General features: G+C 64.4%; 52 protein-coding genes (1 of these 52 running past the window's edge). 16 read left to right on the forward strand and 36 right to left on the reverse strand.

Going from position 1 to position 56,873, the window contains the following annotated elements:
* Positions 1–170 precede the first annotated feature (170 nt).
* The 4 genes from QY049_RS33405 to QY049_RS33420 all read right to left on the reverse strand — a co-directional run bounded on the left by QY049_RS33405 (position 171) and on the right by QY049_RS33420 (position 4,603).
* Positions 171–554 carry a RidA family protein gene (locus QY049_RS33405; protein ID WP_258762887.1) on the reverse strand — a complete coding sequence of 128 codons (384 nt, stop codon included), beginning with the start codon at positions 552–554 and terminating at the stop codon, positions 171–173.
* Between the two features lie 41 nt (positions 555–595).
* On the reverse strand, positions 596–2,212 hold the full coding sequence (locus QY049_RS33410; protein WP_258762888.1) for an amidohydrolase family protein: 1,617 nt from the start codon (positions 2,210–2,212) through the stop codon (positions 596–598).
* Positions 2,213–2,222: 10 nt separating this feature from the next.
* Complete coding sequence (locus tag QY049_RS33415; RefSeq protein WP_258762889.1) at positions 2,223–3,542, reverse strand: MFS transporter; 1,320 nt, start codon at positions 3,540–3,542, stop codon at positions 2,223–2,225.
* A 290-nt stretch (positions 3,543–3,832) separates the two neighbouring features.
* Positions 3,833–4,603, reverse strand: coding sequence for an IclR family transcriptional regulator (locus tag QY049_RS33420; protein ID WP_194477376.1), 771 nt, complete (start codon positions 4,601–4,603; stop codon positions 3,833–3,835).
* A gap of 446 nt (positions 4,604–5,049) precedes the next feature.
* Between QY049_RS33420 and QY049_RS33425 the strand changes: the two genes are divergently transcribed.
* Positions 5,050–8,229, forward strand: coding sequence for a hypothetical protein (locus QY049_RS33425; RefSeq protein WP_258762890.1), 3,180 nt, complete (start codon positions 5,050–5,052; stop codon positions 8,227–8,229).
* A gap of 117 nt (positions 8,230–8,346) precedes the next feature.
* Here the strand turns inward: QY049_RS33425 and QY049_RS33430 are convergent, their stop codons facing one another.
* The 5 genes from QY049_RS33430 to QY049_RS33450 all read right to left on the reverse strand — a co-directional run bounded on the left by QY049_RS33430 (position 8,347) and on the right by QY049_RS33450 (position 12,094).
* Entirely contained in the window at positions 8,347–8,814 is a 468-nt protein-coding gene (locus QY049_RS33430; RefSeq protein ID WP_301270411.1) for a hypothetical protein, read from the reverse strand.
* 26 nt (positions 8,815–8,840) lie between these two features.
* On the reverse strand, positions 8,841–9,356 hold the full coding sequence (locus QY049_RS33435) for a GNAT family N-acetyltransferase (RefSeq protein ID WP_194477379.1): 516 nt from the start codon (positions 9,354–9,356) through the stop codon (positions 8,841–8,843).
* A gap of 114 nt (positions 9,357–9,470) precedes the next feature.
* A complete protein-coding gene (locus QY049_RS33440; RefSeq protein WP_258762892.1) occupies positions 9,471–10,406 on the reverse strand; it encodes a glycosyltransferase family 2 protein in 936 nt (311 codons plus the stop codon).
* On the reverse strand, positions 10,403–11,554 hold the full coding sequence (locus tag QY049_RS33445) for a hypothetical protein (protein ID WP_258762893.1): 1,152 nt from the start codon (positions 11,552–11,554) through the stop codon (positions 10,403–10,405). Before QY049_RS33445 ends, QY049_RS33440 begins: the two co-directional genes overlap by 4 nt.
* A gap of 48 nt (positions 11,555–11,602) precedes the next feature.
* Entirely contained in the window at positions 11,603–12,094 is a 492-nt protein-coding gene (locus QY049_RS33450) for an NUDIX domain-containing protein (RefSeq protein ID WP_194477382.1), read from the reverse strand.
* Positions 12,095–12,198: 104 nt separating this feature from the next.
* Between QY049_RS33450 and QY049_RS33455 the strand changes: the two genes are divergently transcribed.
* The gene (locus QY049_RS33455; protein WP_258767027.1) at positions 12,199–13,080 is read left to right on the forward strand and encodes a metallophosphoesterase; all 882 of its coding nucleotides are present in this window, start codon (positions 12,199–12,201) and stop codon (positions 13,078–13,080) included.
* Positions 13,081–13,118: 38 nt separating this feature from the next.
* On the opposite strand, the gene QY049_RS33460 is transcribed toward QY049_RS33455, so the two are convergent.
* The 3 genes from QY049_RS33460 to QY049_RS33470 form a co-directional block, all read right to left on the reverse strand.
* The gene (locus tag QY049_RS33460; RefSeq protein ID WP_194477383.1) at positions 13,119–13,673 is read right to left on the reverse strand and encodes a hypothetical protein; all 555 of its coding nucleotides are present in this window, start codon (positions 13,671–13,673) and stop codon (positions 13,119–13,121) included.
* Positions 13,674–13,863: 190 nt separating this feature from the next.
* Positions 13,864–14,073: a hypothetical protein gene (locus tag QY049_RS33465; protein ID WP_008137787.1), complete on the reverse strand. Its 210-nt coding sequence runs from the start codon at positions 14,071–14,073 to the stop codon at positions 13,864–13,866.
* 23 nt (positions 14,074–14,096) lie between these two features.
* Positions 14,097–15,731, reverse strand: coding sequence for an isocitrate lyase (locus QY049_RS33470; protein ID WP_194477384.1), 1,635 nt, complete (start codon positions 15,729–15,731; stop codon positions 14,097–14,099).
* Between the two features lie 234 nt (positions 15,732–15,965).
* Between QY049_RS33470 and QY049_RS33475 the strand changes: the two genes are divergently transcribed.
* Positions 15,966–17,411 carry a short-chain fatty acyl-CoA regulator family protein gene (locus QY049_RS33475; RefSeq protein WP_258762894.1) on the forward strand — a complete coding sequence of 482 codons (1,446 nt, stop codon included), beginning with the start codon at positions 15,966–15,968 and terminating at the stop codon, positions 17,409–17,411.
* A 43-nt stretch (positions 17,412–17,454) separates the two neighbouring features.
* On the opposite strand, the gene QY049_RS33480 is transcribed toward QY049_RS33475, so the two are convergent.
* Positions 17,455–17,748 (reverse strand): antibiotic biosynthesis monooxygenase, encoded by a 294-nt coding sequence (locus QY049_RS33480; protein WP_014497428.1) that lies wholly within the window; start codon positions 17,746–17,748, stop codon positions 17,455–17,457.
* A gap of 229 nt (positions 17,749–17,977) precedes the next feature.
* Between QY049_RS33480 and QY049_RS33485 the strand changes: the two genes are divergently transcribed.
* Positions 17,978–18,790 (forward strand): hypothetical protein, encoded by an 813-nt coding sequence (locus QY049_RS33485; RefSeq protein ID WP_258762895.1) that lies wholly within the window; start codon positions 17,978–17,980, stop codon positions 18,788–18,790.
* A gap of 160 nt (positions 18,791–18,950) precedes the next feature.
* A complete protein-coding gene (locus QY049_RS33490) occupies positions 18,951–19,298 on the forward strand; it encodes a hypothetical protein (protein ID WP_258762896.1) in 348 nt (115 codons plus the stop codon).
* Between the two features lie 31 nt (positions 19,299–19,329).
* Here QY049_RS33490 and QY049_RS33495 read toward each other — a convergent pair whose 3' ends face one another.
* Positions 19,330–19,971, reverse strand: coding sequence for a tetratricopeptide repeat protein (locus QY049_RS33495; protein WP_194477388.1), 642 nt, complete (start codon positions 19,969–19,971; stop codon positions 19,330–19,332).
* A gap of 135 nt (positions 19,972–20,106) precedes the next feature.
* The gene (gene htpX / locus QY049_RS33500; RefSeq protein WP_258762897.1) at positions 20,107–21,066 is read right to left on the reverse strand and encodes a zinc metalloprotease HtpX; all 960 of its coding nucleotides are present in this window, start codon (positions 21,064–21,066) and stop codon (positions 20,107–20,109) included.
* 364 nt (positions 21,067–21,430) lie between these two features.
* Between htpX and QY049_RS33505 the strand changes: the two genes are divergently transcribed.
* From QY049_RS33505 to QY049_RS33535, 7 genes are all read left to right on the forward strand, one after another.
* Positions 21,431–22,696 carry an HlyD family secretion protein gene (locus QY049_RS33505; protein WP_258762898.1) on the forward strand — a complete coding sequence of 422 codons (1,266 nt, stop codon included), beginning with the start codon at positions 21,431–21,433 and terminating at the stop codon, positions 22,694–22,696.
* Positions 22,693–24,636 carry a glycosyltransferase gene (locus QY049_RS33510; RefSeq protein WP_301270412.1) on the forward strand — a complete coding sequence of 648 codons (1,944 nt, stop codon included), beginning with the start codon at positions 22,693–22,695 and terminating at the stop codon, positions 24,634–24,636. Before QY049_RS33505 ends, QY049_RS33510 begins: the two co-directional genes overlap by 4 nt.
* A gap of 104 nt (positions 24,637–24,740) precedes the next feature.
* A complete protein-coding gene (locus QY049_RS33515; RefSeq protein WP_258762901.1) occupies positions 24,741–25,529 on the forward strand; it encodes a L,D-transpeptidase in 789 nt (262 codons plus the stop codon).
* 120 nt (positions 25,530–25,649) lie between these two features.
* Positions 25,650–26,960: a lytic murein transglycosylase gene (locus tag QY049_RS33520; protein ID WP_258762902.1), complete on the forward strand. Its 1,311-nt coding sequence runs from the start codon at positions 25,650–25,652 to the stop codon at positions 26,958–26,960.
* A 108-nt stretch (positions 26,961–27,068) separates the two neighbouring features.
* Positions 27,069–27,572, forward strand: a complete 504-nt coding sequence (locus QY049_RS33525; protein ID WP_194477394.1) for a DUF1993 family protein — start codon at positions 27,069–27,071, stop codon at positions 27,570–27,572.
* 179 nt (positions 27,573–27,751) lie between these two features.
* Positions 27,752–28,852 carry an alkene reductase gene (locus QY049_RS33530; protein ID WP_258762903.1) on the forward strand — a complete coding sequence of 367 codons (1,101 nt, stop codon included), beginning with the start codon at positions 27,752–27,754 and terminating at the stop codon, positions 28,850–28,852.
* Between the two features lie 123 nt (positions 28,853–28,975).
* Positions 28,976–29,782 carry a tetratricopeptide repeat protein gene (locus QY049_RS33535; RefSeq protein ID WP_301270413.1) on the forward strand — a complete coding sequence of 269 codons (807 nt, stop codon included), beginning with the start codon at positions 28,976–28,978 and terminating at the stop codon, positions 29,780–29,782.
* On the opposite strand, the gene QY049_RS33540 is transcribed toward QY049_RS33535, so the two are convergent.
* The 8 genes from QY049_RS33540 to glpD all read right to left on the reverse strand — a co-directional run bounded on the left by QY049_RS33540 (position 29,771) and on the right by glpD (position 38,291).
* A complete protein-coding gene (locus tag QY049_RS33540; protein ID WP_194477397.1) occupies positions 29,771–30,481 on the reverse strand; it encodes a hypothetical protein in 711 nt (236 codons plus the stop codon). The genes QY049_RS33535 and QY049_RS33540 overlap by 12 nt on opposite strands.
* Before the next feature lie 183 nt (positions 30,482–30,664).
* Entirely contained in the window at positions 30,665–32,446 is a 1,782-nt protein-coding gene (locus tag QY049_RS33545) for an ABC transporter substrate-binding protein (protein ID WP_194477398.1), read from the reverse strand.
* A 76-nt stretch (positions 32,447–32,522) separates the two neighbouring features.
* A complete protein-coding gene (locus tag QY049_RS33550) occupies positions 32,523–32,852 on the reverse strand; it encodes a DUF2160 domain-containing protein (protein WP_194477399.1) in 330 nt (109 codons plus the stop codon).
* 9 nt (positions 32,853–32,861) lie between these two features.
* Positions 32,862–33,668: a carbohydrate ABC transporter permease gene (locus tag QY049_RS33555; protein ID WP_194477400.1), complete on the reverse strand. Its 807-nt coding sequence runs from the start codon at positions 33,666–33,668 to the stop codon at positions 32,862–32,864.
* Entirely contained in the window at positions 33,668–34,570 is a 903-nt protein-coding gene (locus QY049_RS33560; RefSeq protein WP_194477401.1) for a carbohydrate ABC transporter permease, read from the reverse strand. The genes QY049_RS33555 and QY049_RS33560 overlap by 1 nt, the downstream gene beginning before the upstream one ends.
* Complete coding sequence (locus QY049_RS33565; RefSeq protein ID WP_194477402.1) at positions 34,570–35,655, reverse strand: ABC transporter ATP-binding protein; 1,086 nt, start codon at positions 35,653–35,655, stop codon at positions 34,570–34,572. The genes QY049_RS33560 and QY049_RS33565 overlap by 1 nt, the downstream gene beginning before the upstream one ends.
* 12 nt (positions 35,656–35,667) lie before the next feature.
* Positions 35,668–36,744: an ABC transporter ATP-binding protein gene (locus QY049_RS33570; protein WP_194477403.1), complete on the reverse strand. Its 1,077-nt coding sequence runs from the start codon at positions 36,742–36,744 to the stop codon at positions 35,668–35,670.
* Positions 36,741–38,291 carry a glycerol-3-phosphate dehydrogenase gene (gene glpD, locus QY049_RS33575; RefSeq protein WP_258762905.1) on the reverse strand — a complete coding sequence of 517 codons (1,551 nt, stop codon included), beginning with the start codon at positions 38,289–38,291 and terminating at the stop codon, positions 36,741–36,743. Before glpD ends, QY049_RS33570 begins: the two co-directional genes overlap by 4 nt.
* A gap of 282 nt (positions 38,292–38,573) precedes the next feature.
* Between glpD and QY049_RS33580 the strand changes: the two genes are divergently transcribed.
* The gene (locus tag QY049_RS33580) at positions 38,574–38,825 is read left to right on the forward strand and encodes a type II toxin-antitoxin system prevent-host-death family antitoxin (protein WP_194477405.1); all 252 of its coding nucleotides are present in this window, start codon (positions 38,574–38,576) and stop codon (positions 38,823–38,825) included.
* Complete coding sequence (locus QY049_RS33585; RefSeq protein ID WP_258762906.1) at positions 38,825–39,241, forward strand: type II toxin-antitoxin system VapC family toxin; 417 nt, start codon at positions 38,825–38,827, stop codon at positions 39,239–39,241. The genes QY049_RS33580 and QY049_RS33585 overlap by 1 nt, the downstream gene beginning before the upstream one ends.
* On the opposite strand, the gene QY049_RS33590 is transcribed toward QY049_RS33585, so the two are convergent.
* Together QY049_RS33590 and QY049_RS33595 are read right to left on the reverse strand one after the other, a co-directional pair.
* Positions 39,238–40,083 (reverse strand): DeoR/GlpR family DNA-binding transcription regulator, encoded by an 846-nt coding sequence (locus QY049_RS33590; RefSeq protein ID WP_194477407.1) that lies wholly within the window; start codon positions 40,081–40,083, stop codon positions 39,238–39,240. The two genes, QY049_RS33585 and QY049_RS33590, sit on opposite strands and share 4 nt — an antisense overlap.
* A 90-nt stretch (positions 40,084–40,173) precedes the next feature.
* Entirely contained in the window at positions 40,174–40,848 is a 675-nt protein-coding gene (locus tag QY049_RS33595) for an HAD family phosphatase (protein WP_258762907.1), read from the reverse strand.
* A 153-nt stretch (positions 40,849–41,001) separates the two neighbouring features.
* Here QY049_RS33595 and QY049_RS33600 point away from each other — a divergent pair, with 153 nt between their 5' ends.
* The gene (locus QY049_RS33600) at positions 41,002–41,394 is read left to right on the forward strand and encodes a nuclear transport factor 2 family protein (RefSeq protein ID WP_194477408.1); all 393 of its coding nucleotides are present in this window, start codon (positions 41,002–41,004) and stop codon (positions 41,392–41,394) included.
* A gap of 122 nt (positions 41,395–41,516) precedes the next feature.
* Here the strand turns inward: QY049_RS33600 and QY049_RS33605 are convergent, their stop codons facing one another.
* The 10 genes from QY049_RS33605 to QY049_RS33650 form a co-directional block, all read right to left on the reverse strand.
* Entirely contained in the window at positions 41,517–41,708 is a 192-nt protein-coding gene (locus tag QY049_RS33605) for a hypothetical protein (protein WP_194477409.1), read from the reverse strand.
* A 222-nt stretch (positions 41,709–41,930) separates the two neighbouring features.
* Positions 41,931–42,341 carry an acyl-CoA thioesterase gene (locus QY049_RS33610; RefSeq protein ID WP_194477410.1) on the reverse strand — a complete coding sequence of 137 codons (411 nt, stop codon included), beginning with the start codon at positions 42,339–42,341 and terminating at the stop codon, positions 41,931–41,933.
* Between the two features lie 7 nt (positions 42,342–42,348).
* Positions 42,349–44,445: a 3-hydroxyacyl-CoA dehydrogenase NAD-binding domain-containing protein gene (locus QY049_RS33615; RefSeq protein ID WP_258762908.1), complete on the reverse strand. Its 2,097-nt coding sequence runs from the start codon at positions 44,443–44,445 to the stop codon at positions 42,349–42,351.
* A 2-nt stretch (positions 44,446–44,447) separates the two neighbouring features.
* On the reverse strand, positions 44,448–45,731 hold the full coding sequence (locus tag QY049_RS33620; RefSeq protein WP_194477412.1) for an acetyl-CoA C-acetyltransferase: 1,284 nt from the start codon (positions 45,729–45,731) through the stop codon (positions 44,448–44,450).
* Positions 45,731–47,998: an acyl-CoA dehydrogenase gene (locus QY049_RS33625; RefSeq protein ID WP_301270414.1), complete on the reverse strand. Its 2,268-nt coding sequence runs from the start codon at positions 47,996–47,998 to the stop codon at positions 45,731–45,733. The genes QY049_RS33620 and QY049_RS33625 overlap by 1 nt, the downstream gene beginning before the upstream one ends.
* Before the next feature lie 298 nt (positions 47,999–48,296).
* Positions 48,297–48,920, reverse strand: coding sequence for a flavin reductase family protein (locus QY049_RS33630; RefSeq protein ID WP_194477414.1), 624 nt, complete (start codon positions 48,918–48,920; stop codon positions 48,297–48,299).
* A gap of 70 nt (positions 48,921–48,990) precedes the next feature.
* Positions 48,991–49,590: a TetR/AcrR family transcriptional regulator gene (locus tag QY049_RS33635; RefSeq protein ID WP_258762910.1), complete on the reverse strand. Its 600-nt coding sequence runs from the start codon at positions 49,588–49,590 to the stop codon at positions 48,991–48,993.
* 33 nt (positions 49,591–49,623) lie between these two features.
* Positions 49,624–52,761: an efflux RND transporter permease subunit gene (locus QY049_RS33640; protein WP_258762911.1), complete on the reverse strand. Its 3,138-nt coding sequence runs from the start codon at positions 52,759–52,761 to the stop codon at positions 49,624–49,626.
* Between the two features lie 185 nt (positions 52,762–52,946).
* Entirely contained in the window at positions 52,947–54,053 is a 1,107-nt protein-coding gene (locus QY049_RS33645; protein WP_194477417.1) for an efflux RND transporter periplasmic adaptor subunit, read from the reverse strand.
* Positions 54,054–54,305: 252 nt separating this feature from the next.
* Positions 54,306–55,634 carry an MFS transporter gene (locus tag QY049_RS33650; RefSeq protein ID WP_258762912.1) on the reverse strand — a complete coding sequence of 443 codons (1,329 nt, stop codon included), beginning with the start codon at positions 55,632–55,634 and terminating at the stop codon, positions 54,306–54,308.
* Between the two features lie 74 nt (positions 55,635–55,708).
* Between QY049_RS33650 and QY049_RS33655 the strand changes: the two genes are divergently transcribed.
* Positions 55,709–56,146, forward strand: a complete 438-nt coding sequence (locus QY049_RS33655) for a DUF2809 domain-containing protein (protein WP_258767028.1) — start codon at positions 55,709–55,711, stop codon at positions 56,144–56,146.
* On the opposite strand, the gene QY049_RS33660 is transcribed toward QY049_RS33655, so the two are convergent.
* Positions 56,131–56,873, reverse strand: partial view of a winged helix-turn-helix domain-containing protein gene (locus tag QY049_RS33660; protein WP_258762913.1) — the 3' portion only. It continues 418 nt past the right edge of the window; 743 of the gene's 1,161 nt are visible here — the last part of the coding sequence; its start codon lies off the right edge, out of view — the gene reads right to left on this strand; the stop codon is at positions 56,131–56,133. The two genes, QY049_RS33655 and QY049_RS33660, sit on opposite strands and share 16 nt — an antisense overlap.

A 56,873-nucleotide genomic window follows, 5' to 3' on the forward strand; every position in this document is an offset into this window, starting at 1 on the left:
TGAACGAAACGAGAATTGTGTTACCCATGTCGTCGGTTTGATCTGTTACCTATGTCGCCGGTTGCTCAGGAGTTTCGCGGACTATACTGATTCAACCAAAACGCATTCCACTTTAGCTACACAGAGCATTTGCGCCTGGGCCTGCGGGCCCCGGCGCAACAGGTGGCGCTTCACTTGCGATAGGCGACGCAGTCGATTTCCACCTTGCAGTCCACCACCATGCTCGACACCACGCAGGCCCGCGCCGGCGGATTGGCGCCGAAATATTCGGCGAAGACCTTGTTGAAGCTCTGGAAGTCGCGGGGGTCGTCGAGCCAGACGCCGCAACGCACGACATCCTTCGGATCGTAACCGGCCTCCGTCAGGATCGCGAGCATGTTGCGGATCGCCTTGTGCGATTGCGGGATGATGCCGCCCTCGATCACTTCGCCGTTCTCCATCGGCGTCTGGCCGGAGACATAGAGCCAGCCGTCGGCCTGCACCGCGCGAGCAAAGGGAAGGTGCTGGCCGCCGGTACCGGTGCCGCCGGCCGCGCCATATCGTTTCAGCGTCATTGCGAATCGTCCTGTGTGTGATGGCTGAGATTGCGGGGCCGTCATCCCGTGATCAAGGCCCGGCCGGGCCGCGCGAAGGTGCTGCGACCGCCTGCGACCACAGCCTCGCCGGCGACGAAAACCGAACGGATGCCCGCGGGCATTTCCGTCGGCGTCTCGAACGTCGCCTTGTCCATGATGGTCTCGTCGAACAGCGTGAGATCCGCGATCATGCCCGGCCGAAGAATGCCGCGGTCGGAGAGGCCGAAGCGTTGCGCCGGCATCGCGGTCATCCGCCGCACGGCATCTTCGAGCGTCAGCCAGCCTTGCTCGCGCGTCAGCCGGCCGGCGACACGCGGGAAACTGCCATAGGCGCGCGGATGCGGCTTGGTGCCCGGGCGGGGAATGCCGTCGGAGCCGACCATGTGCAGGCGATGGGTGAAGGCCGCACGCAGATCGGCCTCATCGAGCTGGAACATGATGATGCCGGTCTGGCCCTGGTCCTCCTCGATGCACCGAACCATCAGATCGAACGGGGAGATGCCGAGCTCGCGCGCGGCATCGACCATCGACTTGCCCTCGAGCGGCTTCAGCGCGGGATTGGCGGTGGCGGAGATGCGCACATTGTGCCAGCTGATCAGCACGATCTTGGACTGCGCGGCATGCGGATCGGGATCGCCCTCCTCCACCAGCACGCGCAGCGCCTCGCGCCTGGCCGGATCGCGCAGCCGCGCGCGCACGGCATCGATACCGCCTTCGAGCGCGGCCGGCGGCAGCAATTGCAGCATATAGGAGCTGCCGGCGGGGTACGGATACATGTCGAAGGAGATGTCGATGCCTTCCGCGCGCGCGGCCTCCAGCCGGTCGAGCGCCTTGGGGATCGCGCCCCAGTTCGGCTTTCCCGCCGATTGCAGATGCGACAGCAGTCCCGCTGCGCCCGAGGCGCGCAGGATCGCGATGAACTCGTCGATGGATGGCAAGAGGCCCGCTTCATAGCTGCGGACATGCGCGGTGAGCAGCTTGCCGTGCGCTCGCACGGTCTCCGCCAGCGCGTTCAGTTCGTTGGTGTCGGCATAAGCACTCGGCGGATAGACGAGGCCGAGCGACAGGCCGGCCGCGCCTTGCGAGAGCTGCTGCGCCAGCAGCGCCTGCATCGCCGCGATCTCCTCGCCGCTCGCCGCGCGGCGCTCGTAACCGAGCACGGCGAGCCTGATCGCGGCGTGTCCGACCAGCGAAACGAGGTTGAGCGCCACGCCTGGCCCTTCCAGGGCCTGCCGATAGCCGTCGAAACTGTCGAACACTTCGTCCGCCTGAGTCTCGCCGGCGAGTCCCGAGAAATGCAGCCGCAGCATCTCGGCGGAGCCCGCGGTCGCCGGATAGAGCGAGAAGCAGCAATTGCCGACCACGAGCGTGGTCACGCCCTGCAACACCTTCTCGGGCCTGTCAGGCTCGCGCAGGCAAATCAGGTCGTCGTGGCAATGGGCGTCGATGAAGCCGGGCGCCAGATAACACCCGCGCGCGTCGACGATGTCGGCGTCCTCCGCCGGCAAGGCGGCGCCGATCGCCGCGATGCGGTTGCCGCTGATGCGCAGGTCGGCCTCGAACCACGGGGCGCCGGTGCCGTCGATCAGCCTGGCGTTGCGGATCAGCGTGTCCTTGCCGCTGGAATTCCGGGGCATGCCCCTCTCCTCAGTGAACAGGCACCGCGCCGGCCGGCGGTACCTCCTCGAAATCGGGAATCGGCTCGATGCGGCCGAGCACCACGACATAAAAGAAGATGCCGATCAGCAGCACGACGCCCGCGATCATGAAGGCACCGGCGAAGGATTGGGTCCAGTCGACCACCACGCCGGTCACGATCGGCGCGAGCACACCCATCATGTTGTTGGTGAAATTCAGAATGCCGCCGACGGTTCCCGCCCCGCCCTTGGGCGCGATCAGCGACACGATCGAGGAGCCGACGGGAGCTGCGGCTGACAGCCCCGAGATCGCGATCGACAGCCACAACAGCGCCCAGCCCGGCTTCACCGTGAAGGCGGCGCCGATCACGGCGAGCCCCATCAGCATGCCGACGATGATCACCGACTGGCGCACCCGCGTCGAGTCGTAGCCACGCGCGATCAGATGATCCACCAGGAAGCCGCCGATCAGGAGGTCCGCCAAGGTCGCGAAGATCCACGGAATGGTCGAATAGCCCGCGGCCGACATCAGGTTCATGTGCATGGTCTGGGCGAGATAGCCCGGCAGCCAGGTCAGGAAGAGGTAGAAGGTGTAGCCATAGGCCGAAAAGCCGATGGTCAGGCCCCAGACCTTGCGGTTGCGCAGGAGGTAGCCGAGCATGCGGCTCTGTCCCGCTGCAGCGGGACCTTCGGGCGTGCCGCCGCCGGCGATGATGTAATCATGCTCCGCCTTCGAGAGCTTCGGATCTTCGCTCGGGTTGCGATAGATGACGTAGTAGGCGACGAAATAGAGGAAGCTCAGCACGGCGGTGACGCCGAAGCCCCAGCGCCAGCCATAGAGAAAGATCACATAGGCGACCAGCGGCACGCCGATCACGTTGGAGAACTTGGCGGCGGAATCGAAGATCGCGGTCGAGCGCGCGCGTTCGTCGAGGGGAAACCAGTGGCCGGTCGCCTTCTGGCTTGCCGGAAACGCCGGCGCTTCCGCAACACCGAGCAGCAGGCGCGCGGCGGCAATGCCCCACAATCCGCTTGCGAGCGCGGTGATGGTGGCGGCGACAGCCCAGAGGAAGCTCGAGGCTCGGCCGACCATGGTGACGCCGAAGCGGTCGAGCACCATGCCGCCGGGGACCTGCAGCAGCGAATAGGTCCAGAAGAACGCGCTGCCGAGCAGGCCGATGTCGGTCGCGGTGAGGCCGAGTTCCTTCGTCAGCTCGGGCGTCGCGGCGGAGAGCCCGACCCGATCGATGTAGTTGATGAGAATTCCGACGCCGAGCAGACAACCGATCAGCCAGCGTCGTCCGGGTACCTGTTGTCCTGCATTCGCCATTTTCGATTCCTCGCTTGGACACGCAGGAACGCGTCTCCCGCCCCGACATCGGGACGAGAGAACCTCATCGCGCCTGCAGCTACATTGTCTCTTATAGTGGACAATATTATCTTATAGCGACACGTTAGTTATTACGGCGGCGTGATGTCAAGCCCGGACATTCTAGTCCCTCCAGCCGCGAGGCGCATTTGCCGAACGTTGTGCGCTGCGTGCGCGAACATCGGGACGTGCATCGACGACGCGTGACACGATGCGGGAACATCGGTCACAGCGCCGCCGGAGGACTCAGCTCAGGTGCGATCGGAGAGTTCGGTTGCGGTGGCGACCAGATCGTCGAGCAGCGCGGTCCTGCGCTCCTTCACGGAATCTGCGGGAACCACGAAGCACAGCGTCGCAACCGCGACACCCTTCTTGTCACGGATGGGCGCCGCAAGACACGAGGTGAACCGATCGGACAGCGCCGTTGTCACGCATTTGCCGTCGCGCCTCGCGCGTGCGACGTCCTTGATGAAATCATCGACATCGAGCACGCGGCCGTCAGGAAGACGAAAATCCTCTTTCGGAACGAACGCACGGATCTCCGCCGGGCTCATGTGATCGAGCAGCAGCCGGCCCGATGCCGTCCACGGCAGCGGCACCTCGATGCCGACATCCGTGGTGATCCGAAACAGGCCCGACCCGTCCCTGGTATCGACCACCACATATTTGCGGCCACGCAGCGCGCAGAGCTGCGCCGTGGCGCTGTGCTGGGTCGCGAGCCGGTCGAGCGCTTCGCGGCATCGGCGATGCAGCGGATTGGCCTCCGCATAGGCCCGCCCGTAGAGATGCACCGCCTTGCCGAAATAGACCTGGCCGCCGTCGCCGACGTTCTCGAGCAGGTCAGCTTCGATCAGGCGGTTGGCGATGGCATAGACGGTCGAGCGCGGCGCGCCCATCTGCTTGGCGAGATCGCTGAGTTTGGACGGTGCGCGCAAATGCAGCAGTGCTTCCAGGAGATCGATGGTCCGATCGATCCCGTTCTGGCGTTCCGCGGGCGAGGCGCCCTTCTTCGATGCAGCCAAACTTCACATGTCCTTCGTCAGCTTCGCCTGCCGCTTTTGGCATAAACCGCGCGAGCGGTATAGCGTGTCCGCCTTTGCGCATTCAGAATTCAGCTTGAATGTTATCCAGCTCACAAAGCTGCAGCCACTCAGCGACGGATTTGCCGCAAGCGTGATCAACCCCTCCTTCAAACCTGTGGTAGCATCTCCTCGTGAAGCTCTATTAGCGTGCAATTGCATTGAGCACCATGGCAGGTTGTGATTTCAAAACTGCCCGTGCCGAATTCGGCTTGCAACGATCGCATTGCTTGCGTTCAACCTGCCGGACAACTAGCCAGATTTAATTGCGCGCAGGCGAGGCCAAGCGTCTGCAAGCCATAGCACCTTGAACTGCGGAATTTTCTCGAAGCCGCGCCTGCGCAAACCAGAAGCGATCGCGAGACATTTCAGTTTCAAGGAGTGGCAATATGGCTCTCAGCAGCACCAGCTTGACCGATATTGGACAAGGCGCCGGCAAGACCACCAATTTCTGGATACGATACGAGAATTCGCTCGCCGACCAGACCAACGTCATCAACAACGCCAATTCCCTGCTCAGCAACATCAGTCCCTCGCTGAGCGTCATCGAGAACGAGTTCAACGTCACCACCGGCTGGTTCGGCACACCCTCCAGCCAGTTCGGCACCGGCGCGCGGCAAGAGGTTCGCCTCGATCAGGCCGACTCTGCCCTTTCGGGCGGAGGCTTCTCCTTTCCCGGCGCCAGCAACAACGGCGTCGGCAATCCGATCAGCCTCGACTCGCAAAACCTGATGAGCGACGCGCCGCTGCCGGCGCAGCGCGTCGGCATGGTGTTCATTGCCGAGTGGGTCGAGGTGCTGATGGGCATTCGCGGCAATTGGAACGCCGGTGACAGCAGCGGCGAAGGCTTGTCGCATTGGTCGGCCATCACCCGCTTCCAGCAGGGCCATGACAATTATTACAGCTCGTTCGTCGCGAACTGGCTGAACGGAGACGGCAACCCCAATCAGGGAACGATCCTGCCGAACCCGGCGCGCGGCGACTGGGTCAACACGACCTATACCGGCTCGACCGTGAGCGACGGCACGTTCGTGCACGGCGACGGCGATCCCGTCAGCTACGGCTGCGCGCTCGGCTTCATCTACTACCTCAACGTCCAGCTCGGCTTCAGCATCAACCAGATCATTACGAACTACAATTCCAACCTGGCGAGCGTCTATCACGCCCTAACCAGCGACAATTCCAACCCGTTCCCGATCTTCCTCGGTCTCGTCGAGAGCGTCTATCCGCCCGGAACGACCGCGTCGATTTCCGGCCCCAATAGAAACAATCCCTTCCCGATCGCGCGCGTCTCCTTCGGTGCCGGCAAGAACACGTTCGGCAAGGACGAGACGCAGGACATCATCAACACGCAAGGAGGCTACGTTCCCAACGCCTTCACGATCTTCATCGAGGGATTCAGCAAGAGCTCGTTCCTGTCGCTCGGCATCACGGTCGGAAGTTTTGGCGGCTCGTTCTCGAGCCTTGCCGGCGTGGCGATCACGCCCAGTCCAACAGGCGTGCAGTTCGAGAGCGGCGTCAACGACTTCACGCCGCAGCGTATCGAAATTCCCTACGACCTGCATATCGACACGCCGTTGCTGGCACAGTTCCCCCCAACAGGCGGCGAGACCGAATTCGACCTCACGGTCTCGCTGAATGCCTCCGCGACCGGACAGGTCAGCGGCTCGCAGGCCTCGATGCAGTTCGAGCTGATCGCCGGCGCCGATCCTTACTTCACGAATTTGAACGCGGACCACAGCAACCTGCCCTATCTCAGCCAGGACCTGCGCGTCTTCACGATCACCCCGGCGCTGAATGCGGCGCCGATCCCCGGCGTGCCCGCACTCGCCGACAACGTCTCCGGCGCCTACACCTATATCCAGGACCTGCTGTCGCGCTGGAATTCCGCGGCCAACGGCTTCACCAATCCGAACGGCCCCGATCCGTTCACGACGATCCTGCCCGACCAGGGCGACGCCAACCAGGGCGACTCGTCCGTGAACCCGTTCACCGTGCAGATCAGCGGCACGTTCCCGCCCAATATCAGCATCGACAACAATTACAGCTTCGCCGTCGCGCGCGTGCGCTTGCGTGGCTCCGCGGGATCGATGGCCAACAATGTCCGCGTTTTCTTCAGGCTGTTCACCACCCAGACCAACGACACCGACTATGACATCAACGGCGCTTATCTCTCCAACAACGATGCCGCCGGCAAGCCGGGGTCGCCGAGGCCGGGTGCTGGCAACACCTCGATTCCGTTCTTCGCCACCAACAATTTCTCGAGCCAGACCGACTATGCCGGCGGCCCCAACATCCAGACGCTGGCGATCCCCGACCATCAGGATCAGCTCTGGGGATATTACGGCTGTTTCCTCAATCTCTACGACAGCGGCAACGTCATCAACGGCGCGCAGGTGCAGACCTATCTGAACGGCACGCACCATTGCATTGTCGCGCAGATCGCCTTCGACGATGCGCCGATTCCGCAAGGCGTCTCGCCGCTGTCCTGGGACCAGCTCGCACAGCGCAATCTCCAGGTGACGCGCTCCGACAATCCGGGCCCCGCAGCCACGCATCGCATTCCACAGACTTTCGACACGAAGCCAGGCCGCGTCGTCCGTGCGCCGCTAGGGCCGAACACGATCTACCCGGACGAATTGATGATCGAATGGGGCAGCGTGCCGACAGGCTCAGTCGCCTCGCTGTACTGGCCGCAGGTGCATGCCAGCGACGTGCTGGCGCTCGCCAAGGCCTTCTACGGCGTCTCTCCGCTCGGCATGAGCGATGCCAATACGATCCGGATCCCGATCACGCGCGGCGTCAGCTACGTGCCGATTCCGTCGGGCGCCGGCGACAATTTCGCCGGCCTCATCACCATCGACCTTCCCCAAGGCGTTCGCAGCGGACAGGTGTTCGACGTGACGGTCAAACGGCTCGGCACGCGCATCGGCAAGCCATTGCCGCCTCCACCTCCGCCGCCCGGCCCCAAGCTGCAGACCGCGCCGACATTGGTGCATGCCGACGGCAAGACGGCGCAGGTGGGAACCGCCAAGGGCAGCTCCAAACCCCATCGCACCAGGCCGACGGAGGTGGAGCGGCTGACTCAATGGCGCTACGTCGTCGGCACGTTCCAGATCCGCATTCCCGTGACCACGGGCGACAAGATCCTCCCTGCTGAAGAGACGACGCTCGCAATCATGAAATGGCGGCTGGAGCAGATGTCACCGTCCAATCGCTGGCACCCGGTGCTGGTCCGCTACACCAAGTACATCTCCGACCGCGTCGACGGCCTCGGCGGCAATGCGAGTGCCGTGCCGCCTTCGCTGACCTTTGTGCCACCCTTGCCGAAGCGGCCGCATGAACCCGAGCGAGAGCGTTGCGGCAAGGTCTGCGAGGTTCTGTACGACTGCCACGGCGAGTTCACCGGCTTCATTCTCGAGGATTGCTGCGAGACGCATGTGTTCCACAGCCGGGCCAGAAACATCGGCAATCTTGCCGTGGAAGCCTGTCGCTACGGATTGACGCTATGTGTCTGGGTCGACGGCAAGGATCGCGAGAAGATCCGCAAGCTTGCGATCAAGGCTTAGGGAGCCGGCGCGGAGAGACGATCCCGTCGATATGATGGCACGGCCGTGCGTAAGCGCGCTTGGCTCGAGAGAAGGCGCCGTGCACAAGGGCTTACACCTTGGTGCGGCGCCGGCAGATCAGGAGCCCTGCATATAGCGAACGGGATTTTCGGGATCCGCTTCGAAGATGCCGGCAACCTCTGCGAACAGCGTCGATACGGTATCCTGCTTGAGATCGTCGAACCGCTCGAAACTGAAATTGTTGCCGCCCATGCGAAGTTCGCCCAGCTTGCCGGCATAGCGGGATACGATCGGCGCGCCTTGCCTGGTTACCGTCACGTACGCGCTGATGTAGTTTTTCTGGAGCGCAACGCCGATCACCGGCCAGTCCGTGCTTCTTCCCGACTTGATGGCGTAGCGAAACTTGCCATAGCCGATCATCTTCATGCGCATGCCCGCCTCTCCCGCCGGCGTTCCCTGATGGAAATGGCGCTTGAGGGCCGGCGCGGCGGCGACAATCAGCTCGTGCAACTCGGTCAGATCGCGCTTTCGCTCGGGATCGAAATCGAGATAGGCCTGCAATGAATCGGCTGTGACGCGGAACATGTGAGCCTCGACTTGTGGCTGGTCCGTTACCCCCGCGCCTTGCTCCAGTCCGGAGCAACCGCGCCCGAGACGCCCTCGAACGCGCCGTCAGCGAGCTCGAACACCAGGACGCGCGCGGCATCGACCGGGCCCGGCATGGTGACGCGGCCCTTGGGGACTAGCTTGAATCCGATGCGGCTGTAATAGGGCTCGTCGCCGACCAGCAGCACGATGCGATGTCCCTTGTCCTTGGCGTCCTTCAAGGCCCGCTCCATCAGCATGCGGCCGATGCCGCGGCTGCGGAACGGCGGCTCGACCGTGAGCGGCCCGAGCAGCAGCGCCGGCGTCTCGCCGATCATGATCGGCAATTGCCTGACGGAGCCGACCAGCAGCGTGCCGATGCGGGCCGTGAAGGAGACGTCGAGCAGATGGTCGACGTGCTCGCGGATTCGATAGGCGCTCAGCACGAAACGGCCGGGGCCGAACGTGCGCTCGTGCAGCCGCTCGATCGCCTGGGCGTCGCCTGGGGCTTCGGGACGGATGGTGATGGAGAGATCGTTCATGTTGCCAAAGCGTTTTCGAGCGAAGTGGATCCCGGTTCGCGTTGAGAAAACGCGTCAATAGAGGAATCGGAGTAGCATCTGGACGTCCTGCCGTCCATGGGAGCGCGCTCGTCGTCAGCTCGTTTTCGGCGCCGGCTGGGACAGATAGGCCAGCATCTTCATCTCCCGCCGCCCCCGCGTCACGGTGTCGAGCACGAGGCCCGAGGAGACCGACAGCATCGCCATGATCATCAGGCCCATCGACAGCACGGCGGTCGGCAGCCGCGGCACCAGCCCGGTCTCGATGAAGGTGATCACGATGGGGATCGAGAGCAGGACCGACACCACCGCCAGCAGGATGCCGATGGCACCGAAGAAGCGCAGCGGCTTTTCCGCGCGGTAGAGTTTCAGCATGGTGCCGAGAATGCGAAAGCCGTCGCGCCAGGTGTTGAGCTTCGAGAACGATCCCTCGGGTCGCGCGTAATAGGGCGTCTCGAGTTCGGCGACCGGCAACGACAATTCCAGCGCATAGACCGCAAGCTCGGTTTCGATCTCGAAACCATCCGACAGCACCGGGAACGATTTGACGAAGCGGCGCGAGAACACCCGGTAGCCGGACAGGATGTCCTGGAAATCGCGGCCGAAAGTCCAGGCCAGAAACCCGGTCAGCATGCGGTTGCCGGTGCGATGGCCGAGACGGTAGGCCGCCTGCGACTGGTCGATACGGAGCCCGACCACCATGTCGAGATGCTCGTCGAGCAGCTTGTCGATCATGCGTGGAGCGCTCGGCGCGTCGTAGGTGGCGTCGCCATCGACCAGCACGTAGATGTCGGCCTCGACGTCGGCGAACATGCGCCGTACGACATGGCCTTTGCCCTGCCGCCGCTCGCTGCGCACGATCGCGCCGGCCTCGAGCGCAACAGCCGCAGTGCGGTCGCGCGAATTGTTGTCGTAGACGTAGATCTCCGCCGCGGGCAGCGCGCCGCGAAAACTTTCGACGACGGTCGCGACCGCGGCCTCCTCATTGTAGCAGGGCACCAGCACGGCGATGCGGGGTTGCGCCGATGTCATCGCGGCTGCGCTCCGAGGCCGGCCGCGTCGGTCCGGACCAGTGCCGCCTCACGCGCCTCGGCCGGCTGCAGCAGCCGGGCGAACGACAACGTCCACAGCGACAGCATCGCGATCGGCACGACATAGTACGGCGTGAAGATCGGATGGCTCATGAAGAAGCCGAGATTGACGACGAGGTTGCCGACAACCACGAAGGCTGCCTGACGCACATGGCCCTCGCCGGCCCGCAACAGCCAGGCCGTCGCGCCGATCGCAAGCACGATCAGCACGAACTGCATGTCGCGCAGATACTGGCCGAACACCGCAAGATCGAAGGCCGGCGCGACCACGTCGGCACTGCCATAGGTCGTGGCCAGCGCACTGCCGGCATTGATGGCCTGGGCGACCAGCGTCGGCGCCATGCCGACAAGCACGCCGGCACCGAAGGCGAGTCCCTGCACGAAGGTCGCGAGCGAGCGCGTCCACAGGAAGGGAATACCGAGGAACAGGAAATAGCCCGCCGCGAGCAGCGCGTTCGGCAGCCTGAAATTGACGGACGCGCCGAGCAGAAGGCCGGTGAGCGCGATCAGCAGGATGCTGCGCTTGTCCCTGGCCAGCCACAGCGCCGTCAGGAAGCCGGCGACGGCGCACAGCGCCATGGTCGGCGCGACCGAATAGCTCGCCTTGGCCGGATTGATCATGAGGTACACGGCAAGCGCGCCGAACAGGCCTGCACCAACGAGCGACGGCAGCGTCCGCGCCAGGAAAATGCCTGACAGCGCGAGGCCGCAGACGATCAGGCTCGCGGCAATATAGAGCGGCACCACCTGATGTCCCTCGGAAAACAGCGCCAGCAGAAAGCCGGTGCCGGGCGGATATTGCAACACGACCTTGCCGCTTCGCATCGGGTTGTGGCAGGGCCAGCGGATCGGATCCCTCCACTCGGCGAAACCGATCTCCTTCAACTTGCCTTCGAAATAGCGATCGTCATCCCTGATAGCGTTGGTATCGAGCCCGCCGGCGCCGAAGCGCTGGAAGAGATGCGCCTGACGGAGATAGCAGATGTCGTCATAGACCCCGCGCGCCTCGCTCCAGCGCGACATTGTCCAAATGTTGCTGGCGAGGATTGCAAGGCAGATCAGGCCGAAGGCAAGTTTTGCAGCTTTCATCAGGTTTCCGTGGCGCCCGTTCGGACGGGTTACTAGCATAGCCGGCCCTCAGCGCCACGTCGTCATCAGCGGCTTGCCATCCAGCACCTCAGCGAGCCGCAGCCGTGTACCGTTCGTGGTCCCCTCGGGCAAGCAAGCGGCGTCGAAGAAGCCGCATTCGATGATCTCGCGATTGGGCTCCGGCAGGCGGTCCTGGCGGAAATGCCTGACGACGTAGACTGCGACATGGTCGCGGCGGGAGACGTGGCTGTTGAGGAAGATGCCGTGCAGCATGGCCTCCCCGGTCAGGTCGATATCGCCCTCCTCCTTGAGCTCCCGGCGCATCGCCTGTTCCATGGTCTCGCCAAAGTCGACGCCGCCGCCCGGCAGATACCAGCCCGAGACGTAGCTGTGCTTGACCAGGAACACCCTGCCGTCGGCATCGAGCACCACGGCCCGGACGCCGAGCGTCATGCCACGGACCACCAGGAAATAGGCGTGGAAGAATCGCCGCAGCAGCGGCTCGAATCTCCGTCGGATCTGGTCCAGGCGCTTCGCCATTAGCCTCTCGTGATGCGCCTTCTCAGGCTTCGCTTGCGCGTTGCCGGCGACCTTGCCATTACAGCAGGGGAATAGCGAGGCAATCGCGCGCGATGACATCTTTCTTGGCACCCTTCACGCTCGCCCATCTGTCCGACCCGCACCTGCCGCCGTTGCCGAAGCCGCGGCTGATCGAGCTCGCAGGCAAGCGCGCGCTCGGCTACGTCAACTGGACGCGCAACCGCCACAAATACCAGCGCCGCGAGGTGCTCGACGCGCTGGTCGCCGATTTGCAGGCGCAGGCGCCGGACCACATCGCGGTGACAGGCGATCTCGTCAATCTGGCGATGGAGGCGGAGTTCGCGCCGGCGCGCGCCTGGCTCGACGAGGTCGGCCCGCCCGATCGCGTCACCACGATCCCCGGCAATCACGACGCCTATGTCCGCGCTACCTTTCATCGCTTCGGCGAGACCTTTGCGCCCTACCTTGCCGGCGACGACGGCCGCATCGGCTTTCCCGGCGTGCGCCGGCGCGGCCCAGCCGCGCTGATCAGCCTCTCCAGTGCCGTGCCGACGCCGCCCTTGATGGCGACGGGCACGCTCGGTCGCGATCAGCTCAAAGATCTCGAGAACGTTCTCGACCGGCTTGCTGCCGAGGACGTCTTCCGCGTGCTGCTGGTGCATCATCCCCTCAAGTCCGTCGCGCGCCAGAAGCGGCTGACGGATTCCGCAGGCCTGCTGGCGCTGCTCAAGCGCCATGGCGTCGAGCTGATCCTGCACGGACACGACCACATTCATTCGACGATGTGGTTCGAAGGCCCCAACGGCAACATTCCCGCGATCGGCGTGCCGTCGGCCTCGGCGCTCGCGCACGGGCGTTATCCGGCGGCCGCCTACAATCTGTTTGAGATCGAGAAGGACAATACCGGCTGGCGCTGCGAGCAGATCGTGCGGAGCATCGATCATGGCTTGCAGATCCGGGAGATCAAGCGCGCGCGGCTGCTTTGAATCGCGCGTGTCGGCGCGAGCACGGACGGCGCAAGCAATCACCAGCTCCGCAACGCCGCGAGCACGGCGACACCGAACAGTGCGGCGGCACCGAGGATGAAGCCGAACAGGAACGGCCAGACGCGCGAGCGGCGCGGCTGCTCCGCGATCTCCTCCTTCGGCTCTGACGGCACCACCATCGCACGCTCGCGCTCGATCATGCGGCGGGCGACGTAGTCGGTCACGGCGTCGACGATCACCGCCGTGTCGTGCGATTCGGCGAGCACGATGCGGCCGAAGCGGGTGTCCTGGACGAAGCGGTACTGCCGCTTGTCGCGCCCCATCATGATGTGGGCGACGACGTCGATCCAGAGCCTGGGCGTATCGCCCTGGCTGATGCCGCGGTCGAACAGATCGATCTGGTCGGGCACCTGGGCGAACAGCGGATCGAGCGCGTCGTTGAGGATCTCGAGCCGCGCCACCTCGGCGTCCCTGAGATCGACGACCACCCCGGTCCGGTCGGCGGCCTCGATCCGCGCGCGCAGCAGCGCATCGCGCAGCCGCATCGGGCGCGGCTGGCTGGGATGGGTACCGCTGGTTTCGGGCTCTGACATTGCCGGCCTCGTCCTCAACTCTCCCCGTTAACCTATCAGCAACCATAAGGTCCGCAAAGGGCTCGTTATTCCAGACACTTACCGTGCCCACAGGCCGTTGATGTGTGCCAAAAACAGACGATCCCACCCGGCTTGCGCCGGATGGGACCCTCCGTCCTTGGACGTCTTCTTAGAGTTTGTCAGCCAGCCGTCAGGCCGAGACCCGCGACGGCTCTTCCACGATCGAGAAGCGGACGCCGGCCTTGTGGCGGTTCTCTTCCGAAACCGAGCGCCAGGCGTCCTCGGCTTCCTTGCGGGTCTTGAACGGACCCTGCACCTGGGCCGAGCCCTCGACCAGCTTGTGGAAGTTCATCGAGCCGAACTCGCCGCCGATCACCCAGAAATTGCTGCCTTTGGTCATTGTCAGTCTCCTCTTGGATGGCGTTAGCCGAACTGGTTCATCGTGTTGTGAGCGCCGCCCGCCTTCAGGGCAGCCTCACCTGCGAAGTACTCCTTGTGATCGTCGCCGATGTCGGAGCCGGCCATGTTCTGGTGCTTGGCGCAGGCGATGCCCTGACGGATCTCCTGGCGCTGCACGTTCTTGACGTAACCGAGCATGCCCTGCTCGCCGAAATACTCCTTGGCGAGGTTGTCGGTGGACAGTGCCGCGGTGTGGTAGGTCGGCAGCGTGATCAGGTGATGGAAGATGCCGGCGCGCTTTGCCGAATCCGCCTGGAAGGTCCGGATGCGCTCGTCGGCTTCGATCGCCAGCGGCGTATCGTCGTATTCCGGCTTCATCAGCTCGGCGCGGTTGTACTTGCTGACATCCTTGCCGGCTTCCTTCATCGCGTCGTAGACCTGCTGACGGAAGTTGATGGTCCAGTTGAACGACGGCGAGTTGTTGTAGGCCAGCTTGGCGTTCGGGATGACCTCACGGATGCGGTCGACCATCTTGGCGATCTGCTCGATATGCGGCTTCTCGGTCTCGATCCACAGCAGGTCTGCACCGTTCTGGAGCGAGGTGATGCTGTCGAGCACGCAGCGGTCCTCGCCCGTGCCGGGACGGAACTGGTAGAGGTTCGAAGGTAGCCGCTTCGGACGCATCATCTTGCCGTTGCGGTTGATGATGACGTCGCCGTTGCGGGCGTTCGCCGCGGTGACTTCCTCGCAATCGAGGAAGCTGTTGTACTGGTCGCCGATGTCACCGGGCTTGTGGCTGACGGCGATCTGCTGCGTCAAACCAGCGCCGAGCGAGTCGGTGCGGGTGACGATGACGCCGTCTTCGACGCCGAGCTCGAGGAAGGCGTGGCGGCAGGCGCGGATCTTGGCGATGAACACTTCGTGCGGAACGGTGACCTTGCCGTCCTGGTGACCGCACTGCTTCTCGTCCGAGACCTGGTTCTCGATCTGGAGCGCGCAGGCGCCCGCTTCGATCATCTTCTTGGCGAGCAGATAGGTCGCCTCGGCATTGCCGAAGCCCGCGTCGATGTCGGCGATGACGGGAACGACGTGAGTCTGGAAGTTGTCGATCTTCGCGATCAGCTCCTTCTCGCGCGTCTTGTCGCCTTCCTTGCGCGCCTTGTCGAGCGCACGGAAGATGTCGTTGAGCTCGCGGGAATCCGCCTGGCGAAGGAACGTGTAGAGTTCCTCGATCAGCGCCGGCACCGAGGTCTTCTCGTGCATCGACTGGTCGGGCAGCGGTCCGAACTCGGAGCGCAGCGCCGCGATCATCCAGCCGGAGAGATACAGGTAGGTGCGATCGGTCTTGCCGCCGAAATGCTTCTTGACCGAGATCAGCTTCTGCTGGGCGATGAAGCCGTGCCAGCAGCCGAGCGACTGGGTGTACTTGGTCGGATCCTTGTCATAGGCCGCCATGTCCGCGCGCATCAGCGCCGCGGTGTAACGGGCAACGTCCAGACCGGTCCTGAAACGGTTCTGAAGGCGCATGCGCGCGACAGCCTCGGCCGAGACCCCGTTCCAGGTCGGCTGGGTCTCGAGGAGCGCCCGGGCCGCGTCGATCTCGCTCTGATACGAGGCCGGGCCCTGGAGGGTGTTGATACCGCGGGGCTGGTAGTTCATGTGCCTGATCCCTTTCGACGGATGGCAAAGCGAAAGGCCTTGTCATCGACATTTTTGACAATGCATTGCGAAATGCGTGTCACGAGATAAACGCGAGAAAGAGAAGTTCGTACAGGGGCCTTGTATTTGAATGGTGATGTCATGTAACATCAGAACATGTAATAGATGTTATTTTGTAAATATTGTAAATTATAGGTCAGAGAAACTGACCTTGATGACTCCGGAGACCTGAAAATGCCCGCCGAATCCGGGAAAAAGCTGTTTGTCGGCCCGCGCTTCCGGCGGATCCGGCAGCAATTGGGGCTGTCGCAGACCCAGATCGCCGAGGGGCTCGGGATCTCGCCGAGCTATGTCAATCTGATCGAGCGGAACCAGCGACCCGTGACCGCGCAGATCCTGCTGCGGCTGGCCGAGACCTACGACCTCGATCTGCGCGACCTCGCCACCGCCGACGAGGACCGCTTCTTCGCCGAACTGAACGAGATCTTCTCCGATCCGCTGTTCCGCCAGATCGACGTGCCCAAGCAGGAACTGCGCGACCTCGCCGAACTCTGTCCCGGCGTCACCCATGCGCTGCAACGGCTCTACGCGGCCTATACCGAGGCGCGTCAGGGCGAGACGCTGGCGGCCGCGCAAATGGCCGACCGCGATGTCGGCACGCGCTATGAGGCCAACCCGGTCGAGCGCGTGCGCGAACTGATCGAGGCCAACCGCAATTATTTCCCGGAGCTCGAGCAGGCCGCGGAAAACCTGCGGGACGAATTGAACGTGCCGGCAGAAGGGCTCTATGCCGCGCTCGTGGAGCGCCTGCGCGAAAAGCATTCGATCCAGACCCGCATCATGCCCGTCGACGTGATGCGCGAGACGCTGCGCCGCTTCGACCGCCACCGCCGCCAGCTCCTGATCTCGGAGCTGGTCGATCCGCCCGGCCGCGGCTTCCAGCTCGCGTTTCAGCTCGGGCTTGGCGAATGCGCGCAAGCCCTGGAGACCATCATCGGCCGAGCCGGGCCGCTCGACGACGCGCCGCGCCGGCTGTTCCGCATCACGCTCGGCAATTATTTCGCCGCTAGCGTGATGATGCCCTACCCGGCCTTCCTCGCCGCCGCCGAAGCGCTCAACTACGACATCCACGTGCTGGCGCAGCGCTTCAATTCCGGCTTCGAGCAGGTCTGCCATCGCCTCACCACCTTGCAACGGCCGAACGCGCGCGGCATCCCGTTCTTCCTGTTGCGTGTCGACAATGCCGGCAACGTCTCGAAGCGATTTTCGTCAGGCACCTTCCCGTTCTCGAAATTCGGCGGCACCTGCCCGCTCTGGAACGTGCACTCGACCTTCGACACGCCCGATCGCCTGCTCAAGCAGGTGATCGAGCTGTCCGACGGCACGCGCTATTTCTCGATCGCGCAGATGGTACGCCGGCCCGTGGCGCCGCACCCGCTGCCGCAGCCGCGCTTCGCCATCGGCCTCGGCTGCGAGATCCGGCACGCCGCACGCCTCACCTACGCCGCCGGCATGGATCTCGAGAAGTCGGAGGGCACGCCGATCGGCGTCAACTGCCGCCTCTGCGAACGCGAAAACTGCGCCCAGCGCGCCGAACCGCCGATCACGCGCACGCTGATCCTGGACGAGACGACGAGAAGGGTGAGCTCGTTCGCGTTCTCGAATGCGCGGGAGTTATGAGGGGGCACATGCTCCTCGTCATTGCACAGCAATGACGAAGGCCTCACGCCAGCGTATGCACGATCACCGGCCCCGCGGCGGCGCTGGCATGCCCTGCCAGCAACGGGCCGAGATCCTTCTCGATCCAGGCGATGGCGCGCCTGTTCGCCTCCTCGGCCTGCTCGAACTTGTCGAAGATGGAGATCGCGGTCACGGTGTCGTCGCCGGCATAGACCACGTAGTAGGCCCTGAAGCCGTCGACGTCGCTGATGATCGGAACGGCGCCGTCCTTGATGCGGCGCGCCAGCTCTTCGGCGCTTCCGCTCTTCGCCTTGGCCTGACGGATGGCGGCATACATGGCATCCTCCTCCGGCTATCGATGTGGGGCATGGGGTGCCCGAGGGATGATGTTACGCCGAAGCGCGCCGCCGATCTACGGCTTGGTTAACCCTGCCCTAACCCGCTGCCGCGATCTGCAACCAAGGATTAAGCACGCCTCAACATCGGTGCCTTAGTCTCGCCCCACTCACTTTTCGCAAACAACGGCAGCCTATCCTGCCGCGTGAAGTGACATCAGGGGGTTCATCATGCGCATTGCGTTGCTGCTGACCGCGACCATCGTCGGCGCGCTGTTCGCCAATCCGTCCTACGCCGGCTCGCTCGACGTCGCATCAGCGGATGCCGCGAAATCGCTGCCGCCCGGCTTCCAGAGCTATCGCGGCTACATGTTCGACATGTCGGAGGCGTCCGATCGCAAGGACCTCGACAAGCTCACCGACAATCTGAAGCGCCAGATCGACGTCGTGGAGGCCGCCGGCCTCTCGCCGCGCGTGATGCGCTTCTTCCGCACCGTTCCGATCATCGCCAGCGAACTGGCCTGCCTCGACGAAGGCGCTGCGACCGCGTGCTACGGCCGGGTCACGCCGGACGTCCAGCGCACGACGCCGCGCACCTTGACGGTGTGGGACCACGACCAGCAGCGCTGGACCAATCCGAACGCGGTCGACCTCGCGGTCGATTCCGGGCTCGGCGTGATCATGGTCCGGCCGGATATGATGCGTTACGAGAAGGAGGCCGTGCTGCTCCACGAGATGCTGCACGCCTATCACGCGCGGCTGCTGCCGGACGGCTACGCCAACAAGGGCGTGATCAGCTATTACGCCTATGCCAAGTCCAAGGATCTGCTGCCCAAGGAAGCCTATGCGATGAAGAATCACATGGAGTTCTTCGCCGTGACGGCCAGCATCTTCCTCGCCGGCAAGAGCGACTACCAGGATCCGAAGACCCGCGAGGCGCTCAAGGAGAAGATGCCCGACTATTACAAATACCTGGTCGGCGTGTTCGGCTTCGATCCCGATCCATCGGCCAACTCGAGTGGACCGGTTGCCTCGCTGAAATGAGGCGGCAGCAAGCCCTCAAGAAGCCGCGCGAAACGCGCGGCTTTTTTGTTTTGGGGGACTCGAAGCTGCGGATGACGGCCCGGCAGGAATTGCCAAGGGAGGGCACGATCTGCATAGTCCCGCCGCATCGATTGGGACTGTTTCGAAGAGGATAGAAGACATGGCGGACGCCGACCTGGATGTCGTGATCCGGCAACTGGCCAGACAGCTGCATACGGGCCTGATGTCCCGCGCCAAGCAGCGGCGGGATCGTTTCAACGGCCTTGCGGCCAAGGCCAAGGGCAAGGAGACCGGCACCCGCTTCAAAATGATGGCCAAGGCCACCATGGAGCAGGCCACCGCCGCCGCGAGGCGCCTCCAGATGTCCGCCGACAACGTCGCCGACAGCTACGCCCGCGCCATGCGGCTGGCCGCCAGCACACCCATCGAGGTGAAGGCGGAGAAGCCGGCCAAGGACAAGCCGGCAAAGAAGGCTGCAAAGGCGAAAAAGGCCAAGAAGGCCAAATAGTCGTCACCCCTCCCGAAGAAACGACGACCGTTCACCGCCGCGGCGTGGAGACCTCGGTCGACTCGGCGTGCGCGAGCTCGGCGAGCTTTGCGCGCGCGGCGCTACGTGTCCGATCGTCCTTGCCGGGAGGCAGCGCAAGGGCCGCCTCGAAATCGGCGCGGGCATCGACGGCCTGGCCGCGGGCGAGGAACGCAAGACCGCGGTCGAGGCGGGCCTGCGCGTCGGCGGGGTCGAGCCGGACCGCCGTGCTGTAGCTCAGGATCGCGCGGTCGAGATCGCCCTTGGCGGCGAGCGCGAGGCCGCGCTGGTGATAGGGCGCGGCAGGCTTGGGATCGAGCGCGATCGCCTCGTCATAATCGGCGATCGCAAGGTCCAGATCGCCGTTCTGCCGGTACGCCTGCGCGCGGTCGCGATAGAGTGAAGCACGGTTGGGATTGAGGTGGATGGCCTCGTTGAAATCGGCGATCGCCCGGCGGTTGTGGCCGTGGCGCAGCGCGATCCGCCCGCGCCCCTCATAGGCGAAAGCGATCAGGGAGCCGCGCAACGGCGAGAAGCCGATCACGGCCGAGCAGATGTCCGGCTCGTCCTCATCGCCGCAATTCACGACCGTATGCGTGGACAGGCCAATGGCCACGCCCAGGACGATCAACAATGGCACGGCGGCTCTGGTCATCTTCGACGGCGACCGGCGACGGGCCGGCCACGCATCCCCTTTCGAAGGAACACTCTCGGTTAGGTGTTAACACCGGCCGAACCGGCGCTCTGTGCGCCAGGTCACAAAGCCAGGCAAAATCCAGCCGGCTCCGTATCAGCCCCAAGGACCACGCGAAGGACCACGCGATGGTCCTTGCGAGGACGAGCGGCCCCACGGGCCCCGTGGCGGATAGTTCTCGTTGGCGCCGACCGACGGCGCCGCATGCGCGCCGAGTTCGGCCGCAAGTTGCTGGAGCGCGGCAATGCGGTTCTGCGTCGACGGATGGGTGGCGAAGAGATTGTCGACGCCATGGCCCGATAGCGGGTTGATGATGAACATGTGCGCCGTCGCGGGATTTCGCTCGGCGTCATAGTTCGGCACCTGATGCGCGGCGCTCTCGATCTTGACCAGCGCCGATGCCAGCCACATCGGCTGACCCGCGATGCGCGCACCCAGATTGTCGGCGGCGTATTCGCGGGTGCGGCTGATCGCCATCTGCACCAGCATGGCGCCGAGCGGCGCCAGGATCATCATCAGGATCGAGCCGACGATGCCCGGGCCGTTGTTGTTGTCGCGGTGACCGCCGAAGAACATGCCGAATTGAGCCAGCATGGAGATCGCGCCGGCGATGGTCGCGGTGATGGTCATGAGCAGCGTGTCGTGATTCTTGATATGCGCGAGCTCATGCGCGATCACGCCGGCAAGCTCCTCGCGGCTGAGCTGGTTCATCAGGCCGACGGTCACGGCGACCGCGGCGTTCTCGGGATTGCGGCCGGTCGCGAATGCGTTGGGCTGCGCCTCGTCCATCACGAACACGCGCGGCATCGGAAGGCCCGCGCGGCTCGCAAGCTCGCCGACGAGCCCGACCAGTTCCGGCGCGCTTCGACGATCGACCTCATGGGCACCGTACATCGACAGCACCGCACGGTCGGAGTTCCAGTAGGTGAAGAGATTGGTCGCGGCGGCAATGACCAGCGCGATCATGGCGCCTGAGGCGCCGCCGATCAGATAGCCCACGCCCATGAACAGGGCGGTAAGCCCTGCGAGAAGCATCGCGGTACGCAGATAGTTCATGACCGTCTCCCAAGGCGGCCGCGGGCAAGCCTCTGGCCGGCGTCCTCGAGGTATGAACGCGGCGCGCCGCTGCAAGGTTCGTGCGTCGCCGGGCCGCAGAAAAGTGGCCATCCGCCAGCCTTTCGCGCGTCGCTAAAGCTTGACCGGGATTTGCGCCAAAACGCGCGCGGACGCTTAGCAACCTGGAAAGCGCAGCATCGGCTAAATCCGCGGTAACCGGGCACGCTGCGCGGCCCTTGCGCATTGACCGGTTCCATTGGCCCCCCGTCGCAAGGTGACCGTCATGGCAGACCGCTCGCGCGCCGCTTCCGTCGACCCAGGATCAGTTCCCTCGCCTCCGGATACAAGGAATGATGCGAAGGGCTTGCAGGAGGCATTGCACGAGCAGCTGTTTGCAAATGACGAGTCCGGCCATGCGCCCGAAACCCAGACGCCACCGGAAACCACGCGCCGCTGGCCGCATCTGCGGCGCGGCGCCAAGATTGCCATCGGGCTTGCCATCATCGCCGTGTTCGGCTGGCTGCCGCTGCGTGCGATCTGGGAAAACTCCAGCGTCGAGGCGGTGCTGAACTCCCGCCTCGTCACGCTGCGCACGCCGATCGGCGGGCGTGTGTCCGCGGCCCAGCACGTCACCGACCAGGCCAGGCTCGATGCCGGAACCGTGGTCCTGCGCGTCGTGAATTCGCGCGGCGATCGCACCCGGCTCGACGATCTCCGCCGGCAGAAATCCCGTCTGGAGAACGAGCGGCCGAGCCTGGCCGCCAAGCTGGCCTCGGCCCAATCGGCGCAAAAGGATCTGGCGCGGCAGGCTTCGCAATTCCGCGACGGACGCGTGCTCCAGTTGGAGGCCCGCATCGCGGAGATCCAGACCTCGATCGAGGCGGCGGCCGCACGGCGGGACGAGGCCAGCGCCGCGGTCGACCGCGCATCCTCGCTGGCGAAGTCGGGCAATGTCTCGACCGTGGAGCTGGCGCGGCTGACGCGCGAGCTCTCGGTGTCGCAGCAGACCGAGCTCGGCGCGCGCAAGCGGCTGGACGCCGCCAAGGTCGAGCTTGCCGCGGCACAGAGCGGCTCGTTCCTCGGCGACAGCTATAACGACCGGCCAAGCTCGGTGCAGCGCGAGGAGGAGATGCGCCAGCGTGCCGGCGATCTCGAAGCCGATCTCGCACACACCGACACCGAGATCGCCTGGCTCGCCAACGAGATCATCGTCGAGGAGGTCCGCTTCGCCGACCTCTCCGAGGCCAACATCACGACCCCCGTCGCAGGCCGCGTCTGGGAGATGATGACCTCGCCCGGCGAGGACGTGCAGGCCGGTCAGCCTCTGCTCAAGGTGCTCGATTGCAGTGGCGCGGTCATCACCGCCAATGTCACCGAGAGCGTCTACAACCGCTTGCAGCTCGGCGACCGCGCCACCTTCGAGCCGAACGACGACGGCGCGCCGATCCCCGGCACCGTGATCAATCTGACCGGTGCCGCCGGTGCGCCCGCCAATCTTGCCATCAATCCTGACGCGCTGAGCAAGGAGCCCTATCGCGTCACCGTGGCGCCGCGCGATGCCGCCTCGCACGCCTGCGCCGTGGGACGCACCGGCCGTGTCGTCTTCGAGCGGCGCGAGAGCGCGCCGTGACGACGGCACTCACGCCGGGCCTGCTGACCCTCGGCGCCTTCATGGCGATCGTGCCGCTGCTGCGGCGCGACAGCACGCAGGCGCGCGCGTTCCTCGCCATCGTGTCGGTGGCTTTGCTGCTCCGCTATCTCCACTGGCGCCTCACATCGACACTGCCGCCACCGCACCTGACCGCGGATGCCGTGATCGGCTATCCCTTCATGCTGCTCGAGGCGGCATCGCTGGTCGCCGTCGCCCTGTCACTGCTGTTCCTGAGCCGGACGATCGACCGCACCAAGGCGGCCGGGATCGACGGCCGCACCACCACCGATCCAGGCGCACCGCTGATCGATGTCTTCATCTGCACCTACAACGAGGAGCGTTCGATCCTCGAGCGCACCATCATCGGCGCGACCGGCATGGAATACGGCAACTATCGCGTCTGGGTGCTGGACGACGGCCGGCGACCGTGGTTGCGGCGGCTCGCGAGCGAACTCAACTGTCACTATCTCACGCGGCCCGACAATCACCACGCCAAGGCCGGCAACATCAATCATGTCCTCAAGCATGTCGGCGCGCTGCCGGAGCGACCGGACTTCGTCGCCATTCTCGATGCCGACTTCGTGCCGCGGCCCGACTTCCTCGCGCGCACCATCTCGCTGATGGACGATCCCACGGTCGGCGTGGTGCAGACGCCGCAGCACTTCATCAATCCCGATCCGATCCAGACCAACCTCGCCGCGACCGACGTCTGGCCGGACGAGCAGCGCTTCTTCTTCGACATCCTGATGCCGGCGAAGGACGCCTGGGGCGTTGCCTTCTGTTGCGGCACCTCGTCTCTCATTCGCTATGCCGGGCTGGTGCAGATCCGGGGCTTTCCGACCGACTCCGTCACCGAAGACTATCTCGTCACGCTGCGCCTGAAGGAATACGGCCTCACCACGATCTACCTCAACGAGCGGCTGACGATCGGGCTCGCGCCGGAGGGATTGAAGGAATACATCACCCAGCGCGCCCGCTGGTGCCTCGGCTTCATGCAGATCATCCGCGGCCGCAGCGGTCCGTTGTCACGAACTTCAAAGCTCTCCTTCATCGACCGGCTCTCGCTGGTCGACGCCTTCATGAGCTGGTCCGCCGTCTACACCTCGAAAGTCGCGGGCCTCGTCGTGCCCTGGCTATTCCTGCTGTTCGGCATCAAGGCGGTGCAGGCGGACCTCACCGAACTATTGCGCTTCTTCCTGCCGTTCTATGTCTGGCACGGGCTCACCATGGCCTGGCTGTCGCGCGGCCGCTCGCTGGCGATGATGACGGATGTCTCGCAACTGATCGCCGCGCCCGCCGTGCTCAAGGCGGTGGCGGCCGGCCTGTTGAAGCCGAAGGGACACAAATTCAAGGTCACGGCGAAAGGCGGCGACCGCGACAGACGATTTGTCGAATGGCCGCTGCTGCGGCTCTACGGCAGCACGCTCCTCGTCACGCTCGCTGCCGTCGCGTATGCCTTCATCCTGCATCTGCGGGGCGAGAACATCGCCTATGGCGGACTGGCGCTGGCCTGGAGCCTCTACAACGCGTTCATCCTTGCGGTGGTTTGCTTCGTCTGCATCGAGCAGCCGCGCAAGCGCAAGGCGGAGCGGTTCGATCGCAACGAGGCCGTCCTGCTGCGCCAGGACGGCAAGTCGCATCTTGCGCGGCTTGCCGACATCTCCATTACCGGCGCGCGGCTGATCGACCCCGATCCACCGCTCCCCGGCAGCACGATCGAATGCCGCATCTACGGCCGGTCGATCGCCGCAATCGTGGTCCGCCGCACCCCCGATGGATTCGCGGTGCGCTTCGAGGAGGGCATGGACACGCGTGTGCACGCCATCAGGGCGTTCTATGCCGGCGAATATGTGCGGGCCTATCGGGGTGTCCGGGCGCTCCCGGTCGGAAAAGCGCTGCTGATGCGGCTGTTTGGCTAGGCGGCGGGGTGGCCAACGGCGCTTAATGGTTCCGCTCCGGGCGTTTCGAACTTTGTTAAAACTTGCTGGGTACCTCTTCCAGGCAGAGTGACCTGGAGAACGACATGGCTAAGCGAGCCAAACGCAGAACGGCAGAGACGCTCGCACTGCCAATGGCGGGGAGAGTTGCGATCGGTGCCGTAGCCGTCGCGGCAGTGGGGTACGGTTTGCTGTCTCACCCGGCGACCGTTCAGCCGATGCGAAAGGCGTCGGTGCACGAGGCCCAGGCATCGTCGTCTCCGGTTTACGTGGCAACACCGGCTCACGCGGCGGCGCCGGCCCCGGCTCCGAGTCCGGCCCCGGCGCCTCTGGTCGAACCACCAAAAGCCGTCGATGGCCCCGGAGCATTCGTCCGGCAGGTGGTTGACTACGCCAGCCACCAGACGCCGGGCACCGTGATCATCGATACCAGGAACACGTTCCTCTATTTCGTGCTGAACGACGCGCAGGCAATGCGTTACGGCATCGGTGTCGGCCGCGAAGGTTTTTCATGGTCCGGTGAACAGACTGTGGCCCGCAAGACGGAATGGCCGGATTGGCGTCCGCCTCCGGAGATGCTCGTGCGCCAGCCTTATCTGCCGCGGTTCATGGCAGGCGGTCCCACCAACCCGCTCGGCGCCCGGGCGATGTATCTGGGCGAGACCGAATATCGAATTCACGGGACCAACAAGCCAGATACGATCGGCAAGCGGGTGTCGTCCGGCTGTATCCGGCTGACCAACGAGGACGTCGTGGACCTCTATGAGCGGGTGAAAGTCGGGGCGAAAGTGATCGTGCTTCCGGCCTCGGCCCGATCGTCGGCGTCCAACACACGGATGCCGTCATCCGGACCGAAGATTGCCGAAGCCCAGTAACTTGATCCTTTGCGCTCGGTCTTCAACCGAGGAGCCGGCGTGGCCTCGAGGGGATGGTTTGCGGCCGCCACTTCCCCTAGACTTCGGACGAATCCACGCCTGTCCGCCGCCGGAACCCCTATGCTCCTGACCCGATTTGCGATCGCGGCCGCTACCCTCGCAGCGTTCTCCATTCCCGCATCAGCCCAGTTCGCTCCCGCAAGGCCCGCAGCCCCCAAGGCGACGGCGCCGAAGGCCAGCACGCCCTCGCCGCGTGCGGCGTCGTGCCACAATGGAGCGAATTTCGACCGCTTCCTGGCCGAGGTGAAACAGCAGGCGGTCGCCGCGGGCGTGTCGCAGCGAACGATAGCGGAGGCTTCGCCCTACCTCGTCTACGACCAGGGCATCGTCAACCGCGACCGCGGTCAGCGCGTGTTCGGCCAGATCTTCACCGAATTCGCCGGCCGCATGGCCGCGCCCTACCGCATGCAGAACGGCCAGCAGCACATCAAGCGACACGCATCGGCATTCGCGCGCGCCGAGAGGGAATATGGCGTGCCGCCGGCGGTGATCGCGGCATTCTGGGGCCTGGAGAGCGACTTCGGCGCCAACATGGGCAATCTGCCGACGCTGAGATCGCTGGTGTCGCTTGCCTATGACTGCCGGCGCTCGGAGATGTTCGTGAACGAGACCATCGCCGCGCTGAAGATCATCGATCGCGGCGATCTCACGCCCGACGAGATGATCGGCTCCTGGGCCGGCGAGCTCGGCCAGACGCAATTCCTGCCGACGCATTACGTCAACTACGCGGTCGACTATGACGGCGACGGGCGGCGCGACCTCCTGCGCAGCGAGGACGACGTGATCGGCTCGACCGCGAACTACATCGCCAACGGCTTGAAGTGGCGGCGCGGCGAGCCGTGGCTGGAAGAGATCAAGGTGCCGCAGAACCTGCCATGGGATCAGACCGACCTCAGCGTGCAGCTGCCGCGCTCGAAATGGGCGCAGTTCGGCGTCACCTATCCCGACGGCCGGCCGCTGCCGAACGACAATCTCGCGGGCTCCGTGCTGCTGCCGATGGGACGCTTTGGACCGGCCTTCATGGCCTACCAGAATTTCGCGGCATACACCGAGTGGAATAACTCGCTGATCTATTCGACCACCGCGGGCTATCTGGCCACGCGCATTGCGGGCGCAGCCCCGATGCGCAAGCCGACAGGCCAGGTAACGCAGCTGCCGTTCAACGAACTCAAGCAATTGCAGCAGCTGCTGGTTCAGGCCGGTTTCAACGTCGGCAAGGTCGATGGCGTGCTGGGCCAGCAGAGCCGCGCCGCCGTGAAGGCGATGCAGATCAAGTACGGCCTGCCGGCCGATTCCTGGCCGACCGCCGAGCTGCTGGCGCGCATGCGTGGCGGCACGGCACAGGCGCAGCCGCAGGCGACGGTGCGGTAGAATTTTCGCACCGCACAGGCCGTTTTCGCAATTGTATTATTCCATGACGCTCCCATGTGAGTGGCTCAGGTTTCCTCCTGAGATTCCCACCATTGAAGCGAGCATCACATGTCCTTCTACGACGCCGTCGTCCCCGCCTACTTGCAAATGCTGAACAGCCTGACCGGCCTGCTCACCAAGGCCGAGGCGCATTGCGCAGCCAAAAAGATCGATCCGAGCGTGCTGCTCGGCTCGCGCCTCTTCCCGGACATGCTGCCGCTGTCGAAGCAGATCCAGCTCGTCAGCGACTTTTCGGCCAAGGGCTGTGCACGGCTCACGCATACCGACGTGCCCTCCATGCCGGACACCGAAACCAGCTTCGCGGAATTGAAGCAGCGGCTGGCGAAGACCATCGACTTCGTGAAATCGTTCAAGCCCGAACAATTCGAGGGCGCCGATACCAAGGACGTCACGTTCCCTGCTGGTCCCGACCGGACCGTGACTTTGAAGGGCCAGCAATTCTTCAGCTCGGTATCGCTGCCGAACTTCTATTTCCATGCCGCCACCGCGCACGGCATCCTGCGTCACAACGGCGTCGAGATCGGCAAGCGCGATTTCCTCGGCATGAGCTGATTTGTGCAATCGCACGGCCGCGGCAGCGAAATCACGCTGCCGCGGCGAACAATGCGCATGAATTATGCTGCGCGGAGCCTGCCGCGCAGCTCGCCTGCACTTTCCGTATGGCTCGTCCCTTGCGCTCGATGTCGCAATGCACAAGTGTTCCGGACCTCTTAACTCCTGGAAGCACCCCAATGAGCCGTTCGACCAAATTGTTCGAGACCTACAAGCTCGGCCCGATCACGCTGGCCAACCGCCTGGTGATGGCCCCGCTGACGCGCAACCGCGCCGCGCCCGGCACCTTCGTCCCCTCGCCGCTCGCCGCCGAGTATTACGGTCAGCGCGCGTCCGCAGGCCTCCTGATCACCGAGGCGAGCCAGGTCTCTCAGCAAGGCCAGGGCTACCAGGACACCCCCGGCATCTACTCGAAGGAGCAGGTCGCGGGGTGGCGCAAGGTCACCGACAAGGTGCATGAGCGTGGCGGCAGGATCTTCATCCAGCTCTGGCATGTCGGCCGCATCTCGCATGTCGACCTCCAGGCGAATGGCGCAGCCCCGGTGGCGCCGAGCGCGATCCGCGCCAAGGGCAAGACCTTCGTCAACGGCACGTTCGCCGACGTCTCCGAGCCCCGCGCGCTCGAGCTCTCCGAGATTCCCGGGATCATCGACGACTTCAAGCGCGCCACGAAGAACGCGCTGGAGGCCGGCTTCGACGGCGTCGAGATCCACGGGGCCAACGGCTATCTGCTCGACCAGTTCGCCAAGGACGGCGCCAACAAGCGCACCGACGCCTATGGCGGCTCGATCGAGAACCGCGCCAAGCTGATGCTGGAAGTCTCCAAGGCCGTCGTCGCGGAAGCCGGCGCCGACCGCACCGGCATCCGCATCTCGCCGGTGACGCCCGCCAACGACATCGTGGATTCCAACCCGCAGGCGCTGTTCGATCACATCACCGACGGCCTCAACGCCTTGAAGCTCGTCTATCTCCACGTCGTCGAAGGCGCCACCGGCGGTCCGCGCGATTTCGCGCCGTTCGACTATGGATCCTTACGCAAGCGCTTCTCGGGCGCCTACATCGCCAACAACGGCTACGATTTCGATCTCGCCACCAAGGTGCTGGATGCGAACGCGGCCGACCTGATCGCTTTCGGCAAGCCGTTCATCTCCAATCCCGACCTGGTGGAGCGCCTGAAAAAGGGCGCGGCGCTGAACGATTGGGACAAGAACACGTTCTACGGCGGTGGCGCGAAGGGATACACGGATTACCCGGCGCTCGCGGCCGAGCCGGCGGAATAAACCTGCTGCTTGCGCAGCAACGCGAACTAACAAAAAGGCCGGGATCGCTCCCGGCCTTTCGTTGCTGGATGCAACCGCCCCAGCGATATTGCTGTGACCTGGCATCCTTGCTCTAATGCGGCGATGGATGACACCCAGACACTCGTTCGCCGCGCGGCTGCAGCGGTCAATTCGGGCAAGCCTGATGAGGCGCAGCGTCTGTGCGAACAGGGCCTTGCCCGCGATCCCGGCGATCCGGTGTTGCATCATCTGCTGGCCGCCGTGTTGTTCTCCAGAGGCGTCATCGTCCCGGCTCGCGCCCATATCGACGTCAGTCTTGCCAAGCGACCGAACAACGCGCCGGCGCGGCTGCTGGCCGCCCGTATCGAGCGAACCGAAGGCCAGTTCGACGCCGCGCTCGTGCATCTCGATGCCGCGATCGCCATCAGTCCGCAGCGCGAGATGTTCGTCGAGAAGGCCCGGACACTCGACATGGCAGGGCTGCGAGATCAGGCACGCGGCGCCTGGCAGGCGATCCTCAAGGTCATCCCTGGCCATCAGGAAGCGACGGCGCAGCTTGGCAGGATGGCATGGGAGGACGGCGATCCCGCCACCGCCGCAAGCCTGCTCGCGCAGGCGACTGCCACCGACGCACCGGCTTCGGTGTGGTTCAATCTCGGCCTCGCGCGACAGGATTTGCGAGACCACGACGGTGCAGCAGATGCTTACCGCAAGGCATTCGCACTCAAGCCCGACCATGCCGAAGCCGCGCTCAATCTCGGTATCTCACTCCAGGAGGTCGGAGACATGGATGCCGCCATGGATGCATTCGGCAAGGCCTATCGCCTGCGCCCGCAGCTGTTCGGCTCCATCGCGATGGCTTTGACCTCCGCCTCTCACGGCCGGCTATGGCTCGACGAGGACGCCCTGCGGCGTGCGCTATCGGGTTAGGCGCCCGCGCTTGGCGCGAAACTGCTTGCGGTAGACGTTGGGCGCAGCCAGCACCTCGGCGACGACCCTGGCATAGGATTGCTGGTGCGCCGCGTCGAACGGCTCGAACACGAGTTCGGGCGCCTGGCGCGGAACGGCAAAGCACTGCGCAATCGGTGTCCCTTTCTTCAGGACGCCTGAAAAATCGGGCTTGATCCAGACGGCTGGAAAATTGATGCCGCCGTCGTGAAACCGGTCCGCGTCGACCAGGCCCGAGACGAGCCGAAACGGCAGGTCGTCGCGGTTGACGGGATGTGTCGCGAACAGCGACCAGCCGGGCTCGAGCTCGATGGTCCAGAAACTGTTGAATTTGAGCGCGGACCGTCCGTTCGAGAACGGTGCCTCGGCAAATTGTGCAACCGGATGGAAGCTGAGCGGTGCGCGCGGATGCCCCGCAGTCTCCGGCTCCGGGATGTCCCAATCCCAGGAAAATTCGCCGCCCCGGATCCCGACGTCGCATGGCAGCGGAATCATGACCCCATACGCCATCGCATCCACGAAGGGCGGGCATTGCTTGACCGTGCGGATGTCGCGGCCGTGGATCTGCGAATGCGCCGTCGCGGGCATCGCCCGCAGCCAGTCGGGCAAGGCCGTGCGCGCCGGGAACGGCCGCACCAGATGACCGGCCAGCTTTGGATCGCAACGGAAGATCATGCGCATGGCAAACGCTCGCTTCTGGATCGGACCCATTGAAGGTCGGACCTAATGAAGGTCAGATCTCGGCAATTCAGATCACCACCGCCGATAAGGCAAGAGGACAACACGACAAAAGGCCGGGATTGCTCCCGGCCTCCTGCTCTCATGGATGGCCAGGACGAACCCGGCCATGATGACGTCGGCGAATTACTTCGCGTCGGCGCGCTTGGGCGGGCTGGCCGGCCACGACTTGATCAGCGTGTCGTAGTCGACGGTTTCGCCCTTCGGCTTCTCGTTCGCCAGCTTGCGCTGCGGAGCGATGTTGCCGTCCTTGGCCGACTTGTCGTACCAGAACTCAGCCGTCTTCTTCGGGTTGAGCTTCGGTCCGCAGGCACCCTGCACGCCCGACTTCTCGAGACGCTCCATCACCGAGTCCTGAGCGGCAGCCAGCGCATCCATCGCCGCCTGCGGCGTCTTCGCACCGGACGACGCATCGCCGATGTTCTGCCACCACAGCTGAGCAAGCTTCGGATAGTCAGGCACGTTGTTGCCGGTCGGCGTCCACTGCACGCGCGCGGGCGAACGGTAGAACTCGATCAGGCCGCCGAGCTTCGGCGCGCGTTCCGTGAAGGACTTGTCCCAGATGTCGGATTCGCGGATGAAGGTCAGACCGACATGGCTCTTCTTCAGCGACACCGTCTTGGAGACGATGAACTGGAGATACAGCCAGGCAGCCTTGCGGCGATCGAGCGGGGTCGACTTCAGCAAGGTCGCCGATCCCACGTCCTGGTAGCCGAGCTTCATGCCGTCCTTCCAGTAGGAGCCGTGCGGCGACGGAGCCATACGCCACTTCGGCGTACCGTCCGCGTTCATCACGGGCAGGCCGGGCTTCACCATGTCGGCGGTGAAGGCGGTGTACCAGAAGATCTGCTGGGCGATGTTGCCCTGCGACGGCACCGGACCCGATTCGGAGAAGGTCATGCCCTGAGCCTGCGGCGGAGCATACTTCTTCATCCAGTCGAGATACTTGACGATCGAGTAGACCGCCGCCGGGCCGTTGACGTCGCCGCCACGCTCGACCGACGAGCCGACCGGACGGCAGCCTTCCATGCGGATGCCCCATTCGTCGACCGGCAGGCCGTTCGGGATGCCCTTGTCGCCGTTACCGGCCATCGACAGCCAGGCGTCGGTGAAACGCCATCCGAGCGAGGGATCCTTCTTGCCGTAGTCCATGTGACCATAGACGCGGACGCCGTTGATCTCCTTGATGTCGTTGGTGAAGAACTCGGCGATATCCTCGTAGGCCGACCAGTTCACGGGAACACCGAGATCGTAGCCGTACTTGGCCTTGAACTTGGCCTTGTAGTCCGGGTTGGTGAACCAGTCGTACCGGAACCAATACAGGTTCGCGAACTGCTGGTCAGGCAACTGGTAGAGGTGACCGTTCGGCGCGGTCGTGAACGACTTGCCGATGAAGTCGTTGACGTCGAGCATCGGGTCCGTGACGTCCTTGCCGTCCTTCGCCATCCAGTCGGTCAGGTCGACCGCCTGGCCGTAACGGAAGTGCGTTCCGATGAAGTCGGAGTCGTTGATCCAGCCGTCATAGACGTTCTTGCCGGACTGCATCTGGGTCTGGATCTTCTCGACGACGTCACCTTCCTGGATGATGTCGTGCTTGACCTTGATGCCGGTGATCTCCTCGAACGCCTTCGCGAGCGTGCGGGATTCGTATTCATGCGTGGTCAGCGTCTCGGAGACGACGTTGATCTCCATGCCCTTGAAGGGTTCAGCGGCCTTGATGAACCACTGCATTTCCTTCAATGCGTCGTCCTTCGACAGGGTCGACGGCTGGAATTCGCTGTCGATCCACTTCTTGGCGGCGGCTTCGTCCGCGCGCGCCGGCGCGGCGATCGTCATCGAGGCCGCGATCAGCGCGACGGCGCTGGTCATGGTCAGAAGACTGTCCTTGGTCGTTCTCAAGTGTCGCATTAGTTTCCTCCGGTTGAAGCGACAAAACTAAAATCCAGGCCCGGGTAGACCCCGGATCTGCTCTTTCTCGCCTGCCTCAGACGGTGCGAAAGATCACCACGCCCGAGGCAAGCGAAATCACGGTTGCGAGCCACAGGCTCGTCAGCTCAAATCCTTCCTCTCCGATCGGAAGCGTCGCGATCGGATCGGTACCGACGAAGCCGATCCAGACCAGGTGGATGACGGCAGCCACGATCAGCGAAATGAACAGGCGGTCGCCACGCGTGGTCGGGATGCGCAGGATCCCGACGCGTTCGGCCTCGGGATAGGCGGCCGCGAGCCAGGTCATGACGGCCAGCGTGCACGCCAGCGCCACGAAGAAAATCGCGGTCGGCAGCGTCCAGGCCATCCATGCGATGGAGTCCATGAAAACCTCCTAGACCCGGCCGAGCGCGAAGCCGCGCGCGATGTAGTTGCGGACGAACCAGATCACGAGCGCGCCCGGAATGATCGTGAGCACGCCGGCAGCCGCGAGCAGGCCCCAGTCCATGCCGGCCGCCGAGACCGTTCGCGTCATGACCGCAGCGATTGGCTTGGCGTTGACCGAGGTCAGCGTGCGCGCCAGCAGCAGCTCGACCCACGAGAACATGAAGCAGAAGAACGCGGCAACGCCGATGCCGCTCGCGATCAGGGGCACCAGGATCTTGATGAAGAAGCGCGGGAACGAATAGCCATCGAGGAAGGCGGTCTCGTCGATCTCGCGCGGCACGCCGGAGACGAAGCCTTCGAGAATCCATACCGCCAGCGGCACGTTGAAAATGCAGTGCGCGAGCGCAACGGCCCAGGGCGTATCGAACAACCCGATCGCCGAATAGAGATTGAAGAACGGCAGCGCATAGACCGCGGCCGGCGCCATGCGGTTCGACAGCAGCCAGAAGAACAGGTGCTTGTCGCCGAGGAACCGGTAGCGCGAAAACGCGTAGGCCGCCGGCAGCGCCACGGAGATCGAGATGACGGTATTGATGACGACGTATTCCAGCGAATTGATATAGCCGGAATACCAGCTCTCGTCGGTGAAGATGCGCCTGTAGTGCTGCAGCGTCGGCGCATGAGGCCACAGCGTCATCGTCGAGATGATCTCGCCGTTGGTCTTGAAGCTCATGTTGACGAGCCAGTAGATCGGCAACATGAGGAAGATCAGGAACAGCCCCATGATGAAGCGGCGGCCGGGGATCGAGTGCATCACGCGGCTCCTTCCTGGGGTTTGCGTTCGTTGCCGGCGTTGGTCATGACGGTGTAGAAGATCCAGCAAACGATCAGGATGATCAGGTTGTAGACCAGCGAGAGCGCCGCGGCCTTGCCGAGGTCGAACTGGCCGAGCGCGATCTTGACGAGCTCGATCGACACGAAGGTGGTCGAGTTGCCGGGGCCGCCGCCGGTGACGACGAACGGCTCGGTGTAGATCATGAAGCTGTCCATGAAGCGCAGCAGCACCGCGATCAGCAGCACGCGGTTCATCTTCGGCAGCTGGATCGCCTTGAATACGGCCCAGCGCGAGGCGCCGTCGATCTGGGCTGCCTGATAATAGGCCTCCGGGATCGACTTCAGCCCGGCATAGCAGAGCAGCGCGACGAGGCTGGTCCAGTGCCAGACGTCCATCACGATGACGGTGACCCAGGCATCGACGTCGTTGGATACGTAGTTGTAGTCGAGCCCGATATGGTTGAGGACATAGCCGAGCAGGCCGATGTCGGGCCGGCCGAAAATCTGCCAGATCGTGCCGACCACGTTCCACGGAATCAACAGCGGCAGCGCGAGCGTGACGAGGCAGGCGGCGACAGTCCAACCCTGACGCGGCATCGACAGCGCGACGACGATGCCGAGCGGCACCTCGATGGCGAGGATCACCAGCGAGAAGAAGAGATTGCGGCCGAGCGAGGCCAGGAAGCGGCCGCCGAGATCGGTCGAGGGATCGAGCAGTTCCTTGAACCAGCCGACGCCGTTCCAGAAGAACTGGTTGTTGCCGAAGGTGTCCTGCATCGAATAGTTCACCACCGTCATCAGCGGCAGCACCGCCGAGAAGGCGACGACCAGGAACACCGGCAGCACCAGGAACCAGGCTTTTTGGTTGACGGTCTTGTCCATCAGGCGGCTCCTTCCACCAGAAGGCTGTCGGCATAGACGTGGACGTGCGCGGGATCGAATTTCAGCCCGGCATTGCCGTCGGAGCTGGTGAAGCCCGCCGGCGCGCGCGCCGCGATCTTGGCCTCGCCGATGCGCACGCGCGCGAAGCGGATTCGGCCGAGGTCGTCGATCCGCTCGATTTTCGCAGTGAGCACGCCGGGCCCGGGCGCAACCGCGTCCACAAACTCCGGGCGCACACCGATCTCGATCTTGGCACCGGCCGGAAGGTTGTCGTAGCTGCGGTTCAGCGCGATGACGTGGCCGTCGACCTTGGCTTCGCGCCCCCTCACCTCGGCCGGCAGGATGTTCATGCCGGGCGAGCCGATGAAATAGCCGACGAAGGTGTGGGCGGGCTTGTCGAACAGCTCCGCCGGCGTGCCGCTCTGCACCACGCGCCCGTCATGCATGACGACGACGGTGTCGGCGAAGGTCAGCGCTTCGGTCTGGTCGTGGGTGACGTAGATCATCGTGAGGTCGAGCTCGCGATGCAGCGCCTTGAGCTTGGAGCGAAGCTGCCATTTCAATTCGGGATCGATCACCGTCAGCGGCTCGTCGAACAGCACGGCGGCGACGTCGGAGCGGACGAGACCGCGGCCGAGCGAGATCTTCTGCTTGGCATCGGCCGTCAGCCGGGTCGCCTTGCGATTCAGATAGGGTTCGAGGTCGAGCAGGCGGCCGATCTCGGCGACGCGCCTGTCGATCTCGGCCTTCGGCACACCGCGGTTCTTCAGCGGAAACGCCAGGTTCTGCCCCACCGTCATGGTGTCGTAGATCACCGGAAACTGGAACACCTGGGCGATGTTGCGCTTCTGGGTTGACAGCGGTGTGATGTCCTGGCCGTCGAACAGGATTTTCCCGCGCGACGGCGTGATGATGCCGGAGATGACGTTGAGCAGCGTGGTCTTGCCGCAGCCGGACGGGCCGAGCAGCGCATAGGCGCCGCCCTGCCGCCAGGTCATGGTCACCGGCTTCAGCGCAAAGGTTTCCTGCGGCGCATCGTTGCCGCCGTAGGAATGGGCGAGATCGACGAGGTCAATGCGGGCCATATCGCATCTCCCTCACGAGCCGGGTGCCGCGACGAGGCGATCAGCCGCGTCGAAGACGAAGACATCATTGGGATCGAGCACGGCGTCCAGCGTCTGGCCTGGCTCGAACTCGTGCACGCCGTGCAGCACCGCAACCCAGTTCGATCCGTCGCGGGTCAAATGCACGAAACTCTCCGAACCGGTGATCTCGGTCACCGTCACCGTGGCATGGAAGGCGTGGCGATCGGCCTCGCCATTGGCAAGCCCAAGCTGATGGGCGCGGAAGCCGACGCGATAGGTGCCGTCGGCCAGCGATGAATAGAGGCCCGAGGCCGGCGACGCCGTGCCGCCGGCATATTGCACGGCGCCGTTCTTCTTCTCGATGCCGACGAGGTTGAGCGGCGGATCGGAGAACACCTGCGCCACGCGCAAGGTCTGTGGCCGGCGATAGACATTGGTGGTCTCGCCGATCTGGAGCGCCTGCCCTTCCCACATGCAGACCGTGTTGCCGCCCAGCAGCAGCGCTTCGGTCGGCTCGGTCGTGGCATAGACGAAGATCGCGCCGGAGGCCTCGAAGATGCGCGGCAGCTCGGCGCGCAGCTCCTCGCGCAGCTTGTAGTCGAGATTGGCGAGCGGCTCGTCGAGCAGCACGAGATCGGCGCCCTTCACCAGAGCGCGCGCGATCGCGGTGCGCTGCTGCTGGCCGCCGGACAGCTGGAGCGGCGTGCGCTTCAGGAACGGTTCGAGCCGCAGCAGCCTGGCGGCCTCGGCCACGCGCGCCTCGATCTCCTCGCGCGGCTTGCCCTGTACGCGCAGGGGCGAGGCGATGTTCTCGTAAACCGTCAGAGAGGGATAGTTGATGAACTGCTGATAGACCATCGCAACCGAGCGCTGACGCACGTCGGCGCCGGTGACGTCCTTGCCGCCCACCAGCAACTTGCCCGTGGTCGGCTTGTCGAGGCCGGCGAGCAGCCGCATGATCGATGTCTTGCCCGACAGCGTCGGTCCGAGCAGCACGTTGAGCGTGCCGCTCTCGAGCGTCAGCGAGACGTCGCGGATGTGTGGGACCCCATCGACGATCCGGGTCACGTGATCGAGAGTCACGCTCATGAGCGTCCTCCTGCCTGCAGCAGAGGACTTTGCGACACGACGTGAGTCTTGATCCAGTCACTCAGGGCGGCAATTTCGTCGACAGATAGCCGCAGGCCGAGCTTGGAGCGGCGCCAAACGATATCTTCGGCGGTCACCGCCCATTCGTTGGTCATCAGGTAGCGAACCTCACGTTCCGTCAGGGTTGCGCCGAAAGCCTGGCCGAGATCGGCGGCCGACTTGGCGTCGCCCAGCAGCTTGATGGCGCGTGTGCCGTAGGCGCGCGCGAGGCGCCGCGCGTGCTCATGGCTCAGGAAGGGATAGCCGCGCTGGAGCTCGGCGATCAGGCCATCGACGACCGACACGTCCATGTCGCCGCCCGGCAGCGGCCATTTGGCGGTCCAGCCCTCACGCGCTTTCGCACTGCGAAGATAGGGCGCGAGCCGCTCAAGCGCTTCCTCGGCGAGACGACGATAGGTCGTGATCTTGCCGCCATAGATCGACAGCAACGGCACCCCGCCAGGCGTATCGAGTTCGAATACGTAATCGCGAGTCGCGGCCTTGGCTTCGCTGGCGCCGTCGTCATAAAGTGGTCGCACGCCGGAATAGGTCCAGACGACATCCTCTGATGTCACGGGCTTGGCGAGATATTCGCTTGCGGCAGCGCAGAGATATTGGATCTCCTCGGCGGTCGCCTTCACCTTGGACGGATCGCCGTCATAATCGCGGTCGGTGGTGCCGATCAGCGTGAAGTCGTCCTGATAGGGGATGACGAAGATGATGCGACCGTCTGCGTTCTGGAACATGTAGGCGCGGTCGTGGTCGTAGAGCTTCTTGACCACGATGTGCGAGCCCTGCACCAGGCGCACCTTGGCTTTCGCGTTGACGCCTGCACCGCGGCCGAGCACGTCCTCGACCCAGGGGCCTCCCGCATTGACGAGCGCGCGAGCCTGGATCTGCGAACGCGCGCCGGTCAGCGTATCGACCATGCCGACGGTCCAGATGCCGTCGGACTGCTTGATATCCGTCGCGCGGGTGCGGGTGCGGATCTCAGCGCCCTTGTCGGCCGCGTCACGTGCGTTCAGCACGACCAGGCGAGCGTCGTCGACGAAGCAGTCGGAATATTCGAACCCGCGGCCATAGCGATTCGGAATCAACGGCTTGCCGACCTCGTCGCGCCGGAGATCGACCGAGCGGGTCGCCGGCAGCAAATGACGACCGCCGATGTGATCGTAGAGGAAGAGGCCGAGACGCAGCAGCCAGGCGGGGCGCAGGCCGGCGTGATGCGGCAAAACGAAACGCAGGGGGCGAATGATGTGGGGCGCGATGCCCCAGAGGATCTCGCGCTCGATCAGCGCCTCGCGGACCAGACGGAATTCGTAATATTCGAGATAGCGCAGGCCGCCGTGCACCAGCTTGGTCGACCAGGACGACGTCCCGCTCGCCAAATCGTTCATTTCGCACAGGAAAACAGTGTTGCCGCGACCCACCGCGTCACGCGCGATGCCGCAACCGTTAACACCGCCTCCAATGATGGCGAGGTCGAAAATACGCTCCAACAGACGCATCCCCCGAAAACCGCTCGTTCCGTCGCGCGGCAACTTTCGTTTTTGATTAGATCACACCGGAAAACGAAAGCAAGACGAAAGAGAGACGAATGGAAGTGAAAGTGGAACTTTTCCATCGCCAAAGTGGTCGAGAAATCGGCAGCCTCATGGGCGGATTCTGGGGCAATCGGCTTGATCGAGCAGCACGCGGGCCAACGAGCGAACTCGCAGCCTTGAATGTAGCAACATAACTACATATTATTTGCGCCGGTATGACGACGCCGCTACCGAGAGGGGCTGACGATGGTGACCACACTCACCAGCCGAGAATTCAATCAGGACACCAGCGGCGCGAAAAAAGCTGCATCGCAGGGACCAGTCTTCATCACAGACCGGGGTCGCCCGGCCCACGTGCTGCTGACGATCGAAGATTATCTGCGCCTGAGCGGCGGACACATGAGTCTTGCCGAGGCTTTGGCGCAAACGAGTGCGGACTTTGATTTCGATCCGCCTCGCATATCCGGCGGGGTCTTCAGGCCCGCCGGTCTCGACTGATGTTTCTGCTGGACACCAATGTCATTTCCGAACTCAGGCAACCAGCCAAAGCTGACCGCAATGCCGTCGCCTGGGCCAATGCAGTTCCCGCGGCAAGCTTCTTCGTGTCCGTCATTTCGATTCTCGAGATCGAACTCGGCGCGCGTCTGATCGAGCGCAAGGACGCTGCGCGAGGTGCGATCTTGCGCAGTTGGATCGACGGCCAGGTCCTGACGCGCTTCGAGGGACGGGTCCTGGCCATCGATACGGCCGTGGCGCAGCGCTGCGCGCAACTACATGTTCCCAATCCGCGCGCTGAACGTGACGCTCTCATTGCAGCGACCGCGCTCGTTCACGGCCTGACAGTCGTTACCCGCAATGTGAGGGATTTCGAACCCATGGGCGTGCGGCTGCTCAACCCGTGGGACGGCGCTTAGCGCAGCCGCACTACCGGCGCTGCTTCAGGCGCTGCATCCTGCGCATCGGTCTGGGTTTCGTCGATGTCAGCGCCCTTCGGCATCGCCTCTACCACCTCGATGCCCTTGCTGTGGCAGATGGTGGCGAGACGCTCGGGCAGCTCCTGGTCGGTCACGAAGGTCTGGATCTGGGTCATATGCGCGATGCGGACCGGCGCGCTGCGGCGAAGCTTGGTTGAATCTGCGACCAGCATGACACTGCGGGCATTGGCGATGATGGCCTGCGCAACCTGCACCTCGCGATAGTCGAAGTCGAGCAGCGCGCCCTCCTCGTCGATCGCGGACGCGCCGATGATGGCGTAGTCGACCTTGAACTGGCCGATCAACTGAGTCGCGGTCGAGCCGACCACCGCGCCGTCAGCGCGCCGCACCGTTCCGCCGGCCACCACCACCTCGATGCGGGGATGGCGGTAGAGCAGCATGGCGACGTTGAGGTTGTTGGTGATGACCAGCAGGTCCTCGTGCGAGGTCAGCGCGCTCGCGACCTCCTCGGTCGTGGTGCCGATGTTGATGAAGAGCGAGCACCCGTTCGGGATCAGCGAGGCGGCCGCAACGCCGATGGCTTTCTTCTCGTCGGCGGCGACGAAACGGCGCGCCTCATAGGCGAGGTTTTCGACGCCGGAGGCGATGATGGCGCCGCCATGGATACGGGTGAGCGAGCGGCGCTCGCAGAGATCGTTGAGATCCTTGCGGATGGTCTGCGCCGAGACTTCGAACCGGCGCGCCAGTTCCTCGACCATGACGCGGCCGGAGGCGCGGGCGATGTTGAGAATTTCAGCTTGGCGATGGGTCAATCCGGTCACGGCAATGGCCTCAAATCAGAATGGTGCATGGTGCGGCTTCTCGCGCGCGCGGTCAATGCGCACGCCGATCACGGTTAATGGATGCGACGCTCACCATGCCAACGCGCGCGCGAGCCGCACGAGCAGCGCCGGATCGTCGAAGGCGCTGGCGGAGGCGACCGCGCCGGCGCCAACAAGGTCAGCATCGCTGAGGCTGGTCCGGATGCCGATGGTCGGAATCCCGGCGGCCGTGGCCGACTGCACCCCGGAGCGAGAATCCTCGAACGCGATCGAGGCAGCCGCGCTGGCGCCGACGAAGCGCAGCCCCTCCTGGTAGGGTAGCGGATGCGGCTTGCCATGCGGCAGTTCATCGCCGATCACGAGCGTCTTGAAGCGATGCGTGATGCCGAGACCCGACAGCAGCAACTCGGCATTGAGCCGCGGCGCGTTGGTGACGGCGACCATGGAAATGCCGGCCGCATCCGCGCGGTCGAGCAGCGCCATCAGACCCGGGAGCGGTTCGATCTGCCCCGCGACCAGCGTCCGGAACACTTCTTCCTTCTCGCCGAGGATTTCGGCGCGCCGCTCCAACGTCTCGTCAGGCAGAAAGCGCTCACCGATCGACACATTGGCGAAGCCTTGCAACTCTCTGGAGAAACGCGCGTGGTCGAAGAAATGACCGCGTGGACCGAGCACCTGATTGAACGCCTTCAGGTGGAGCGGGTCGGTGTTGGCGAGCGTTCCGTCGATATCGAACAGTAACGCTTTGCCCAGTCCCTGCATCATTTCGAGTTTCCTCTCGCGCACTTGGCAACGATGCGCGAGACGTATCAATTCGCGCCGACCGACGCAATGCAGCGCATTGCGACGACCACCTGACGCTCGACAAAACCGAATGCGGCTGCAACAGTGGGCGCAAGTTCAAGAACGGAGAATACGATGACACGCAATCGCGATCAGGCTGCCGCAACGGACGACGAGGCGGTGGCAAGAAAAGTCGAGGCCTTTCGCCTCGCCCAGATCGCGGCCGATCCGAAGGCGCTCAGCGCGCTGTGCTCGGAGGATCTGAGCTACAGCCATTCCAACGGCTTCCTCGAGGACAAGGCAGCCTTCGTCGCCAACGCCACCGACGGCAAGACGAAATTCCTGTCGATTACGTACAAGGATCCGACCATCAAGATCGTCGGCCCCGCCGCGATCGTGCGCTTCCACTGGATGGCCGAGATGATGACCGACGGCAAGAAGCTGGCAAACAGCCTTCACATCCTGATGAACTGGCAGAAGCAGAGCGATGAGTGGAAGCTGTTGTCGCGCTCCGCAACGAAGTTGTGATCGACGATGTCGTTCGGAACGCGCCAGCGGCGCGGGCCCGGCATCCATTGGTCGGCAATTTTTGCCGCAGGTTCGATTCGGGGTTCGCGCTGCGCGCGCCCCGGAATGACAAGGCGGGCGAACTACGCCGCCTCCTTCACATCGCCATCCAGCAACCTGCGCGCGGCGCGCTCGGCTTCGCGGGCGTTGCGGAAGAGCTGGCCTTCGAGCCGATTGAACTGGTGGGACGAGGCGAAGAAGCAGTAGCCTCCGTGGCCGCGAACGACGATACCCGCGGTTTCTGAATTCACTTCGATGATGTAGCTGTCCGGCATGGCCCGTGGATTCCTCAGTGCGGGCAAATAACGGCATCTCCGCCCAAAGGTTCCTAGGGCCAATCAGCCGGTTTCCACCCCGAATCGACGAGCCATTGAGTACGCCGGGACCTCATCCGTTTTGTGACCCGTTCTTGGCAAAGAAGCGACGCGATGACGCGACGGCGCCGCGTTTCCCCCGCCAGCAAGTTTTCGTGAGAAGGGACCGTTCGCCGCGCGCGGTTACGTCACGATCGGCGGATCGATTCGCTGGATTGCCTGCGGATGGCCAATGTCGTCGATCGAGACATAGGTGAAATTGCCGTCGGTCACGAGGATCGGTTGCACCTCGCGCCGCCGCAGCGCCCAGGCTTCGAGATGGACGGTGAGCGAGGTGCGCCCGACGCGCACGAGGTTGGCGTACACCGAGACGAGATCGCCGACATACACCGCTTTTCGAAAGTTCATCGCATCGATCGCGACCGTGACGGTACGCGACTTCGCGACTTTCGAGGCGAACACGCCGCCGCCGACGTCCATCTGGCTGAGCAGCCAACCGCCGAAGATGTCGCCATTGGCGTTGGTGTCGGCAGGCATCGCCAGCGTGCGGATGCAGAGATCGCCGCTCGGTTCGGTGTCGGACTTCTCGGTCATGCGTCGCTCATTTGAAATTGTCCCAGCCCGGGTCGGGCGCGAAGCGTCCGCCGAATCGTTCGGCCAGCGTACGCAGGGTGGATACGACATTCTCCACCCCCCGTGTGCGTGCATAGTTCAGCGGGCCACCGCGGAACGGTGCATAACCCGTGCCGAAGATCATCGCCCCGTCGACCGTATCAGGATTGTCGACGACGCCCTCGCGAAGGGCGGCGACGCAGACATTTGACATCGGCAGCACCAGGCGGTCGATCATCTGATCGGTGACGCGGGGACCGGTCTCGGGCAACGGCGCCTTCTCCGCCTTGCCGTCCTTCCAGGTGTAGAAACCCTTGCCGGACTTGCGGCCGAGTTCGCCCTTGGCGACCTTCTCGCGCAGCCAGGCGGGCGTCGGCGGCAGGAGATCACCGAACTTTGCGCGCAGCATGTCGCCGACGTCGAGACAGATGTCGAGCCCGACCTGGTCGGCAAGCTCGATCGGCCCCATCGGCATGCCGAACTGCTCGGCCGCGGCGTCGATCAGGCGCTGGTCGGTCTTCTCGTCCAGCATCACCATGGCTTCGAGCATATAGGGGGTCAGCGCGCGGTTGACGAGGAAGCCGGGCGAGCTCTTCACGGAGAGCGGCAGGCGGTCGATCGCGCCGACGAAAGCGAGCGCCTCCTTCAGCACCTGTGCGTCGTTTCCGTCATGGCTGACGACCTCGACCAGTTGCAGCCGCGATACCGGATTGAAGAAATGCAGGCCGACGAGCCGCTCGGGACGCGCCAGCGTGGTGCGCAGGTCCTGGAGCGGAATGCTCGAGGTGTTGGTCGCAAGGATCGCGCCCGGCTTCATCCTGGGCTCGAGGCCGGCATAGACCTTCTGCTTGAGCTCCAGCTTCTCAGGCACCGCCTCGATGATGAGATCGGCGTTGCGCACGCCCTCCCCGTCCAAGTCGGGGATCAGGCGGTCGAGCGCGTCGCGCACCTCGGTCGACTTGCGGATGATCTTGCCGTAGAGCTCGGCGGCGCGCTTCACTGCACCCGCGATCGGCTCGGCCTTCATGTCGGCGAGCGAGACGCGCAGTCCCTGCCCGGCGACCCAAGCCGCGATGTCGCCGCCCATGGCGCCGGCGCCGATGACGTGAACGTGCTTGACCGTGTTGCCACTGCCGGCCGCCTTCTTCATCTGCTCGCGCAGGAAGAACACGCGGATCAAATTCTGCGCGGTCGGCGTCACCATCAATTTGGAGAAAGACGCCTGCTCCGCCTTCAGCATCGCGGCCTTGCTGCCGCCATGAGTCTCCCAGAGATCGATCAGCGCGTAGGGCGCCGGATAATGCTCGCGGGGCGCGGCCTTCGCCGCCTCCGCGCGCATGCGTTTGGCGAGCAGCCCGCGCACGGGGCCGAGATTGGCCGCGCGGGTGAGAAGCCCGGGCTTTGCCCGCTTGAGCCGGCCGAACAACACGTCCTTCACGGCGCCCCGGACGTGGCGCTCCTGCGTCACGCTGTCGACGAGGCCGAGCGCCTTGGCGCGGCGGGCGTCGATGGTGCGGCCGGTCAGCATCAGCGCCATCGACTGGGTCGGATTGACCAGCGCGGTGAAGCGCGCGGTGCCGCCGAGACCGGGATGCAGGCCCAGCATCACCTCAGGAAAGCCGAAGCGCGCGCCGTCGATGGCGATGCGTGACTGGCAAGCGAGCGCGACCTCGAGCCCGCCGCCGAGGCAGAAGCCATGGATCACTGCCACCGTCGGCAGCTTGAGCGCTTCCAGATGGTCCACCACCGCATGCGCGGCGCGGATGCGGGTTTCGACCATCTCAGGATCGGTGGCGCCGCGGAATTCGTTGACGTCGGCGCCGGCAATGAAGCCGGACGGTTTTGCCGAGCGGATGACGAGGCCTGCAGGTCGCTCGGTCTCGATCGCGGCGAGCACAGCGTCGAACTCCTCCATCACATCGGCGGACAGCGTATTGGCGCTGGAATCGGCACGATCGAACAGCAGCCAGGCGACGCCGTCGGCATCACGCGTCAGCTTGAAGTGCTTGTAGGGGCCGTCGGCTGACGGTTGGGGCCCGAGCGAGAGCACGCGGTCGCCGAGCGCGGTCATGATCTTGGAATCCATGGTCACACCGCCTCGATCAGCATGGCGCCGCCGAGCCCGCCGCCGATGCACTCGGTGGCAATTCCGCGCCGCGTGCCGAGCCGCTTCATCGCATTGACGAGATGCAGCACGATACGGTTGCCCGAGGTGCCGACGGGATGGCCGAGCGAGATGGCCCCACCATCGACATTGAGCTTGCCACGATCGATCTCGCCAGCCGCGCCATCAAGCCGCAAAATCTCGCGGCAGAACTTCTCGTCGTTCCAGGCGGCGAGACAGCCGAGCACTTGAGTCGCAAAGGCCTCATTCAATTCCCAGGTCTCGACGTCCTGGAGGGTGAGGTTGTTGCGGGTCAGGAGCGGCGTGGCCGACATCACGGGGCCGAGCCCCATGATGCTTGGATCGAGCGCAGCCCAGTTGCTGTCGACGATCGCAGCCTTGGGCGTCAGCTTGTGCTTTGCCACCGCGGCATCGGAGGCGAGGATCACCCAGGAGGCGCCGTCTGTGATTTGCGAGGAATTGCCGGCGGTGACCTGTCCCCACGGGCGCTCGAACACCGGCCGGAGCTTTGCCAGCGTCTCGGCCGTGGAGTCCGGACGCACGCCGTCGTCGTGGTCGAAGAATTTGCCGTCGCGGGAGAACGCGGTCTCGACCTCGCCTTTCAGAAAACCTTCAGCCTGCGCATGCGCGAGGCGGCGATGGCTCTCTGCGGCATAGGCGTCGGACTGGGCGCGGGTGATGCCGAAAAGATGGCCGACGACCTCGGCGGTCTGCCCCATGTTGAGTTCGGTGATCGGATCGGTCAGCCCGCGCTCGAGACCGATGATCGGCTTGAGATAGCGCGGGCGCAGCTTGAACGCGGCGGCAAGCTTCGCGGCCACGCCCTTGGCGGCGGCAAGACCAGCGAACCAGCGCACGCCGGAATTCGGCCAGACCAGCGGTGCGTGGCTCAGCGCCTCGGTGCCGCCGGCGAGAATCATGTCGGCATGGCCTTCGCGGATGTAGCGGTAGGCGGTGTCGATCGACTGCATCCCGGAGCCGCAATTGATCTGCACGGTGAAGGCCACCATGTCCTCGCCCATGCCGAGCCGGAGCGCAGCGACTCGGGCCGGGTTCATCTCGTCCGCGATCACGTTGACGCAGCCGAGGATGACCTGGTCGAAATCAGCCGGAGAGAAGGGTTGGCGTGCCAGCAGCGGCCGACCGCACTGCACCGCGAGATCGACCGGCGTGAACGGGCCCGGCCCCGAGCGCGCCTTCAAGAACGGCGTCCGACTGCCGTCGACGATGAATACCGGTCGTGCCATCAGCTCGCCGCCCTCTGTTCACCGAGTTCCTGGAAGAACTGATGCACGTCGCCGGTTTTCTTGTAAATCGGCGACAGCGCCTCCGGCGCAAAATCGTCGACCTCGATGACTTTTGTGACGGCTTCGTGAGCCGCCGCAAGCTGCTCGCCTTCGGCCTGCGTGATCACGCCCTTGGCGACGGCGTCCTTCCAATCGCGGATATGCGCCGCGCGCACGCGCTTGGCGATGGCGTCGGTACTCGTCACCAGCTTGAACGCGCGCTCCAGCCGGGAGAAGCCGCTGTCGTCATCGACATGGGCCAGATCCGGCGTGAGGCGTTCGCGTGCGGCCGTAGGCTCCAGCACGAGGCCTGCACATTGGTGCACGACGCGGTCAGAGGGCCCGAGGACGCGAGCGCCGAAGGGCTGCACCACGAGCTTGAGGATCAGCGCGACGAAGCGGTTCGGCAGATCGGCGAGGATTTCGGCCAGCCTGATCTCGATGGTCTTGAAGCCGGTCGCCATGCACCATTCCAGCGCGGCAAAATCCTCTTTCTGCCTTCCCTCGTCCTGCCATCGCTTCAGCGCGGCCGAGAGCAAGTACAGTTCCGAAAGGATGTCGCCGAAGCGCGCCGACAGCATCTCCTTGCGCTTGAGCGCGCCGCCGAGCGTGAGCAGCGCCATGTCGGCGCAGAGCGCAAACGCGGCGGAGTAGCGCGAGAGCTGGCGGTAGAACGGCGTGGCATCGCCCGCATCGGGCGCAAGCGCGAAGGCACCAAAGGTCCAGCTTCGGCCGAAGGCACGGAACAGCGTCTGAAAGCTGTGACCGACGTGCTTCCAGAACGCCTTGTCGAACGCGGCGAGTCCGCGCTCGCGGTCCGCGTCGGCCAGCGCATTCATCTCTTCCAGCAGGTATGGATGCGCGCGGATGGCGCCCTGCCCGAACACGATGAGATTGCGGGTCAGGATGTTGGCGCCCTCGACCGTGATGCCGACGGGCACGGCGCGGTGGAGATTGCCGATGTAGTTTTGCGGACCGTCGATCACCGCCTTGCCGCCGTGGATGTCCATGGCATCGTCGATCGCGATACGCATCCGCTCGGTCGCGTGCAGCTTCATGATGCCGGAGATCACGGCCGGATGGACGCCCGCGTTCAGCGCCGCGCAGGTGAGCCGGCGCGCTGCGTCGAGCTGGTAGGCAGTGGCGACGATGCGCGCGAGCGGCTCCTCGACGCCCTCGAACTTGGAGATGGAGATGCCGAACTGCTCGCGGATACGGGCATAAGCACCGGTGGTGCGCGCTGCGTAGGCGGCGCCGGCCGCGGAAAGCGACGGCAGCGAGATGCCGCGGCCGGCGGCGAGCGCCGTCATCAGCATCTTCCAGCCTTGACCAAGCCGCTCCTTGCCGCCGATGACATAGTCGAGCGGGATGAAGACGTCGCGGCCCCAGTTCGGGCCGTTCTGGAAAACCTGCATCGACGGCAGATGGCGATGGCCTATCTCGACGCCGGGCAGGTTGGTCGGGATCAACGCGACCGTAATACCGAGCTCGTCCTGATCGCCGACGAGATGGTCGGGGTCATAAGCCTTGAACGCGAGGCCCAGCAGCGTCGCGACGGGCCCCAGCGTGATGTAGCGCTTGTGCCAGTTGAGCCTGAGGCCCATGACCTCGCGACCCTCGAACACGCCCTTGCAGATGATTCCGGTGTCGACCATCGAGGCAGCGTCGGAGCCGGCCTCGGGGCTGGTGAGGCCGAAGCAGGGAATGTCGCGGCCGTCGGCAAGCCGTGGCAGCCAGCGCTCCTGCTGCTCTTTCGTTCCGAAGCGCATCAGGAGCTCGCCGGGCCCAAGGGAGTTGGGCACCATCACGGTGACGGCGGCCGCGATCGAGCGGGTCGAAATCTTGCGCACGACTTCCGAATGGGCATAGGGCGAGAAGCCGAGGCCGCCAAACTCCTTCGGGATGATCATGCCGAAGAATTTTTCGCGCTTGACGAAGGCCCACGCCTCCTGCGGCAGGTCGCGCCATTCCCAGAAGATCTTCCACTCGTCGAGCATGACGCAGAGCTCGTCGACCGGTCCGTTGAGGAAAGCCTGCTCCTCGCCGGTCAATTTCGCCTGCGGCGTCTTCAGCAGCTTCGACCAGTCAGGATTGCCGGTGAATAGATCGGCGTCCCACCAGACGTCGCCGGCCTCCAGCGCCTCGCGCTCGGTGTCAGACATTGCCGGCAGCACGCCGCGCGCCCAGGAGAAGATCGGCTTGGTGATGGTGTCGCGGCGAAAGCTCATGGCGGACCTCATGCAACGGCGCGGTGACGGGTCATTTTAGCGGAAAGTGGCCGGGGTGGGTGAAGACTTCGCCCGCACAATCGTGCGAATTGGCGCGACCGGGCGGCCGCCCCCCGGAGGCGATAACGGCCGGGCGTGGGTGCAGTTCCGGGAGGGGGCAGTGAGATGCCCCTACACCGTCATTCCGGGGCGACGCGCAGCGTCGAGCCCGGGATCCATAGCCACGATCGTGAGTATGGACTCCGGGCTCGCGCCTGTCGGCGCGCCCCGGAATGACGGAGTGGAGAGAGGGCCGGTCCTAATCTGGCCGGACCATCTCGAACATGTTTTCCGGCTTGATCTCGAAATAATCGCCGCGGCGGCCGGCGCGCACGATCGGGCGGGCGGCGGCGGTCTGGTAGACGCCGTCCTTGATCATGGCCTTGTCGATGTGGACGGCGACGACCTCGCCCAGCGTCAGCCAGGCATCGGCCTCCTTGCCATTGGCGCCCTTGAGGCGGACGATATCCGACACCCTGCACTCGAAGGCGACGGGGCTCTCGCCGACGCGCGGCACGTTGACGAGCTTGCCGGGGACTGCGGTGAGGCCTGCGATCTCGAACTCGTCGACTTCAGGGGCGACATGCGCGGCGGTCGCGTTCATTTGCTTGGCGAGGTCCATGGTGGCCAGATTCCACACGAACTCGCCGGTCTGCTTGATGTTCGAGACCGTGTCCTTCCAGTTGGTGGAGGAGAAGCCGATGATCGGCGGGACGTAGCAGAACGCGTTGAAGAAGCTGTAGGGCGCGAGGTTGACGTGGCCCTTGGTGTCACGCGAGGAGATCCAGCCGATCGGCCGCGGCGCGATGATGGCGTTGAAGGGATCGTGCTTGAGGCCGTGGCCCTTGGCGGGCTCGTAGAAGTACAGATCTTTCTCGGTCACGCGCTGCTTCTCCGCTATCCCGCCAGTCCGGGCCATGCGAAGCAGCTTATAGGGCAAACGCCCCGCCCCGTCAGTGGCGCGGCGACAGACCGGCGATGACGAAATCGATCATCTGGTCGATGGTCGGGCCCGGCTTGGTGGCGCACTGGGCGATCATCTGGGGGTGGAAGAAGCGCATCATGGCGGTACAGGCGCAGAGCGAGGCCAGTTGCAGGTCCGGCGCCTCGAACTCGCCGGAAACAGCACCTTGCGCGATCATCTGTCCGACAAATCCGGCGATGCACTCCATGTGGTTGACACAGACGTCCCAATCCTCCTGCATCGCGATCTCAACCATCTCATGCAGCTTGTTGTCCCCGACATAACGCTCGGTGTTCATGCGATGGATGGTGGTGAGCAACTCGCGAAAGCGCTCGAGCACGGGACCGGGCCGCGCCACGATCCGCTGCGCCTCGAGCTCGACCTCGCCCATCAGCGAACGCGCCACCGCCTGATGGATCGCCTTCTTCGATTCGAAGAAGCGATAGACGTTGGCGGGGCTCATCCGGAGCTCTTTGGCAATGTCCCCGACCGTGGTCTTCTGGTAGCCGATCTGGCGGAACAGCCGCTCGGCCACCTCGAGAATACGATCCCGGGTGTCGCCTTCGATATGTTCCGCAACCAGTGTCATGTGTCAGGACTCGTCCGTCGTTAGTCTTCTCATTTATTCAGCCGCTTCAGCAAGCGGAATTGCGTGCTGGTCATCGCTCCCATGCTGCGGCGCGGCAGGCTGTTCCGGCGTACCAGCTTCGTCGAGGCTCTTCCTGAACCAAAGCGCATAGAGGCCCGGCAGGTAAAGGAGTGTGAGGAAGGTCGCGACGAACAGGCCGCCCATGATGGTGATCGCCATCGGGCCCCAGAAGGCCGAGCGCGACAGCGGGATCATGGCTAGGATGGCGGCGAGCGCCGTCAGCACCACCGGACGGGCGCGGCGGACGGTAGCCTCCACGATCGCCTCCCGGCGGGTCAAGCCGTGAGATACGTCGGTCTCGATCTGGTCCACCAGGATGACCGTGTTGCGCATGATCATGCCGGCGAGTGCGATCAGACCCAGCAGCGCCACGAAGCCGAATGGGGCGTTGGCGACGTTGAGACCAAAGGAGGCACCGACGATGCCGAGCGGTGCGGTCAGGAACACCAGGAACAGGCGCGAGAAGCTCTGCAGCTGGATCATCAGCAGCGTCAGCATCACCATGACCATCACCGGGAAGAGGACGAAGATCGAGGCATTGCCCTTGGCCGATTCTTCGAACGCGCCACCCGGCTCGATGCGGTAGGCCGGCTCGAGGTAGTCCTTGATCTGCTGGAGCTTCGGCGTGATCTGATTGGTCACGTCGGGCGCCTGCACGCCATCGACCACGTCGGAGCGCACGGTGATCGCCATGTCGCGGTTGCGCCGCCACATGATCGGCTCTTCGTGCGAATATTCGATCCTGGCGATCTGCTGGAGCGGCACCGCGACGCCGTTCTTCGAGGTGATGGTGAGATCGCCGACGCCGCCGAGGTCGAGACGTTCGGACGGGATCGCGCGGGCGACCACGGCGACCTTCTCGATGCCGTCGCGCACCGTCGTCACCTGCGCGCCGGAGATCAGCATCGACAGCGCCTGCGACACGTCCTGCGGGGTCAGCCCCATGGCGCGAGCGCGATCCTGATCGACGACGAGCTTGAGGTAAGGCGACTGCTCATTCCAGTCGAGCTGGACGTCCTTGACGTTCTTGTTCTGCCGCATGACGTCGCGAACCTGGTAGGCGATCTCGCGCACCTTGTTGGCGTCCGGGCCGATCACGCGGAACTGGACGGGGAAGCCGACCGGCGGACCGAAATTGAAACGGTCGACGCGGACGCGCGCCTCAGTCAGCATTCCGTCGGCAACGGCGCCCTCGATCTTGGCCTTGACCCGCTCGCGCGCCTCGACGCCCTTGGCGACGATGACGATCTCGGCGAACGCCTCGTTCGGAAGCTGCGGGTTGAGGCCGAGCCAGAAGCGCGGCGAGCCCTGGCCGACATAGGACGTATAGGTCTCGATGTCCTTGTCGTCCTTCAGCAACGTTTCGGCCTTCTCCACGGCCTTCTCGGTCACGTTGAAGGCGGTGCCCTCGGGCAGGCGCAGCTGCAGGAACAGCTCGGGCCGCTCCGACAGCGGGAAGAACTGCTGTTGGACATGGCCGAAGCCGACGATGGAGGCGATGAAGACGCCGACGGTCGCGACGACGACGGTGATGCGGTGATTGACGCACCATTGCACGATGGCGCGCAGGCCGCGGTACATGCGGGTCTCGTAGACCGCATGCGGATCGTGGTTGTGGTGGACTTTGATCTCCGGCAGCAGCTTCACGCCGATATAGGGCGTGAAGATCACCGCCACGAACCAGGAAGCGACCAGCGCGATCGCCACGATCCAGAAGATGCTGCCGGCATATTCGCCGACCGCCGAATTGGCAAAGCCGATGGGGAGGAAGCCAGCGGCCGTGACCAGCGTTCCCGTGAGCATCGGAAACGCCGTCGATTCCCAGGCGAAGGAGGCCGCGCGCATGCGGTCCCAACCCTGCTCCATCTTCACAACCATCATCTCGACCGCGATGATGGCATCATCCACGAGCAGTCCGAGCGCGATGATCAGGGCGCCGAGCGTGATGCGATGCAGGTCGAGCGACATCGTGTTCATCACGATGAAGACGATGCCGAGCACAAGCGGCACGGAGAGCGCGACCACGATACCGGTGCGCCAGCCCAGCGCCAGGAACGAGACGAACAGCACGATGACGAGCGCTTCCATGAAGGAGTGCACGAACTCGCCGACGGCGTGCTCGACCACCTTGGGCTGATCGGCAATCATCGAAACATCGATACCTTGGGGCACCGCCTTCATGAACTCCGCAGTCGCCTTCTCGACGTCTTTGCCGAGCTCGAGGATGTTGGCGCCCTTGGCGGTGACGACGCCGATGCCGATCGCAGCCTTGCCTTCCTGGCGGACGACGAAGCTCGGCGGATCGACGTAGCCGTGAGTGACGGTGGCGATGTCGCCGAGGCGGAACACGCGACCGTTGCTTTCGACCGGCGTCTCGGCCACGGCCTTGGCGCCGTCGAGCGCGCCGGTGACGCGCAACGGCACGCGCTGCGCCGAAGTCTCGACCGTCCCGGCCGGTGTCACGTTGTTCTGCTTGGCGAGCGAATCGAACAACGCCTGCGGCGTGATGCCGAGCGTGGCGAGCTTGGCGTGGCTGAACTCGACGAAGATGCGCTCGTCCTGGTTGCCGTACATGTCGACCTTGGTGACACCTGGCACCTTCAGGAGGCGCTGGCGAAGACCTTCGGCGACCTTCTTGAGCTGGGCGTAATCGGCGCCGTCGCCGGTCATCATGTAGAGGATGGAATCGACGTCGGAGAATTCATCGTTGACGACGGGGCCCAGAATACCCGAGGGCAGCTGGCCCTGCACGTCGACCAGCTTCTTGCGCAAGAGATAGAAGAGATAGGGCACGTCCTTCGGCGGCGTGGAATCGCGAAAGGTGACCTGGAGCGCGGTGAAGCCGGGCTTGGAATAGGTCTGCACCTTCTCGAAATAGGGCAGCTCCTGGATCTTCTTCTCGATGGGATCGGCGACCTGCGCCTGCATCTCCTGTGCGGTTGCGCCGGGCCACAGCACGGAGACGTTCACCACTTTCACGGTGAAGAACGGATCTTCGGCGCGGCCGAGCTTCTGATAGGAGAAGAAGCCGGCGACGCCGAGCATGAGCATCAGGAACAGGACCAGCGTCGGATGGCTGACGGCCCAGGCCGAAAGGTTGAAGCGCTTCATCGCACTCTCCGGAAAATCGATCCAATTGCCAAAACGACAGCCGCTCTGTTCAAACCGTCGTCGCGAGGCAGCGAAGCAATCCAGGGGGCTGGGCAGGTTCTGGATCGCTTCGCCGCTTCAGCCTTCGCGTAGGGGCAAAGGCCGAAACTCACCTCACACGACGTAACTCGTGGAAAACTCAAAACTTAGAAGGACAGCGACGACACGACCCGCACCTTCTGGCCGGGATCGAGCTTCTGCACGCCGAGGGCGACGATCTTGGCGCCCTCGTCGACACCGCTCGTGATGACGACGTCGTTGCTGTCGTAGGACTTCACGACGACAGGCTTCAGCGTGACCGCGCCATTGTCGTCGACGACATAGAAGGACGGCTTGCCGCCCTCGTTGAACAGCGCCGACAGCGGCAGCCGCGCGACGCGCTCGGTGGCGGCGTCCGACAGGGTCAGCGTCGCGGTCATACCGAGCGCGACCTTGTCGTCGGCCTCGGGCAGCGAGAACTTTGCGAGATAGGTGCGCGTGGCGGGATCGGCGGCCGGTGCGATCTCGCGCAGCTTCGCGACGTACTTCTTGTCCGGCTCCGACCAAAGAGTGACGCTGGCAACGCCCGACTTGGCGCGTCCAACCAGCGTCTCAGGGATCGCGACGACCGCTTCCTTTTCAGCAAAGCGGGCGACACGGATCGAAGCCTGGCCTGCGGCGACCACCTGGCCGGGCTCGATCAGCGTTGCGGTGACGACGCCACGGGCGTCGGCAACGAGCGTCGCGTAGGAAAGGGAGTTCTTGGTCAGTTCGACCGAGCGGACGGCACGATCGAGGCGCGCGCGGGCCTCGTCGGCGGCGGCGCGGCTCGAATCCATCGCGGCATCCGTGGTCCAACCCTTGGCCTTCAGTTCCTTGGCGCGCTGCTCGGCGGCGGCGGCCTGGGCCAGCACGCCGGTGGCGGCGGTCTGCTCGGCGACGGCCTGCTCGGCCTGAAGCTTCAGGTCGACCTCGTCGAGGGTGGCGAGCGCCTGGCCGACTTCGACGGTCTGGCCGACCTCCACGAGACGCTTGTCGACCTTGCCGGCGACGCGGAAGCCGAGGTCGCTCTCGATGCGGGGCTTGATGCTGCCGACGAAGCTGCGCTCCGGGGTCTCGGCATCATAATGGGCTGACGCGACCAGCACCGGCCGCGGCGGCTCGGCCTTCTGCGCCACGGTTTCGTTGCATCCGGCCAGGGCCGTGGCCATCAGGGCCAGCGACACACCCGCCAAGAGCCTGGAATAGCTGGACAAAACGGACCGAACGAACATCGGAGGACACTCCTGCGTCTGCAATGAGAGGAATGTCGACTAATCACTGATAAAAGTCAATAATCGTCAGTTATCAGGAATGCGTGATCGTTAAGGGCTGGTAAGGATTGGCCAGCCTTTCGAAGAAGGTGCGATTGTAGGGTGGGGAGCGGCACCCGGATCGAGCGCGATGTCCGGGGGCCCATCCTACAATAGAGCGAGTCCTGGATTTCGCCTCGCTCCGTCCAGGCTACGAAAGGACGGCTGTCGTCCTCACCGCCCCTGCTCGACAAACTCGTGCTTGGTCTCGTGGCCGCCGATGAACACCAGGATGCCGGCGAGCAGCGGCAGCACCGCGAGCACCAGAAGGCCCGTCGAGGTCTGCCCCGTCGCTTCCTTGACCCAGCCGATCAGGTAAGGGCCGCCGAAGCCGGCGAGGTTGCCGATCGAGTTGATCAGCGCGATGGCGCCGGCCGCTGCCGTGCCGGAGAGCCAAGAGGTCGGCAAGGTCCAGAAAACGCCGAAGACGCAGAACACGCCAATCGCGGCGAAGGTCAGCGCCACCATCGTCATGGTGGGATCGGTGATGTAGCTAGAGACGGCGAGCGCGACCGCGATCAGGATCATGGGCGCGCCGACATGCATCACGCGCTCGCGCGTGGCGTCCGAATGCCGTGCCCACAGGATCATGGCGATCGTACCAAACACATAGGGGATCGCAGTGACGAATCCGGTCTGGGCGTTGGTGAGGCCGAACGCCTTAACGATCTGCGGCAGCCAGAACTGCATGCCATAAAGCGCGCCCACGAAGCCGAAGTAGATCAGGCTCAACATGATCACCTTGGGCGAGGACAGCGCCTCGCCGAGCGTCAGATGCTTCACGGCCTGCTTGGCCGCGATCTCGGCGTCGAGCTTGGCCTTGAGCCAGGCCTTCTGCTCGGCCGAGAGCCAGTCCGCCTTCTCCGGCCTGTCGGTGAGGTAGAACCAGGTGACGACGCCAAGCAGCACCGAGGGAATGCCCTCGAGAACAAACAGCCACTGCCAGCCCTTCAATCCCATCGCGCCGTCGAGCCCGAGCAACAGGCCGGAGATGGGCGCGCCGATCACGGTCGAAACCGGCACGGCAATCGCAAAGGCCGCAAGGAAGCGGGCGCGATATTCGGCCGGATACCAATATGTAAGATAGAGGATGATGCCTGGGAAGAAGCCGGCTTCGGCGACGCCGAGCAGAAAGCGCAGCACGTAGAAACTGTTCACGCCGTTGGTAAGCGCCATGAGAGCCGAGATGATGCCCCAGGTCACCATGATGCGGGCGATCCAGCGGCTCGCGCCGAACTTCTCCAGCGCCAGATTGCTCGGCACCTCGAAGATGAAATAGCCGATGAAGAAGATGCCGGCGCCCCAGGAGAAGATCAGCGGCGTGAACTTCAACTCGGCGTTCATGGTCAGCGCGGCGAAGCCGAGATTGACGCGGTCGAGATAGGAGAAGAAGTAGGCCAGCACCAGGAAGGGGATCAGGCGCCAGGAAATGGCGCGGATGGTCGAGGTTTCGATGGCACTTTTAGCACCGGCGGAACCGGTATAGGTCGTGGTCTGGCTCATATCTTCCCCAGGGTTGTTGCTTTTATGGGCTGAGGGCGGTTTTGGGCATCAAGAGCAAAGAGTCAATGGAAGCCATGCGCGGCGCGCAGCCGGTCAACACCAATACGCTGCGGCGGAGATCGATGATCCGCGCCGCGCTGGCGCTGGCCGCAATCGCCTGCGGGCTGTCCCTGCGCTGGTACGGCTTTCCGCTCGGCCTTCCCGCCTTCGCAGTGAAGTACGGCGGCTCGCTGCTCTGGGCGACGATGGTGTTTCTGCTGGTCGGGGCGCTGCTTCCGCGGTTGACGCGGGGCCAGCTTGTGGCCATCGCGATGGCGATCGCTGTCGTGGTCGAGTTTTCGCGGCTGGTGCATACGCCGTGGCTCGATGCTTTCCGGCTGACGACGGCGGGCGCGCTGCTGCTGGGGCGGATCTTCTCGCTGTGGAATGTGGTGGCGTATGCGGTCGGGATTGCGTTCGGCGCATGGATCGATCGGCTGGCCGCAGTGGCGAACACTCACTCTGCAAGCTGAAACCGCTCGAACCGATCGAGTTCGTCCTCGATCTTCTGCTTCAGCTCCTTGCGCCCTGCCGTCTTCTTGCCCTGCCCGAGCCAGGTCCATTTCTGCATCAAGAGCTTTTTGGCCTGCCGGTCGGTCTTGAGGTCGAGCGCGGCCACGATCTCGTCGCCGACCAGCACGGGCAGCGCGAAATAGCCGAGCTTGCGCTTGGCCTTCGGCACGTAGGCTTCGAACAGATGGTTGTAGCCGAAGATGAGATTGGTGCGCTTGCGCTGGATGATCAGCGGATCGAACGGCGAGAGGATGTGGACGAGATCGGGCGATACCTCGTGCGGCTCCAGCGTGGCAGGCTGCGCCCAATGCTCCTGCTTGCCGGCGCCCTCGATCGCGACGGGCACGAGTTCGCCGCGGCGGACGCGCGGAGCGATCAGGCTCGCCACCGCCTTCTTGCTGGGGGCATCGAGGTGGCAGATCGAATCGAGGCTGACGACGCCTTGCGAGCGCAGAGCGCGGTCGAGCAGATAGGCCGTGATCTCCCTGGGCGACGCCGGCTTCGGCAGCTTGTCCCAGCCGAAATGCCTGACCATCAGATCGTAGGTCTTGAGCATGCCCTGGCGCGCGCTGATGGTGGCGACGCCAGTGTAAAAGGCAAGCTGAAGCGCCCGCTTCGAGGGTTTCCGGCTCTGCCACAGATGCTCCTTCTCGGTGAGCACGTCGTCCTCGATGTCGCGGATGGTGA

The sequence above is a fragment of the Bradyrhizobium sp. WYCCWR 13022 genome, from assembly GCF_030435535.1.
Lineage (GTDB): Bacteria > Pseudomonadota > Alphaproteobacteria > Rhizobiales > Xanthobacteraceae > Bradyrhizobium.

What these genes read in the sequence shown, in the direction of transcription:
- QY049_RS33595 (WP_258762907.1), bottom strand. Translation starts at nt 40,848, where the DNA reads ATGATGCAGGGACTGGGCAAAGCGTTACTGTTCGATATCGACGGAACG.
- QY049_RS33565 (WP_194477402.1), bottom strand. Translation starts at nt 35,655, where the DNA reads ATGGCCCGCATTGACCTCGTCGATCTCGCCCATTCCTACGGCGGCAAC.
- QY049_RS33635 (WP_258762910.1), bottom strand. Translation starts at nt 49,590, where the DNA reads ATGACACTGGTTGCGGAACATATCGAAGGCGACACCCGGGATCGTATT.
- QY049_RS33520 (WP_258762902.1), top strand. Translation starts at nt 25,650, where the DNA reads ATGCTCCTGACCCGATTTGCGATCGCGGCCGCTACCCTCGCAGCGTTC.
- QY049_RS33610 (WP_194477410.1), bottom strand. Translation starts at nt 42,341, where the DNA reads ATGACCGAGAAGTCCGACACCGAACCGAGCGGCGATCTCTGCATCCGC.
- QY049_RS33415 (WP_258762889.1), bottom strand. Translation starts at nt 3,542, where the DNA reads ATGGCGAATGCAGGACAACAGGTACCCGGACGACGCTGGCTGATCGGT.
- QY049_RS33560 (WP_194477401.1), bottom strand. Translation starts at nt 34,570, where the DNA reads ATGGACAAGACCGTCAACCAAAAAGCCTGGTTCCTGGTGCTGCCGGTG.
- QY049_RS33425 (WP_258762890.1), top strand. Translation starts at nt 5,050, where the DNA reads ATGGCTCTCAGCAGCACCAGCTTGACCGATATTGGACAAGGCGCCGGC.
- QY049_RS33435 (WP_194477379.1), bottom strand. Translation starts at nt 9,356, where the DNA reads ATGAACGATCTCTCCATCACCATCCGTCCCGAAGCCCCAGGCGACGCC.
- QY049_RS33545 (WP_194477398.1), bottom strand. Translation starts at nt 32,446, where the DNA reads ATGCGACACTTGAGAACGACCAAGGACAGTCTTCTGACCATGACCAGC.
- QY049_RS33440 (WP_258762892.1), bottom strand. Translation starts at nt 10,406, where the DNA reads ATGACATCGGCGCAACCCCGCATCGCCGTGCTGGTGCCCTGCTACAAT.
- QY049_RS33555 (WP_194477400.1), bottom strand. Translation starts at nt 33,668, where the DNA reads ATGCACTCGATCCCCGGCCGCCGCTTCATCATGGGGCTGTTCCTGATC.
- QY049_RS33410 (WP_258762888.1), bottom strand. Translation starts at nt 2,212, where the DNA reads ATGCCCCGGAATTCCAGCGGCAAGGACACGCTGATCCGCAACGCCAGG.
- QY049_RS33475 (WP_258762894.1), top strand. Translation starts at nt 15,966, where the DNA reads ATGCCCGCCGAATCCGGGAAAAAGCTGTTTGTCGGCCCGCGCTTCCGG.
- QY049_RS33600 (WP_194477408.1), top strand. Translation starts at nt 41,002, where the DNA reads ATGACACGCAATCGCGATCAGGCTGCCGCAACGGACGACGAGGCGGTG.
- QY049_RS33585 (WP_258762906.1), top strand. Translation starts at nt 38,825, where the DNA reads ATGTTTCTGCTGGACACCAATGTCATTTCCGAACTCAGGCAACCAGCC.
- QY049_RS33530 (WP_258762903.1), top strand. Translation starts at nt 27,752, where the DNA reads ATGAGCCGTTCGACCAAATTGTTCGAGACCTACAAGCTCGGCCCGATC.
- QY049_RS33445 (WP_258762893.1), bottom strand. Translation starts at nt 11,554, where the DNA reads ATGAAAGCTGCAAAACTTGCCTTCGGCCTGATCTGCCTTGCAATCCTC.
- QY049_RS33645 (WP_194477417.1), bottom strand. Translation starts at nt 54,053, where the DNA reads ATGTTCGTTCGGTCCGTTTTGTCCAGCTATTCCAGGCTCTTGGCGGGT.
- QY049_RS33580 (WP_194477405.1), top strand. Translation starts at nt 38,574, where the DNA reads ATGGTGACCACACTCACCAGCCGAGAATTCAATCAGGACACCAGCGGC.
- QY049_RS33450 (WP_194477382.1), bottom strand. Translation starts at nt 12,094, where the DNA reads ATGGCGAAGCGCCTGGACCAGATCCGACGGAGATTCGAGCCGCTGCTG.
- QY049_RS33650 (WP_258762912.1), bottom strand. Translation starts at nt 55,634, where the DNA reads ATGAGCCAGACCACGACCTATACCGGTTCCGCCGGTGCTAAAAGTGCC.
- QY049_RS33460 (WP_194477383.1), bottom strand. Translation starts at nt 13,673, where the DNA reads ATGTCAGAGCCCGAAACCAGCGGTACCCATCCCAGCCAGCCGCGCCCG.
- glpD (WP_258762905.1), bottom strand. Translation starts at nt 38,291, where the DNA reads ATGCGTCTGTTGGAGCGTATTTTCGACCTCGCCATCATTGGAGGCGGT.
- QY049_RS33605 (WP_194477409.1), bottom strand. Translation starts at nt 41,708, where the DNA reads ATGCCGGACAGCTACATCATCGAAGTGAATTCAGAAACCGCGGGTATC.
- QY049_RS33525 (WP_194477394.1), top strand. Translation starts at nt 27,069, where the DNA reads ATGTCCTTCTACGACGCCGTCGTCCCCGCCTACTTGCAAATGCTGAAC.
- QY049_RS33430 (WP_301270411.1), bottom strand. Translation starts at nt 8,814, where the DNA reads ATGTTCCGCGTCACAGCCGATTCATTGCAGGCCTATCTCGATTTCGAT.
- QY049_RS33625 (WP_301270414.1), bottom strand. Translation starts at nt 47,998, where the DNA reads ATGAGCTTTCGCCGCGACACCATCACCAAGCCGATCTTCTCCTGGGCG.
- QY049_RS33485 (WP_258762895.1), top strand. Translation starts at nt 17,978, where the DNA reads ATGCGCATTGCGTTGCTGCTGACCGCGACCATCGTCGGCGCGCTGTTC.
- QY049_RS33480 (WP_014497428.1), bottom strand. Translation starts at nt 17,748, where the DNA reads ATGTATGCCGCCATCCGTCAGGCCAAGGCGAAGAGCGGAAGCGCCGAA.
- QY049_RS33470 (WP_194477384.1), bottom strand. Translation starts at nt 15,731, where the DNA reads ATGAACTACCAGCCCCGCGGTATCAACACCCTCCAGGGCCCGGCCTCG.
- QY049_RS33620 (WP_194477412.1), bottom strand. Translation starts at nt 45,731, where the DNA reads ATGGCACGACCGGTATTCATCGTCGACGGCAGTCGGACGCCGTTCTTG.
- QY049_RS33570 (WP_194477403.1), bottom strand. Translation starts at nt 36,744, where the DNA reads ATGAGCGTGACTCTCGATCACGTGACCCGGATCGTCGATGGGGTCCCA.
- QY049_RS33550 (WP_194477399.1), bottom strand. Translation starts at nt 32,852, where the DNA reads ATGGACTCCATCGCATGGATGGCCTGGACGCTGCCGACCGCGATTTTC.
- QY049_RS33535 (WP_301270413.1), top strand. Translation starts at nt 28,976, where the DNA reads ATGGATGACACCCAGACACTCGTTCGCCGCGCGGCTGCAGCGGTCAAT.
- htpX (WP_258762897.1), bottom strand. Translation starts at nt 21,066, where the DNA reads ATGAACTATCTGCGTACCGCGATGCTTCTCGCAGGGCTTACCGCCCTG.
- QY049_RS33490 (WP_258762896.1), top strand. Translation starts at nt 18,951, where the DNA reads ATGGCGGACGCCGACCTGGATGTCGTGATCCGGCAACTGGCCAGACAG.
- QY049_RS33465 (WP_008137787.1), bottom strand. Translation starts at nt 14,073, where the DNA reads ATGACCAAAGGCAGCAATTTCTGGGTGATCGGCGGCGAGTTCGGCTCG.
- QY049_RS33615 (WP_258762908.1), bottom strand. Translation starts at nt 44,445, where the DNA reads ATGGATTCCAAGATCATGACCGCGCTCGGCGACCGCGTGCTCTCGCTC.
- QY049_RS33640 (WP_258762911.1), bottom strand. Translation starts at nt 52,761, where the DNA reads ATGAAGCGCTTCAACCTTTCGGCCTGGGCCGTCAGCCATCCGACGCTG.
- QY049_RS33405 (WP_258762887.1), bottom strand. Translation starts at nt 554, where the DNA reads ATGACGCTGAAACGATATGGCGCGGCCGGCGGCACCGGTACCGGCGGC.
- QY049_RS33540 (WP_194477397.1), bottom strand. Translation starts at nt 30,481, where the DNA reads ATGCGCATGATCTTCCGTTGCGATCCAAAGCTGGCCGGTCATCTGGTG.
- QY049_RS33655 (WP_258767028.1), top strand. Translation starts at nt 55,709, where the DNA reads ATGCGCGGCGCGCAGCCGGTCAACACCAATACGCTGCGGCGGAGATCG.
- QY049_RS33515 (WP_258762901.1), top strand. Translation starts at nt 24,741, where the DNA reads ATGGCTAAGCGAGCCAAACGCAGAACGGCAGAGACGCTCGCACTGCCA.
- QY049_RS33495 (WP_194477388.1), bottom strand. Translation starts at nt 19,971, where the DNA reads ATGACCAGAGCCGCCGTGCCATTGTTGATCGTCCTGGGCGTGGCCATT.